The organism is Serratia sp. 2C06 (assembly GCF_050037615.1).
In the GTDB taxonomy this organism is placed as follows: domain Bacteria; phylum Pseudomonadota; class Gammaproteobacteria; order Enterobacterales; family Enterobacteriaceae; genus Serratia; species Serratia ureilytica.
Genome location: NZ_CP188299.1, coordinates 4,480,112 through 4,537,108, shown reverse-complemented (window position 1 = coordinate 4,537,108; position 56,997 = coordinate 4,480,112). Strand labels below are relative to the sequence as shown.

General features: G+C 60.0%; 46 protein-coding genes and 2 tRNA genes (1 of these 48 running past the window's edge). 25 read left to right on the top strand and 23 right to left on the bottom strand.

Annotated elements, in window-relative coordinates; all coding sequences use genetic code 11:
- Positions 1-202: 202 nt before the first annotated feature.
- The 6 genes from ACP3TA_RS22170 to ACP3TA_RS22145 all read right to left on the bottom strand — a co-directional run bounded on the left by ACP3TA_RS22170 (position 203) and on the right by ACP3TA_RS22145 (position 9,213).
- On the bottom strand, positions 203-1,246 hold the full coding sequence (locus ACP3TA_RS22170) for a hypothetical protein (RefSeq protein ID WP_426784438.1): 1,044 nt from the start codon (positions 1,244-1,246) through the stop codon (positions 203-205).
- 22 nt (positions 1,247-1,268) lie between these two features.
- Positions 1,269-1,634, bottom strand: coding sequence for a hypothetical protein (locus ACP3TA_RS22165; protein ID WP_426784437.1), 366 nt, complete (start codon positions 1,632-1,634; stop codon positions 1,269-1,271).
- Positions 1,631-2,953 carry a hypothetical protein gene (locus ACP3TA_RS22160; protein WP_206196381.1) on the bottom strand — a complete coding sequence of 441 codons (1,323 nt, stop codon included), beginning with the start codon at positions 2,951-2,953 and terminating at the stop codon, positions 1,631-1,633. The genes ACP3TA_RS22165 and ACP3TA_RS22160 overlap by 4 nt, the downstream gene beginning before the upstream one ends.
- A 16-nt stretch (positions 2,954-2,969) precedes the next feature.
- Positions 2,970-6,692: a hypothetical protein gene (locus ACP3TA_RS22155; protein ID WP_426784436.1), complete on the bottom strand. Its 3,723-nt coding sequence runs from the start codon at positions 6,690-6,692 to the stop codon at positions 2,970-2,972.
- The gene (locus tag ACP3TA_RS22150; protein WP_033644322.1) at positions 6,689-8,752 is read right to left on the bottom strand and encodes a CHAT domain-containing protein; all 2,064 of its coding nucleotides are present in this window, start codon (positions 8,750-8,752) and stop codon (positions 6,689-6,691) included. The genes ACP3TA_RS22155 and ACP3TA_RS22150 overlap by 4 nt, the downstream gene beginning before the upstream one ends.
- Positions 8,753-9,137: 385 nt before the next feature.
- A tRNA-Asn gene (locus ACP3TA_RS22145) sits at positions 9,138-9,213 on the bottom strand.
- A 456-nt stretch (positions 9,214-9,669) separates the two neighbouring features.
- Between ACP3TA_RS22145 and ACP3TA_RS22140 the strand changes: the two genes are divergently transcribed.
- The 5 genes from ACP3TA_RS22140 to ACP3TA_RS22120 all read left to right on the top strand — a co-directional run bounded on the left by ACP3TA_RS22140 (position 9,670) and on the right by ACP3TA_RS22120 (position 14,709).
- Positions 9,670-10,788 carry a branched-chain amino acid ABC transporter substrate-binding protein gene (locus ACP3TA_RS22140; RefSeq protein ID WP_016927040.1) on the top strand — a complete coding sequence of 373 codons (1,119 nt, stop codon included), beginning with the start codon at positions 9,670-9,672 and terminating at the stop codon, positions 10,786-10,788.
- A gap of 124 nt (positions 10,789-10,912) precedes the next feature.
- On the top strand, positions 10,913-11,827 hold the full coding sequence (locus ACP3TA_RS22135; protein WP_033643752.1) for an ABC transporter permease subunit: 915 nt from the start codon (positions 10,913-10,915) through the stop codon (positions 11,825-11,827).
- Between the two features lie 10 nt (positions 11,828-11,837).
- Positions 11,838-13,124 carry a high-affinity branched-chain amino acid ABC transporter permease LivM gene (gene livM / locus ACP3TA_RS22130; protein ID WP_033643751.1) on the top strand — a complete coding sequence of 429 codons (1,287 nt, stop codon included), beginning with the start codon at positions 11,838-11,840 and terminating at the stop codon, positions 13,122-13,124.
- On the top strand, positions 13,121-13,996 hold the full coding sequence (locus ACP3TA_RS22125) for an ABC transporter ATP-binding protein (protein WP_033651873.1): 876 nt from the start codon (positions 13,121-13,123) through the stop codon (positions 13,994-13,996). Before livM ends, ACP3TA_RS22125 begins: the two co-directional genes overlap by 4 nt.
- Entirely contained in the window at positions 13,993-14,709 is a 717-nt protein-coding gene (locus ACP3TA_RS22120) for an ABC transporter ATP-binding protein (protein WP_033651872.1), read from the top strand. The genes ACP3TA_RS22125 and ACP3TA_RS22120 overlap by 4 nt, the downstream gene beginning before the upstream one ends.
- A 29-nt stretch (positions 14,710-14,738) precedes the next feature.
- On the opposite strand, the gene ACP3TA_RS22115 is transcribed toward ACP3TA_RS22120, so the two are convergent.
- Entirely contained in the window at positions 14,739-15,158 is a 420-nt protein-coding gene (locus ACP3TA_RS22115) for a winged helix-turn-helix transcriptional regulator (protein WP_042785014.1), read from the bottom strand.
- An 86-nt stretch (positions 15,159-15,244) separates the two neighbouring features.
- Here ACP3TA_RS22115 and ACP3TA_RS22110 point away from each other — a divergent pair, with 86 nt between their 5' ends.
- Positions 15,245-16,177, top strand: a complete 933-nt coding sequence (locus ACP3TA_RS22110) for an aromatic alcohol reductase (RefSeq protein WP_046687440.1) — start codon at positions 15,245-15,247, stop codon at positions 16,175-16,177.
- A 17-nt stretch (positions 16,178-16,194) separates the two neighbouring features.
- On the opposite strand, the gene ACP3TA_RS22105 is transcribed toward ACP3TA_RS22110, so the two are convergent.
- Positions 16,195-16,881, bottom strand: a complete 687-nt coding sequence (locus ACP3TA_RS22105) for an aspartyl/asparaginyl beta-hydroxylase domain-containing protein (RefSeq protein ID WP_033641388.1) — start codon at positions 16,879-16,881, stop codon at positions 16,195-16,197.
- A gap of 260 nt (positions 16,882-17,141) precedes the next feature.
- Between ACP3TA_RS22105 and ACP3TA_RS22100 the strand changes: the two genes are divergently transcribed.
- The 6 genes from ACP3TA_RS22100 (at position 17,142) to ACP3TA_RS22075 (ending at position 24,061) form a co-directional block, all read left to right on the top strand.
- Positions 17,142-18,332, top strand: a complete 1,191-nt coding sequence (locus ACP3TA_RS22100; RefSeq protein ID WP_046687439.1) for a sugar transporter — start codon at positions 17,142-17,144, stop codon at positions 18,330-18,332.
- Positions 18,333-18,506: 174 nt separating this feature from the next.
- A complete protein-coding gene (locus ACP3TA_RS22095; RefSeq protein WP_170852885.1) occupies positions 18,507-19,901 on the top strand; it encodes an MFS transporter in 1,395 nt (464 codons plus the stop codon).
- Positions 19,902-20,043: 142 nt separating this feature from the next.
- The gene (locus ACP3TA_RS22090) at positions 20,044-20,874 is read left to right on the top strand and encodes an alpha/beta fold hydrolase (protein WP_033651868.1); all 831 of its coding nucleotides are present in this window, start codon (positions 20,044-20,046) and stop codon (positions 20,872-20,874) included.
- Positions 20,875-20,883: 9 nt separating this feature from the next.
- Positions 20,884-21,309, top strand: coding sequence for a DoxX family protein (locus ACP3TA_RS22085; protein ID WP_033651867.1), 426 nt, complete (start codon positions 20,884-20,886; stop codon positions 21,307-21,309).
- Positions 21,302-22,912 carry an MFS transporter gene (locus tag ACP3TA_RS22080; RefSeq protein ID WP_101452822.1) on the top strand — a complete coding sequence of 537 codons (1,611 nt, stop codon included), beginning with the start codon at positions 21,302-21,304 and terminating at the stop codon, positions 22,910-22,912. The genes ACP3TA_RS22085 and ACP3TA_RS22080 overlap by 8 nt, the downstream gene beginning before the upstream one ends.
- A 96-nt stretch (positions 22,913-23,008) precedes the next feature.
- Positions 23,009-24,061 (top strand): NAD(P)H-dependent flavin oxidoreductase, encoded by a 1,053-nt coding sequence (locus tag ACP3TA_RS22075; RefSeq protein WP_142590222.1) that lies wholly within the window; start codon positions 23,009-23,011, stop codon positions 24,059-24,061.
- 104 nt (positions 24,062-24,165) lie between these two features.
- Here the strand turns inward: ACP3TA_RS22075 and ACP3TA_RS22070 are convergent, their stop codons facing one another.
- The 5 genes from ACP3TA_RS22070 to ACP3TA_RS22050 all read right to left on the bottom strand — a co-directional run bounded on the left by ACP3TA_RS22070 (position 24,166) and on the right by ACP3TA_RS22050 (position 32,665).
- A complete protein-coding gene (locus ACP3TA_RS22070) occupies positions 24,166-25,548 on the bottom strand; it encodes a serralysin family metalloprotease (RefSeq protein ID WP_426784435.1) in 1,383 nt (460 codons plus the stop codon).
- 502 nt (positions 25,549-26,050) lie between these two features.
- Positions 26,051-27,337 carry an alginate export family protein gene (locus ACP3TA_RS22065; protein WP_426784434.1) on the bottom strand — a complete coding sequence of 429 codons (1,287 nt, stop codon included), beginning with the start codon at positions 27,335-27,337 and terminating at the stop codon, positions 26,051-26,053.
- Between the two features lie 44 nt (positions 27,338-27,381).
- Complete coding sequence (locus ACP3TA_RS22060) at positions 27,382-28,281, bottom strand: VOC family protein (RefSeq protein WP_162997205.1); 900 nt, start codon at positions 28,279-28,281, stop codon at positions 27,382-27,384.
- A 525-nt stretch (positions 28,282-28,806) separates the two neighbouring features.
- Positions 28,807-31,002 carry a catalase/peroxidase HPI gene (gene katG, locus ACP3TA_RS22055; protein ID WP_089194944.1) on the bottom strand — a complete coding sequence of 732 codons (2,196 nt, stop codon included), beginning with the start codon at positions 31,000-31,002 and terminating at the stop codon, positions 28,807-28,809.
- A 259-nt stretch (positions 31,003-31,261) separates the two neighbouring features.
- Entirely contained in the window at positions 31,262-32,665 is a 1,404-nt protein-coding gene (locus tag ACP3TA_RS22050) for a coniferyl aldehyde dehydrogenase (RefSeq protein WP_069100328.1), read from the bottom strand.
- A gap of 220 nt (positions 32,666-32,885) precedes the next feature.
- Between ACP3TA_RS22050 and ACP3TA_RS22045 the strand changes: the two genes are divergently transcribed.
- Both ACP3TA_RS22045 and ACP3TA_RS22040 read left to right on the top strand, forming a co-directional pair.
- Entirely contained in the window at positions 32,886-33,716 is an 831-nt protein-coding gene (locus ACP3TA_RS22045; protein ID WP_033643735.1) for an alpha/beta fold hydrolase, read from the top strand.
- Between the two features lie 67 nt (positions 33,717-33,783).
- Positions 33,784-34,728, top strand: a complete 945-nt coding sequence (locus ACP3TA_RS22040; protein WP_046687430.1) for an NAD-dependent epimerase/dehydratase family protein — start codon at positions 33,784-33,786, stop codon at positions 34,726-34,728.
- A gap of 139 nt (positions 34,729-34,867) precedes the next feature.
- Here the strand turns inward: ACP3TA_RS22040 and ACP3TA_RS22035 are convergent, their stop codons facing one another.
- Together ACP3TA_RS22035 and amiA are read right to left on the bottom strand one after the other, a co-directional pair.
- A complete protein-coding gene (locus tag ACP3TA_RS22035) occupies positions 34,868-35,920 on the bottom strand; it encodes a porin (protein ID WP_033651859.1) in 1,053 nt (350 codons plus the stop codon).
- A 54-nt stretch (positions 35,921-35,974) separates the two neighbouring features.
- Positions 35,975-36,817 (bottom strand): N-acetylmuramoyl-L-alanine amidase AmiA, encoded by an 843-nt coding sequence (gene amiA / locus ACP3TA_RS22030; protein WP_096242405.1) that lies wholly within the window; start codon positions 36,815-36,817, stop codon positions 35,975-35,977.
- Between the two features lie 339 nt (positions 36,818-37,156).
- Between amiA and ACP3TA_RS22025 the strand changes: the two genes are divergently transcribed.
- From ACP3TA_RS22025 to ACP3TA_RS21995, 7 genes are all read left to right on the top strand, one after another.
- Positions 37,157-38,656, top strand: a complete 1,500-nt coding sequence (locus ACP3TA_RS22025; RefSeq protein WP_426784433.1) for an MFS transporter — start codon at positions 37,157-37,159, stop codon at positions 38,654-38,656.
- On the top strand, positions 38,622-38,942 hold the full coding sequence (locus ACP3TA_RS22020) for a hypothetical protein (protein WP_426784432.1): 321 nt from the start codon (positions 38,622-38,624) through the stop codon (positions 38,940-38,942). Before ACP3TA_RS22025 ends, ACP3TA_RS22020 begins: the two co-directional genes overlap by 35 nt.
- A gap of 46 nt (positions 38,943-38,988) precedes the next feature.
- The gene (locus ACP3TA_RS22015; RefSeq protein WP_228287457.1) at positions 38,989-40,065 is read left to right on the top strand and encodes an ABC transporter substrate-binding protein; all 1,077 of its coding nucleotides are present in this window, start codon (positions 38,989-38,991) and stop codon (positions 40,063-40,065) included.
- Positions 40,066-40,107: 42 nt separating this feature from the next.
- Entirely contained in the window at positions 40,108-41,118 is a 1,011-nt protein-coding gene (locus tag ACP3TA_RS22010) for a FecCD family ABC transporter permease (protein WP_142002659.1), read from the top strand.
- Positions 41,105-41,872 carry an ABC transporter ATP-binding protein gene (locus ACP3TA_RS22005; RefSeq protein ID WP_033651856.1) on the top strand — a complete coding sequence of 256 codons (768 nt, stop codon included), beginning with the start codon at positions 41,105-41,107 and terminating at the stop codon, positions 41,870-41,872. Before ACP3TA_RS22010 ends, ACP3TA_RS22005 begins: the two co-directional genes overlap by 14 nt.
- Positions 41,873-41,974: 102 nt before the next feature.
- The gene (gene hchA, locus ACP3TA_RS22000) at positions 41,975-42,850 is read left to right on the top strand and encodes a glyoxalase III HchA (protein ID WP_033643728.1); all 876 of its coding nucleotides are present in this window, start codon (positions 41,975-41,977) and stop codon (positions 42,848-42,850) included.
- Entirely contained in the window at positions 42,847-43,575 is a 729-nt protein-coding gene (locus tag ACP3TA_RS21995; RefSeq protein ID WP_101452826.1) for a PA1136 family autoinducer-binding transcriptional regulator, read from the top strand. Before hchA ends, ACP3TA_RS21995 begins: the two co-directional genes overlap by 4 nt.
- Here ACP3TA_RS21995 and ACP3TA_RS21990 read toward each other — a convergent pair.
- Entirely contained in the window at positions 43,572-44,462 is an 891-nt protein-coding gene (locus ACP3TA_RS21990; RefSeq protein WP_142075761.1) for a LysR substrate-binding domain-containing protein, read from the bottom strand. The genes ACP3TA_RS21995 and ACP3TA_RS21990 overlap by 4 nt on opposite strands.
- Positions 44,463-44,591: 129 nt before the next feature.
- Here ACP3TA_RS21990 and ACP3TA_RS21985 point away from each other — a divergent pair, with 129 nt between their 5' ends.
- On the top strand, positions 44,592-45,164 hold the full coding sequence (locus tag ACP3TA_RS21985) for a hypothetical protein (protein WP_176589068.1): 573 nt from the start codon (positions 44,592-44,594) through the stop codon (positions 45,162-45,164).
- A 49-nt stretch (positions 45,165-45,213) separates the two neighbouring features.
- Here ACP3TA_RS21985 and ACP3TA_RS21980 read toward each other — a convergent pair whose 3' ends face one another.
- The 3 genes from ACP3TA_RS21980 to ACP3TA_RS21970 form a co-directional block, all read right to left on the bottom strand.
- A complete protein-coding gene (locus ACP3TA_RS21980) occupies positions 45,214-46,920 on the bottom strand; it encodes a hemolysin (RefSeq protein ID WP_142075756.1) in 1,707 nt (568 codons plus the stop codon).
- Positions 46,921-47,496: 576 nt separating this feature from the next.
- Positions 47,497-48,015, bottom strand: coding sequence for an NUDIX hydrolase (locus tag ACP3TA_RS21975; protein WP_015378447.1), 519 nt, complete (start codon positions 48,013-48,015; stop codon positions 47,497-47,499).
- A 286-nt stretch (positions 48,016-48,301) separates the two neighbouring features.
- On the bottom strand, positions 48,302-48,934 hold the full coding sequence (locus ACP3TA_RS21970) for a TetR/AcrR family transcriptional regulator (RefSeq protein ID WP_071845129.1): 633 nt from the start codon (positions 48,932-48,934) through the stop codon (positions 48,302-48,304).
- 86 nt (positions 48,935-49,020) lie between these two features.
- Between ACP3TA_RS21970 and ACP3TA_RS21965 the strand changes: the two genes are divergently transcribed.
- Positions 49,021-50,052: an MDR family NADP-dependent oxidoreductase gene (locus ACP3TA_RS21965; protein ID WP_033643721.1), complete on the top strand. Its 1,032-nt coding sequence runs from the start codon at positions 49,021-49,023 to the stop codon at positions 50,050-50,052.
- Between the two features lie 156 nt (positions 50,053-50,208).
- Positions 50,209-50,997 (top strand): alpha/beta fold hydrolase, encoded by a 789-nt coding sequence (locus tag ACP3TA_RS21960; protein ID WP_089197220.1) that lies wholly within the window; start codon positions 50,209-50,211, stop codon positions 50,995-50,997.
- Between the two features lie 135 nt (positions 50,998-51,132).
- Here ACP3TA_RS21960 and ACP3TA_RS21955 read toward each other — a convergent pair whose 3' ends face one another.
- Positions 51,133-52,053, bottom strand: coding sequence for an AraC family transcriptional regulator (locus tag ACP3TA_RS21955; protein ID WP_089197219.1), 921 nt, complete (start codon positions 52,051-52,053; stop codon positions 51,133-51,135).
- A 105-nt stretch (positions 52,054-52,158) separates the two neighbouring features.
- On the opposite strand from ACP3TA_RS21955, the gene ACP3TA_RS21950 reads away from it, so the two are divergent.
- Positions 52,159-52,992, top strand: a complete 834-nt coding sequence (locus ACP3TA_RS21950; RefSeq protein ID WP_206196387.1) for an oxidoreductase — start codon at positions 52,159-52,161, stop codon at positions 52,990-52,992.
- A 97-nt stretch (positions 52,993-53,089) separates the two neighbouring features.
- On the opposite strand, the gene ACP3TA_RS21945 is transcribed toward ACP3TA_RS21950, so the two are convergent.
- The 3 genes from ACP3TA_RS21945 to dpiA form a co-directional block, all read right to left on the bottom strand.
- Positions 53,090-53,165, bottom strand: a tRNA-Asn gene (locus ACP3TA_RS21945).
- A 114-nt stretch (positions 53,166-53,279) separates the two neighbouring features.
- Complete coding sequence (locus ACP3TA_RS21940) at positions 53,280-56,369, bottom strand: beta-galactosidase (protein ID WP_426784431.1); 3,090 nt, start codon at positions 56,367-56,369, stop codon at positions 53,280-53,282.
- A gap of 102 nt (positions 56,370-56,471) precedes the next feature.
- On the bottom strand, positions 56,472-56,997 hold the 3' portion of the coding sequence (gene dpiA / locus ACP3TA_RS21935; protein WP_047574538.1) for a two-component response regulator DpiA. Its footprint extends 161 nt past the window's final position; the window shows 526 of its 687 coding nt (coding positions 162-687); its start codon lies beyond the right edge, outside the window — the gene reads right to left on this strand; the stop codon is at positions 56,472-56,474.

The window sequence follows — 56,997 nt, the reverse complement described above, 5'->3', positions numbered from 1 at the left end:
TCAATCGGCGTTAACAATGTTGCCTAACCCGATGTAACGTGGCGTTAACAAGTGTGAGGGTTATCGCTTGCGGCGGCGGGCGTCGAAAATGGCATGCGCGTTTTGTGACAGGGTTCATAAAGGGGCGGCGGGGAAAGAAGGCAGTGACCAGGCAGTAACGGCTTCTGGGCCAGAGGGCGGTGCCGGCTGGGTACGGCGATATTTACCCGCACACATGATCCTGTTCTGGCTTCAACCTAACCGCGGGATCGCCCAATACGACATAATTACGAATATCATCGCGCGCGATTTGCAATGCCAGCAACTCAGCGGCGGGGACGGTTTGTCCATTCAGTTTGTTATTCAGTTTTTCCAACAGCCTGGTGCTTAGCACCCCCCACTGCCCGTTGAAAGCGTCGGTGGCCATACCGACGCGTTGGCCGGCAAGCAAGCGATGGATGACGTCACGAAATCGTTGGGGCTGCGCCATACCGATTTCAGAAACGAAGCTGGATGCCCACACCCGATCAATATGTCCCAGAGAAGCCAGAATGCCTCCCTGGGGAAGTGTCATGAGCTTTTGCGGCAGGCGGGCCGTCATCGCATGTGGCGCAATGCGAACGCGATCCGCTTTAGAGTGAAAGTTATCGAACGCCGGCGTACCGGCGCCATAGCAGGCAAAAAACAAATGGATCATGCCATGAACGTTGGCATGCTCTGGAATATCTTGAGCGGCAAACCAGTGTTCATGGGTAATATCGCCATAAGCGGGCCAATCCTGACACACCAATGCCCCTTGATGGTCCGCCAGTCGAGGGTCATCGGCCTGAAAGGCCATGCCGTGCGTGCCCGTGATCAGCAGCGAAGGCGGGTTATGTGGGGCACTGAGCAGGTGACTCAGGCAGGCTTTGGTCGCTTGCTCGCTTAATGAACTGTTTAACGCAAAGCGATACTTTTCACCCAACGGCCCGAGTGAACCTGTGCCAGCGCCAAAGGGGGTGGCGACATGCTTGATGAACAGCTGGGTGGCGCGATCGAAATCATGGCGGGTAGCGAACAGTTCAATACGCCGAGCTGTTTTGCGAGAGGCATCTGTTTCATGGGCCACGATGCTGTCTGCATAGGCGGTAAATTCTTCAAGTGTAGGGAAATCCAATCGCCCAACCCCGGCGACGAGATCCAGCGCATATTGAAATTCAAACGGAATGGCCTCTGGCGAACCGATCAGGACAAGATAATAAGGCATGCCGAGATCGGGATTAATCATATCTAATGAGGAACCATGACGATTAAGCCAGCCGCTGGCTTTCGCCCTGTCGGTAACCGTCCGGACCGGCGAAGATGCGGAATGTGCCGGCGGCCTGCTGCCGTCGCAATTCAACCAGAGGGGCCAGTGCGGCCAAATGAGGTGCCGAGTCCATATTCGCGGCGAAGAGGAGCCCCCAACCACTTTCGGACAGTTGGTCGGCATCGAAACCGAATTGCAAACCCAAATGCGCTCTGTCGGGAAATGCCGCGCCGACGGTTTGTCCGAGCAGTGATTCAGCTGCAGACTGATGCTGCTCGTGCTGATCCATGCCCCCGGTTTCCAATGGCAACCCCGTGTCAGCGTGAATGCCGAAAGCCAGTAGCGGCATCTGTTCTTCGTCAATCATGATGCGTCCGCCGTTTTGAGCGCCGCTTGCCAGAGCAGATGGGCCACTTCGGGGCCGGCAATATCGCTGTGCGAGCCGGAGATGCCGTTGCCATGGCAAATAAAATTGCTGCTGTTCACGTTATAAATGTGAGCCGGAACGAAGGCATAGGTGCCAGCGGCTGGCAATAGGGTAATATTGTGAGCGGTGGGTATGCCACAAATGCCCAACGCGCCAATTGCGGCATAGAGCGGAGGAAACATGTAGGCGACCTGGCCAGCCACCCCTGCTGCCCAGGGATAAAGTTTGCCGACGGCCATGTCGCTGTCCGAGCGCGTAGCCACTAAAGGCCCGCTGATTTTCTTTTCCATCAGGATGTTATTGAAGAATCCTGCCGTTTCATGTGATGTAGGGAGTGATGAGGTAAAGGACCAGATAGACATGGCGCCTTGGACCAATACGCAAGAGTTTATCGGGAATGGCAACGGCGTAGCGCCAGCAGGGCCCGCAATGGCCGCGCTGGCGACTATGCAACCGAAACTGTGTCCCATCAGATGGATGCGTACGGCGGGTGAGGCTTGCTGCATAGCGCGCAGCAGAGGATGCAGCCCTCTTTCGCCGACGTCTTTGGCTCTTTTCTTCATCGTCCAAAAAGTTAATTGCCGCAGAGGCGCCAGTAACGGGTTGTCGCCGACATCATTACCGAAGGCCACATTATTGACGGCTTCAGCCACGGTTTGATCGGGATCGAAAGGCAGACGATCGGCGGAGCCTTCACCCGGTGCGCCGTTGGCACCCAAATCCAGTGCGGCATTGAGCTCTAAATAGGCCGCACGCAAGGTGTCGGATAACGTCATTGACGCGGAGTCTGTGCGTACTTCATCAAAGATTTTATACAGCGCCGCCCGAACTTCCGGTGTGTCGCCGAGCGCCTCGATATGGAAGTCGATCCTTTCTCTCAATGTCTGAGTGTTAGCAGGGGAGAAACTGGTGTCTGAGGCCTCTTTTTCATCCCCCCATGCCAGACTGGGCCAGTGAAAGCCAATGTGCATTTCTTGAAACGAGGGGATTTGTTGCAGCATATGCAGGCGATCTTCATCCTGCGAGGCAAAAGCGCCGATCCAACTGTCAAATTGAGCGAAGGCTTTGGCCTTATCCTGATGCCAGCCGTGGCAGCGAATGAACACGTCGGTAATGCCATTGTCCACCAGGGATGACAGCATCAACTCGCTCAGTTTGCCGTTAGGTGCATCGGGATCGTTATCTTGTTCCGCGCCGTTTTTATCGGTGACAATCATGAAATAGCTTGTATCCGTTGTCGGGATCGTGCGGTATGGCATACAACCTCCTAAAAAGTCATTTCGATGGATTGTCGGGACACGGGTCATTAATGGACGCATAGTGGAAGTATTTGTCGATGTCTCCAGGCTGGAATGTCGGGCGGTTCGCCCATTTACAAGCCTGTTTTATCCAGCTTTTCATGCGCAGATCCCAAATGGCTGTGCCGGCGCTTGATGAAGAAACCAGCCATTCTCCATCCTGAGAAAGGGCGAGGGCGGTGATTGGCGTCGTGTGGAAGTCTTGTGCGATGTGCATGGCTGAACCTGCGACGAACACGGACAACTGCCCCTTGTTGTCCCCCATGGCGACGGTGTTGCCATCACCCGCGACGGCCAATAGATGGGGGATAAAAAATGAATCATTTTTCTTCTGTGTGAACGACCAGTCCTCCCCGTTTATCGTTGCGGAATATATCTTGCCCGAGAAGTCGCCCAGCAGCATCGTTTGGCCTGAAGAATCGAACGCCAGTGTTTCGATCGGAGCACGCATATTGCTGGATTCAGAACGTTCGCTCGCAACCTGAATGACGCGGGTTTTGACTATCTCAAGTTCTTCACGTGACTGAGCGTTGAATCGCCATGAGACGATTTCATTCTTGTCATTTATGGTCATGATTTCGTCGCTGTTGGGTTTGAACCAGGGCAATGGAAAGTAGACGTTGCGCTGAGTTTTAATTTCTTTGCAGGTGAATCCATGGGGGGCTGACGCGGTGAGGCGATACAGTTTATTGGCGAGCTCTCGCCCGTTCTTGCCGACGAGGGTAACCGCCAGCAGGGTGCCGGCATCATTGACGCGAATGGCGGCGATGCGGCGGCCTGGCGGTTGCAGCAGGCACGCCAGCGGCTCGCCTTGGGAAGGTGAAATCAGCACATTGCGAAATACCTCAACGCCTTGCTGTTGCGCAGCAAAGAGCATCGTGGCTGAGGGGGACCACGCGAGAGCGACGACGTTCGATACCGGCAACTGCCGAATGACCGATGGTTGGCCGGTATTGGCATCCAACCGATATTGCGTCAGCCCTGTCGCCTGTACGGTGAATAGCTGACGGTTTGCTTTACTGTCGACAAACAGCGCAGGAGCTTGAGGACTAAGCAAAAATTGCCCTAAAGGATGTCTGTCAACGCGCAAATTGACTTTGAGTATGTCGCCGGCTTCACTGGTGACATAGGCGGTTTGCTCATCAGGCTCGGTCGCGACGCTGACCAACTGCCGCGGAAATTGCAAAAGGGTGCGGTTGGTGGGAGCGGCGGCATTATTGGCCGAAAACAGCCACAGCTTGAGGCTCCCATCCCAGCTTAATGACAAGAGGTCGCCATTTTGCAGATACTTGAGTTGCGCGACGGTTTGCTGATGAGCGTTGATAATCGTTGGCCAGTAAAAGAACGACGATGTTGGCAAGGGGGCGTCGGCTCGCGGCGAAACATCCTTTTCGACGTTATTCTTGGTCGGAGAAAGGCGTGAAGTCTCCCAGATATAAATGTAGCCATCCCTGCTGCCGGCTGCGATAAATCGTCCATCGGGGCTGATGTCGATACTGTAAAAAGTTTTGCTGTACTCGGTCTCTGGCGCGATGGCCGCCAATGGGATGGACTGTTGCGGTTTACCTTGGCTAAACGTCTGCCATTTGACTGCCCTGCTTGTGGCGATGGCGACGTTATCCAGAGCATTTTGGGGGGCGACGGCGGTGGCCATCACGGAGTTGGTTTTCTTATCGAATTGTTGTGACAATAATTCAAATTCGGCTCCGGATATTTTCCACACGGCCAGCGTACCGTCTTGATATCCGGCATAAAGCCTGTCGCCAGCTGCCGTGATGGCACGCACCTTGTTGCTTACATGCTTAGTGTTGTCACTATCGGGCAGATGTAGCGGGCCCCCCACGGTTTTTCTTGTCGCCAGACCCCAGATGCGGATCGTCCCATCGCCATCTCCAGTCGCCAATAGTTTAGGTGTGACGAATGTTAAGGTGTTAATTCCCGAGGGATGCGCCTGTTGCACCTCTTCGGGGGGGATGAATTCGCTGTTCGCACCGCAGGTTTTTATCGAGAAACGGTCACGGCCGATCTTGGCGCTAATGCATTCGTTCTCGCGGATTCGTACTACTGTGGTTTTGCCATCGCCGAGAGTATCAATGCGCTCAAGTTGTCTATAGCGGCCGAGATAGTCGCCGAGCAACATTTGAAAATTGAACGTCAACAGATTGTTTGAGTTGGCTGGTAACCGTAACTGCGCGCCGGCCGCGGTGGCTAAGGCTTCCAAACTTGGGTTGGGGTGATCGTTGAGAATGGAAAGAATACCGGTTTGAATGGCGAGATAATTCAACGCGAGCTTGGTTTTCTGTTGTTCATCGGCGCTTTTGTCAACAAAGAAACCAATAATTATCGCCAAAACGGCGATGACTAAACCCGAAGCGCAAAAAAGCTGCTGTTTCCTGCGGCGATACGACGCATACGCCGCGAGGAATCGCGCCTCGACTTTTGAATCGGGAGCATCGCTTTCCGCCGGCCTCATTTTTCGTTGGGTACGGTATGGCAGGGCGCGAAAGTAATCTGGTTTTTCGCCGTCCATATGCCATATCCGCGCCTGTTTTTGCCATTCTTTCAGATTATTGCTACGCCACTCTTCTATGCTGCGGCGTACGGGGCCGGCTAAACGATCGTGCGCCAATTCATACCACATGTCGTCTTCACGGCTTTGACGACGGATGAGATGGTGCTCCTCGAGCTTTTGAATTTCTTTAAGTGATGGCCCGTCCGTGCTTTGCGGGCTGAAAATCACGGCTGAGCGGCGCCCACTTAACGTCAGCAGATACCGGTCTATCCAATCTCCCAACGTTCTGAATCGATGGGGATCTTGCGCCGCCAGATTGAGCGTCTTGGTGCAGTAATCCAGTAAGGCATTGTCCGGGTTATATCCCGCCACGTCGGCGACGCGAACCTCACAGACCTGCCGCTCGGTTTGGCTTAAGGTGTTCCACAGATCCGTACAGATAACCTGCAGCTGTACCGGTTCCACGGTCTTACTCGGGCGTGCGCCTTCCGGCGCTTTAATCAATTCGCTGACCAGCAACTGCGCCGCATCTGTTCCGTCTTGCACTGGAAAAGCGACGCCCATGGCTTCTGCCGGCCCCTTGATGGCGGCGACGGCTTGCTCGACCGACAATAGGTTTAAACGGTAGGTGTTGTTAAGGCGGGTGGGAATATCATCGCGGAAATCATCAAGCCAGGAGAAGTATTCTTCTCGCATGCTGATGAGGAGCCAGATAGTTTTTTCGTCGTTTGACAGCAGTTCTTTCAACTGCTGGAAAAAGACTTTTTGTTGCTCGTAGGGGACATTACCGGTTAACACTTCCTCAAATTGATCGAGCACCAACAGAAGACGCTTCGGCGGATCAGATTCAGGCAGAGTGATACGGTTGAAGTAGGTAAGAAGCGTATCATTGGGACGAATCGAGCCAAAACTATCTTGGTCCAGGCGCTGCAAGAGGGAGATGACCGGATCGGTATCATCGGCCTGCGCGATGCGCTGCACGGGTAAAACATGGAACAGCGTTGTCAGTGTGGATAAAAGGCCGTTCTTGGCCATCAAAAGCGAGGTTTTACCCGCTCCGGAAGGGGAGTACAGCACGATTATCCGATCCGAGATTAAGCGCCATTGCAGTTGCTTAATGTCCGCGTCGCGACCGAAGAGTGTTTGTTCGGCGCTAAAAGGGCTGGGGCCTACGTAAGGAGCCTTCATGAGTCCTCCTGCGTACGGGCATTTAATTCCGCCATAAAGGTGGTAACGTCTCCCCAGTACAGACGCCATTGGGCCTTCGTCTGCAGGTATTTTTCGATATAGCGGCGTGCGCTGCCGGGATCAAGAATGCTGTTTGGATCAATTTGTACAGAGAAATGTTCGATATTTTTGCGCAGGTCATGGCCTTCCAACAGTAAAAGGCTGCGAAACAGTACCCGAAACTCCCAGGATTCAGCCTGCAGGCCGACAAACAGCAGCGCGCTGCTGTTCAGCCTGGCACGGACGTAAAGGGGAATGGCGTCTTGGGCGGAAGAGACTTTGGTCAGGTAGTCAAAAAAATGATCTTCGGTTAACACCAGCGATTTTGGCGTGGATAAATCCCCGAAGAGCTTGAACACGATCGGATGGGTCGCAGTGCCTTCGTCCGCCGGGCTGGCGGGGGCTCGGCTGACATAATTGGCATCGCAAATTTCAGCGTGTATATTCCACCTCAGCAGGCGGACTGTCGGCGTCGCGCCCTGTTCTTTGAGGGCATCGACCAGTAGATCGCTGGGATCGGTGGTGATGTAAACCGGGAGTTTATAGCCGGCCAAGATCCGCAGCGGATCAAGAGGGGTACGGGCGCGGATTTTTTGCCCCACCACTGAAACCAGTTCTCCTAGTGATGTGTAGATCTCCATTTGATCTAAACCTTTTAGCCGGTCCGGCACATCGTCAGGATATTTCTCAAGAATTCGCTCATAGACGTACTTGTAAAATTCCTGACGGGGGTATTTGTCTTGCCGCATCACGGCAAGATATTGTGCAATCTGCGGCAGACCCGCCACGTCGTGCCCACCTAACGGATAGTGGTAGATTTCCCCCCATTCACGTGCCAGTTCACGCCGCGAGCCGAACAGCGCTTCGTTCATGCTCGGGCCGAGGATAGGAGTGCTGTCTTGGCTGGTAATATTGTCGACGATCAGAGCCCAGGGATCCTTATTTTCGTCGGAAACACCGAATCCGGGTGGATACCAAATACGTGCATTATTCAACCGGGTAAAAACGACCGGGATCCACCAGTCCGGTGAGTCCATGATTTTTGCCCGCGCACTGGCGGTAGCGCGATCGACTTCGCCATGCTCCGCCAGCTGTCTGAAAAACTCCGGGATAAATTGCGTTGCCGCAGACATCGACAGCTTGCCCTGCATCGCCAATACCGCCGGCACGCCCTCTTTGGCTAACAGGGGGCCCAGAGCGACCAGCGCGTCGCGTGCGGGATTGCCGGCACCGGCGCTTTGGCAGGAGCATAGGACGACCAAGCTGGGAATTCTCTCCAGCGCGCCCAAACGCGCGGCGAAATCTTCGCCGGTGACGCTGGCGGCATTCCCGGTCTCATCCTCCAACCACAACACGGCGCCTTGCTGCCCGACAATGCCGTGACACATGAGATAGAGAATGTCGGCTCCCTCTTCTATGCCTTCGATAATCGCCTGGAGCGTCGCGCTTCCGCGCCGCGTGAGCGTGGTTAACGGAACATGACGCAGCGCATTTTCAGCGAGCTCCTGCTCATGAGGAACGTTGATGGGCGGGAAGGTTTCCGACAGGTCCTGAGGATTGGCGATGGCTAATAGTGCCTTAATGCCTTGTTTAGGACGCAACATCGGGAGGCGGTAAGTTCGGGCCGCCAGATAGCGCGAAAAAACGCACTGATTGCTGCGTAAGAGATGTGTGGCCGTATCGGTGGGATCAACCAGCGTTTCCCAAGGGAGGCTGTGTAATATGGATGCATTTGAATCGATAAGCAGGCGTATTTTTAGCGGGCTTTGCTGATGGTCGGAAAATGCCCGTGCGGACGTGAATGCATCACGCAGTGCGGGCTGCATAAACAGTGATTCCGATAATAACCGGCCCATTCTTTGCGGGTTGCGGGAGTAAAATGTCGGATCGTGGATGTTTAATGCCAACGGGATGAAAGGGGTAATATTTTCGCTTTCGTCAAAGCGCTGGCGAAAACTGGCTTGAAATTCATCGAGTGAATTCCGCTGAAACACGATCTCAAGTTCCGCATAGCCTTTCATGAACGTACCCCCGACAGTAGCGTTGTCGACAGCATTGACGACCAAAACGAGAGAGGGAGGCGGGAGTCTACCCAGCGTATTTCAGCACGTAGTTATTTAGATAACTGATTTTTTTTATTTAATATTTTGCTGAGACACTGGGTGTTCAGAGCGTCGCCGACCAGTTCGTGACGGTATAATATACATCTAGCTTGAATAAGGATTTCTGTCCAATATGGCGCGGTGTTGATGAGGAGCGCTTCGCTACTGAAATAAAATAAGGGCGAAAATTAATAGATAAATAACGATAGGATGCGTTGTATCGATTTTTGCGCACAGCCATGCAACGCAAAAAGCAAAAAGCAAAAAGCCCGCTCGGGTTTCCCTGAGCGGGCTTCTCTAAATATGGCTCCTCTGACTGGACTCGAACCAGTGACATACGGATTAACAGTCCGCCGTTCTACCGACTGAACTACAGAGGAATCGTGTGAACGGGGCGAATAATAGCGGGGCATCCGGGGTTTGTCAAAGCGCTAAACTGCAAAAAAAGCGCGTTTGCTGAGGGAATGAGCACCTTGCGCTGTTTTTCGGCATTTTCCATCGCTATGCGTTGATTTTTGCATCCCCAATCGTTTTGACGCCGCTTGCACACGCCTTTGCACGGCGATGGTGCAGGGCCGTTCTCCCCCCCATACTTCCACTCGCGCTAACCGTATTGGCCAGACCCTGGTTAACGGCGCCACACGCCGCGCCGCAACTGATATGTAGGATGAATAAGCAAACAATATGTATTCGTCGTCACAATGGCTGGATTTTTGCTTACCCATTTTTGGGGAATGCGACTGCGCTCTCAAGAAAATTATTTTCCCCGTCTACACATAAAGTGACTGATCCGCGCCCCAGGGCGTTTCGCTACAACAGTGCTGAGGAAGATAACAATGTCATCGAAATTGATAAAAAGTCCGCTCGCTGCTTTGCTCATCGGTTGTTTAGGTACGGCGTTTTCCGCGCAGGCCGATATCGTCATCGGCGTCGCCGGGCCGTTCTCCGGGCCGAACGCCACCTATGGCGATCAGTATTGGCGCGGGGCTTCGCAGGCGGCGGCGGACATCAACGCCGCCGGCGGGATCAAAGGGGAAAAAATCAAACTGGTGCAGGGGGATGACGCCTGCGAACCGAAACAGGCGGTCGCGGTCGCCAACCGCCTGGTGGATCAGGACAAGGTGTCGGCGGTGGTCGGCCACTTCTGTTCCTCATCCACCATGCCCGCCTCCGAGGTGTATGACGAGGCCGGCATCATCGCCATTACCCCCGGCTCCACCAACCCGCAGATCACCGAGCGCGGCATGAAGACCATGTTCCGCATGTGCGGGCGCGACGATCAGCAGGGCGTCATCGCCACCAACTACATGCTGGATACCCTGAAGGCCAAACGCATCGCGGTGATCCACGATAAAGACACCTACGGCCAGGGGCTGGCGGACGCCGCCAAGGCGGCAATGAACAAGCGCGGGGTTAAAGAGGTGCTGTATGAGGGGCTGTCGCGCGGCGAGAAAGACTTCAACGCGCTGGTGACCAAGATCGCTTCGGTCAAGCCGGACGTGGTCTACTTCGGCGGTTGCCATCCCGAAGCCGGGCCGCTGGTGCGCCAGATGCGCGAGCAGGGCGTGACCGCCAAGTTCTTCTCCGGCGACTGCGTGGTGACCGAAGAGCTGGTGACCGCCGCCGGCGGGCCGCAGTACACCAACGGCGTGCTGATGACCTTCGGCAACGATCCGCGCCAGATCGCGGAAGGCAAGGCGGTGATCGCCAAGTTCCGCGCCAGCGGCTTTGAGCCGGAAGGGTACACCCTTTACTCCTACGCTTCGATCCAGGCGATCGCCGCCGCCTTCAACGCCACCGGCGGCAAAGACAGCGCCAAGGCCGCCGAATGGCTGAAGTCGCACGATGTTGACACCGTGATGGGTAAAAAAGCCTGGGATCAGAAGGGCGATCTGAAGGTCTCGGATTACGTGGTCTATCAATGGGATGACAAGGGCAAATATCACCAACTGTAAACGGCCGAACATTGAGGGTGTGACCCTATGACCGACGGGCCGCCGCCTTGGCGCGCCCGTTCCGCGACTACCTTTGGGCCGCGTCGGACTGCGTTGGCGGCCTTACCAGGCGAGACTGCTCATTATGGATGTATTCTTTCTGCAACAGCTGATCAACGGCCTGACCCTCGGCGCGGTGTATGGCCTGATCGCCATCGGCTACACCATGGTTTACGGCATCATCGGCATGATCAACTTCGCCCACGGCGAGGTGTACATGATCTCCGCCTACCTGTGCGCCATCGGTCTGGCGCTGCTGTCGTTCTTCGGGCTGCAATCGTTCCCGCTGCTGATCCTCGGCACGCTGGTATTCACCATCGTCATCACCGGGGTGTACGGCTGGGTGATCGAGCGCATCGCCTACAGGCCGCTGCGCAACTCCACCCGCCTGGCGCCGCTGATCTCCGCCATCGGCATGTCGTTAATCCTGCAAAACTATGCGCAGATAAGCCAAGGGCCGCGCCAGCAGGGCATCCCGACGCTGCTGAGCGGCGTGTTCCGCCTGGAATTCGACGGCGGCGTGGTGCAGATCACCTACACCAAGGTGTTCATTCTGGTGGCGTCGCTGCTCGGCATGGCGATCCTCACCTACATCATTCAGCGCACCCGGCTGGGGCGCATCTGCCGCGCCACCCAGCAGGATCGCAAAATGGCTTCGATTCTCGGCATCAATACCGATCGGGTGATCTCGCTGGTGTTCGTGATCGGCGCCGCCATGGCCGGGCTGGCCGGAGTGCTGATCACCATGAACTACGGCACCTTCGATTTTTACGTCGGCTTTATCATCGGCATCAAGGCCTTCACCGCCGCGGTGTTGGGCGGCATCGGCTCGCTGCCGGGCGCGATGCTGGGCGGGCTGCTGCTCGGCGTGGCGGAGGCGCAGTTCGCCGGCATGGTGAATTCGGATTACAAGGACGTGTTCTCCTTCGGGTTGCTGGTGGCGATCCTGATCTTCCGCCCGCAGGGCCTGCTCGGCCGGCCGCTGGTCGCCAAGGTTTAAGGAGAACGCCATGTCGCAATCCGTAATCAACGGCGGGCTGAACGTCAAACGCAGCCTGCTGGATGCCGTTTTGGCCGGGCTGATCGCCCTGATCGTGTTCGGGCCGATCGTCGGCATCGTGCTGAACGGCTACAGCTTTAACTTCGAGCCGCACCGGCTGGTGTGGATCATCGTCGCGGTGATGGCCGGGCGGCTGCTGCTGAGCCTGTTCCTGCAAACCGCGCCGGGCCGCAAGGTGCTGGCGCGCTTCGACGGCGGCAACGACGGCGTGTACGTACGTCCGCTGGGCTATAAATCCAATCTGCGCTGGTTCCTGCCGCTGATGGCGGCGATCGCGCTGCTGTTCCCGTTCGTCGCCACCAAATACCTGCTGACGGTGGCGATCCTCGGCCTGATCTACGTGCTGCTCGGACTGGGGCTGAACATTGTGGTCGGGTTGGCGGGGCTGCTCGATCTGGGGTACGTGGCGTTTTACGCCATCGGCGCCTACGGGCTGGCGTTGGGCTACCAGTATCTCGGGCTCGGTTTTTGGGCGATGCTGCCGCTCGGGGCGCTGATGGCGGCGTTGGCAGGCGCGCTGCTGGGCTTTCCGGTGCTGCGCATGCACGGCGACTATCTCGCCATCGTCACGCTCGGGTTCGGCGAGATCATCCGGCTGGTGCTGAACAACTGGATGTCGCTCACCGGCGGGCCGAACGGCATTTCGGTGCCGGCGCCGACAGTGTTCGGCCTGGAGTTCGGCCGGCGCGCTAAAGACGGCGGGGTGCCGATCCACGAGTTTCTCGGCATCGATTACAATCCTAATCTCAAGTTCATCTTCATCTACGCGATGCTGTTTTTGGTGGTGCTGCTGGTGCTGTACATCAAGCACCGGCTGACGCGCATGCCGATCGGCCGCGCCTGGGAGGCGCTGCGCGAGGACGAGATCGCCTGCCGCTCCCTCGGGCTGAACCACGTGCTGGTGAAGCTGTCGGCGTTTATGCTGGGCGCCTCCACCGCCGGGCTGGCGGGGGTGTTTTTCGCCACTTACCAGGGGTTCGTCAACCCGACTTCGTTCACCTTCTTCGAGTCGGCTCTGATCCTGGCGATCGTGGTGCTGGGCGGCATGGGCTCCACCCTCGGCGTGGTGCTGGCGGCCTTTGTGCTGACGGTGGCGCCGGAGCTGCTGCGCAGCTTCGCTGAATACCGGGTGCTGCTGTTTGGCGTGCTGATGGTGGCGATGATGATCTGGCGGCCGCGCGGGCTGGTGCGCATCAGCCGCGCCAGCTTTGCGGAACGCAAGGGGGTGGCGCCATGAGCGACGCCATTTTGCGGGTGGAACACCTGATGATGCGCTTTGGCGGCATCAAGGCGCTGAACGACGTCAATCTGGAGGTGGAGCGCGGTTCCATCACCGCCCTGATCGGCCCCAACGGCGCCGGCAAGACAACGGTGTTCAACTGCCTGACCGGTTTCTATCGCGCCACCGGCGGCGCGATCCTGCTCAATACCCACAAGCGGCCGACCGATGTGATCCAGGTGCTGGGGCAGAAGTTCCGCGCCGGCGACTGGATACGCCCGAAGCGGCTCGGTTCGCGCCTCTATTACAAGATGTTCGGCGGCACCCACCTGGTCAACCGCGCCGGGCTGGCGCGCACCTTCCAGAATATCCGCCTGTTCCGCGAAATGTCGGTGGTGGAGAACCTGCTGGTGGCGCAGCACATGCAGAGCAACCGCAATCTGATCGCCGGGGTGCTGAATACGCCGGGCTACCGCCGGGCGGAAAGCGCCGCGCTCGATCACGCCTTCTACTGGCTGGAGGTGGTGGATCTGGCGGACTGCGCCAACCGGCTGGCGGGGGAGATGTCCTACGGCCAGCAGCGGCGGCTGGAGATCGCGCGCGCCATGTGCACCGCGCCGGAGATGATCTGCCTCGACGAACCGGCCGCCGGGCTGAACCCGGTGGAGACGGCCGCGCTGAGCCGCATCATCCGCTTCCTGCGCCGGGATCACGGCATCACGGTGCTGCTGATCGAGCATGACATGGGCATGGTAATGGAGATCTCCGATCGGGTGATCGTGCTCGATCACGGCGATGTGATCGCCCGCGGCACGCCGCAGGAGATTCAGCACAACGAGGCGGTGATCGCCGCTTACCTGGGCGCGGACGAAGAGGAGCTGGCGGGATGAGCGAAGCGATGTTGGAATTTCGCGAGGTCGATGTGTTTTACGGGCCGATCCAGGCGCTGCGCCAGGTGTCGCTGCAGGTGAACGCCGGGGAGACGGTGGCGCTGATCGGCGCCAACGGCGCGGGCAAGTCCACGCTGTTGATGTCGATCTTCGGTCAGCCGCGTATCGCCGGCGGGCAGATCCTGTTTCGCGGCGAGGACATCAGCCGCCGCTCCACGCACTTTGTTGCCAGCAGCGGCATCGCGCAGGCGCCGGAGGGGCGGCGCATCTTTCCGGACATGAGCGTGGAGGAGAACCTGCTGATGGGCACCATCACCGTCGGCAATCGCTACCTGGAAGAGGATTTGCCGCGCATGTTCGAGCTGTTTCCGCGCCTGAAAGAGCGGCGCAACCAGCGGGCGATGACCATGTCCGGCGGCGAACAGCAGATGCTGGCGATCGCCCGCGCGCTGATGAGCCGGCCGAAGCTGTTGCTGCTGGACGAGCCGAGCCTGGGGCTGGCGCCGATCGTGGTGCGGCAGATCTTCGGGGTGCTGCGCGAACTGACCCGCAGCGGCATGACGCTGTTTCTGGTGGAGCAGAACGCCAACCATGCGCTGAAACTGTCCGATCGCGGCTATGTGATGGTCAACGGCCAGATCCGCCTCACCGGCAGCGGGGAAGAACTGTTGAACGATCCGCAGGTGAGAAAGGCGTATCTGGGCGGCGGCTGACAGCCGCCTGCGGGCAGGGAAGCCCGCGTTCATTTTTCGGCGTCGCGCTCTTGGCCATCGTAGTGCGAGCGGGCTGCCCTGAAGGCGTCGGCGGAGGAGATAATCCACGACCAGAGCGGCAGCATGTTGAGCAGCATTTCTTCCCCGGCCTCGGTGATGGTGTAAACCACGCGGGGCAGTTTTTCCTGATAATCGCAGCGCGATATCAACCCATCCCGCTCGAGATGGCGCAGCGTCCGCGTCAGCATTCTCTGCGTCACGCCCGCTAATTGGCGGCCTAGTTCGCCGTGGCGCAGCGGCCCGTGGGTGCCCAGGAGATGCAATACGCCCAGCGACCAACGGTTGCCCGCATGCGCGAGGATCTCGCGCTTCAACCCTTCATCGTCGTTGCTCAATGCTTCACAGAACGCTTGCGAAAATTGCAGCAGCGCTTCCCGATCGCTCGTCATATTCCTCCCCGGTATCACGCGTGTACCTAATTGAACCCGTTTTTGTCAGCTGTCAGGATGACGCAGTGTCAAGACAGGAGGCAAGCATGAAATCCACAAATCCATCCATCAATACCGTGCTCATACTCGGCGCCGGCGAACTGGGGCTGCCGGTACTGCGAGCGATGAGCCGGCAGGCTCGGTTATCTCCATCTTTAAAAATCAGCGTACTGCTCCGGCCGGAGGCCGCCCGCGCCGTCAGCGGCCCGCTCCGGGCGCGGCGGGATGAACTGGCGCGGCTCGGGATCGCCGTGGTGGAAGGCGATCTGCAGCAAAGCGGGGTGGAGGCGCTGAGCGTGCTGCTGCGCGGCTTTGATGCGGTAATCAACTGCAGCGGCTTCGTCGGCGGGGCGGGCACGCAGATAAAGATCACCCAGGCCGTTTTGCAGGCCGGCGTGGCGCGCTACTTCCCGTGGCAGTTCGGCGTGGACTACGATGTCGTCGGTAAAGGCAGCGGGCAGCCGGTGTGGGATGAACAGCTTGAGGTGCGTCACCTGCTGCGCGCGCAGAGCGCAACGGAGTGGGTGATTGTTTCCACGGGCATTTTCACCAGCTACCTGTTTGACTCGGTTTTTGGCGTGGTGGATGCGGAACGCAAAACCGTGCGCGCGCTGGGTGACTGGCAGTATGCGGTGACGCTGACCACTCCCGAGGACATTGGCCGGCTGACGGCCGCGATTTTTTTCCATCGGCCCGCGTTTCGCAACCAGGTGGTCTATATCGCCGGGGATACGCTGACCTACCGTGAGCTTGCCGATCTTATGCAGGCGCACTGGGGCGTGGAGGTCAACAGAGTCCTGTTGGACAAAGAGCGGCTGCAGGCGGAGGTGCGGAATCATCCGCATGACGTCGGCGCGAAATACCGGTTGGCTTTCGCCCGACCCGACGGCGTGGCCTGGGATAAGGCGAACACCTTCAATGCGCGCCAGGGCATGGCCGCCACCACCGCCGGCCAGTGGCTGGCTTCTCAGGGTGGTTAATCGCCTGTGCGCCGCAGTCAGAACTGGCGCTGCATCCAGCGCACGTTCAGCCGCACCAGCGCGATGATGGCGCTGGAGAGCAGCCGCAGCCCGCCGGGCATGTCGCGGCGGCGAATGTCCAGCAGCAGCACGGTGCGCACCTGCGGGCTGTCGTTCCATACCTCGTGCTCGAAGGTATCGTCCCACAGCATGAACTCCCCTTCGCGCAGCCGGTATTCGCGGCCATCCACCTTCAGCACCGCCGCCGGCGCGCCGTCGGCGCGTTTGGGCATGTCCAGCACCAGATAGCCGCGCAGAATGCCGCGGAACGGGCCGCGATGGGGCGGCACCTGTTTGCCGGGCGCCAGGAAGGAGAGCGACGCGGACAGCACGTCCGGCGAGGAGGCGATCAGCGCCGCCAGCGTCGGGCAGCGTGCCAGGTTGCGGGGGATGGGCTGGCCATAGGCCTTCATGATGAACATGCGCCAGTCGCGCGCGTCGTTGGCGGAGATGGACGCCTGCTGGCTCATGATCTCGTGGAAGCGCGGGATATTGTGCAGATCGTGGGCGACCGTCAGCGCCTCTTCGCGGATCTGCCGCCATTGGGCGGTAAAGCGTTCGGCGTCGGGGAAGAGGGCCGCGCTGTCGAGCACCGGCTGGCCCTGGATGCGGCGATCGTAAACATTGCGCAGGGCAAGTACGGACCAATCATAAATCGCGGACATCATAATGACCTCGCCTCAGGAAACGCCAAAGGGACACTGCGCGGGTCTTCGGCGCGGCGCGTGGACGGCCGGGGAAGAGCGGCAGGAAAAATTGGTACGCTTCAATAGATTAGCACAGCATTTTGGCAACCGTGCGTCGGTGAGCGTGTCGATGGGCGGTGAAAAAAACCACACAATTAAAATGTGACGCGTATCGCATTTAGCGGGCCGGTTGGTTAAAATATCGCGACTTGCCCGCACCTGTCCGGATTTTTTTTACCATGGAACACGCTCCCGTTTCCCGCTCAACCGCCTGGTTGCGCGTGGTCATCCTCGCCGTCTCGGCCTTTATATTCAACACCACCGAGTTTATTCCGGTCGGTCTGCTGAGCGATATCGCCGCCAGCTTTTCGATGCAAACCGAACAGGTCGGCTTGATCATTACCATTTACGCCTGGATCGTCGCCGCCGCCTCGCTGGCGTGCATGCTGCTGACCAGCAAGATCGAGCGCCGCAAACTGTTGATCGGCGTGTTCATGCTGTTTATCGCCAGCCACATACTGACCGCCGTGGCCTGGAACTTTACCACGCTGGTTATCTCGCGCGCCGGCGTGGCGCTGGCGCACTCGGTGTTCTGGTCGATCACCGCCTCGCTGGCGATCCGCGTGGCGCCGCCGGGCAAGAAAGCCCAGGCGCTGAGCCTGCTGGCGGGCGGCACCGCGCTGGCGATGGTGCTCGGGTTGCCGCTCGGGCGGGTGGTGGGGCAGTTGCTCGGCTGGCGCATGACCTTTATCGGCATCGCGGTGTGCGCCACCCTGGCGCTGGTGCTGCTGTGGCGCCTGTTGCCGGTGCTGAAAAGCGAGCACTCCGGTTCGCTGGCCAGCGTGCCGCTGCTGTTCAAGCGCCCGGCGCTGATGGCGCTTTACATGCTGACCATCATTGTGGTGACGGCGCACTTCACCGCCTACAGCTACATCGAGCCGTTTATCCAGACCGTGGCCGGGCTGTCGGAGAACTTCACCACGCTGATGCTGTTGCTGTTCGGCGCCGCCGGCATCGTCGGCAGCCTGCTGTTCAGCCGCTACAGCGAGCGTTTTCCTTCCGGCTTCTTTATCGGCGCCATTACGCTGCTGGCCTTGAGCCTGCTGCTGCTGTTGCCGGCCGCCGGCAGCGAAAGCCATCTGACGGTGCTGTGCATCTTTTGGGGCATGGCGATCATGGCGATCGGCCTGTCGATGCAGGCCAGGGTTTTGAGCCTGGCGCCGGACGCCACCGACGTGGCGATGGCGATCTTCTCCGGCCTGTACAACTTCGGCATCGGCAGCGGCGCGCTGCTGGGCAATCAGGTGAGCCTGCATCTGGGCATGGGCAACATCGGCTTCGTCGCCGCGCCGCTGGCGCTGATCGCCCTCGGCTGGTGCTTGCTGAGCGCCTACCGCAGCGAACGGCTGCAGCACCACCACAGCCGTTAACCTGCCGATTCGGGATGCCGCTGCGGCATCCCGCGCTACATTTTCCTGCTATAAAACAGGCTGCTGCAGCGTTTTATGCTTAACTTTTTTTCATAGTCTGCTAATTAAAAATTTAACTCCGACGCCGCTTCGCTAGCATAGAAAGTCATCAAAAATGTTAATGCGAGGTTAACGGTGAGTGACTCTGTAGCGGCGTCGCCGATCCATGCGCGGGATTTGGCGGCCAGAATCGACGCCTTGCCCGCGTCGGCCGGCCTGTGGCGCTTTATCATTCTGCTGTCGCTGGGCGGCTTTTTCGAACTCTACGATCTGTTCCAGACCGGCTATATCAGCACCGGCCTTATCGCCGACGGCATTTTCCACACCGGCGCGCAGGGCGTCTTCGGCGTGTCGGATCAGGCGGCCTTCGCCTCCGCCACCTTTCTCGGCCTGTTCGTCGGCGCCAGCCTGCTGAGCCCGTACGCCGATCGCTTCGGCCGGCGCGCCACCTTCATGTTCGCCCTGATCTGGTATGGCGCCTTCTCGCTGCTGCTGGCGTTTCAACAGCAGGCGGAGTGGGTGATCTTTCTGCGCTTTCTGGTGGGCGTCGGGCTCGGCATTGAGCTGGTGACCATCGATACCTACCTGACGGAGTGGGTGCCCGCGCATCTGCGCACCCGGGCTTTCGCCTTCGCGTTCTTCGTGCAGTTCCTGTCGGTGCCGGCGGTGGCGCTGATGTCCTGGTGGCTGGTGCCGCAGACGATTTGGGGCCTGAGCGGCTGGCGCTACGTGGTGATCGCCGGCGCGCTGGCTTCGCTGGTGATTTGGCTGGTGCGCAAGGGGCTGCCGGAGTCGCCGCGCTGGCTGGTGCAGCAGCGGCGCTATGCGCAGGCCCGGCAGGTGATGCGGGATATGGAGCGGCGCTGCGGCGTGGCAGCCACGGACTTCCCGTCGCGCCCGGTTGACGATGCCGAGGGCGCGCCGCTGCGCGGCCGCTTTCGCGATATCTGGGCGCCGCAGTATCGCGATCGCACGCTGATGCTGGTGGTGATGAATTTCTTTCAGGCCATCGGCTTCTTCGGCTTCGGCAACTGGCTGCCAGCGCTGCTGTCGGGCAAGGGCGCTTCGGTCACCCACAGCCTGCTGTACGCTTTCTTCATCACGCTGGCCTACCCGCTGGGCTCGCTGCTGTGCAGCTTCTACGCCGACAAGATGGAGAATAAGTGGCAGATCGTGTTGTCTTGCCTGGTGACGGTGATCTTCGGCTCGCTGTTCGCGCTGCAGAACAACCCGCTGTGGCTGATCCTGTGCGGCTTCTTCATCACCTGGTCCAACGCCTGGCTGACCTACAGCTACCACTCCTATCAATCCGAGATCTTCCCGACCCACATCCGCGCCCGCGCCGTCGGTTTCTGCTACTCCTTCAGCCGGCTGTCGACGGTGTTCAGCAGCATCATTATCGGCATTATCTTGCAGTACGGCGGTTCGCTGGGGGTGATCGCGTTTATCGTCGCCAGCATGCTGATCGTGATGCTGGTGATCGGGCTGTTCGGCCCGAAAACGCGCGGCATCGATCTGGAAAACATCTGACGTTTTGCGCCGGCGGCGACGCCGGCCTCTTCAGCAAAAAAACTCGCGATCATGCGAAAATTATTCCGTTATCACTGCCTTTGCGCCTGCCGTACTGTTAACCCGTCCAAAATCCAATTCGATACCGAGCGGGGAACACGTCATGAGCACTCTTACCGCGCCCGATGGCGCACGCATTTTCTATAAGGATTGGGGCCGCGGCCAGCCGATCCTGTTCTCGCACGGTTGGCCGCTGTCCGCCGATGCCTGGGACAACCAGATGCTGTTTTTCGGCCAGAGCGGGTTCCGCGTGATCGCCCACGATCGCCGCGGCCACGGCCGTTCTGATCAAACCTGGCACGGCAACGACATCAACCAATACGCCGACGATCTGGCCCTGCTGATCGAAACGCTGGATCTGCGCGATCTGATCCTGGTCGGCCATTCCACCGGCGGCGGCGAAGTGGCGCGCTACATCGGCCGTCACGGCAGCGATCGGGTGGCGAAAGTGGTGCTGGTCGGCGCCGTGCCGCCGCTGATGCTGCAGACGCCGGTCAACCCAGAGGGCACGCCGATGGCGGCGTTCGACGGCATTCGCAGCGGCGTGGCGGGCAACCGCTCGCAGTTCTTCAAAGAGCTGGCGGTGCCGTTCTATGGCTTCCAGTGCGACGAGGTGGAGAGCAACGCGGGGCTGATCGACAGCTTCTGGCTGATGGGCATGCAGGGCGGCGTGAAAGGGCAGTACGACTGCGTACGCGCGTTCTCCGAAGTGGATTACACCGCCGATCTGCTGGCGATCGACAAGCCGACGCTGCTGGTGCACGGCGACGCCGATCAGATCGTGCCGATCGGCGCCTCGGCGCTGAAAGCCGCTAAGCTTATGCAACAGGCGGAGCTGAATGTTTACGCCGGCGGCTCTCACGGTTTGGCGCAGGCCGATCCCGATCGCTTCAACGCCGATCTGCTGGCCTTCATCCAGAATTCGCCGTTTTAAGGGGGCGCGATGAACCTGACTGTTATCGCCGCCCGCTGCGCGCAGCGGCTGCACGCGCCTGCGGTGCGCTGGGTGCTGCTGCTCGCGATCTGCGCCGCCTATATTCAGGGCGGGCTGGTCAAGGCGCTGAACGTTGAGGGCGCCATCGCCGAGATGACCCACTTCGGCCTGCAGCCGGCGGCGCTGTTCGCCGTGCTGGTGACGCTGCTGGAACTGGCGGCGTCGGCGCTGATCCTGAGCGGTTTTTATCGCTGGCTCGGCGCGTTGGCGCTGGCCGGTTTTACCCTGATGGCGACGCTGATGGCCAATCCGTTCTGGCAGTTCGACGGGGCGGAGCGCGGCCAGATGATGAACGGATTTTTTGAACACCTCGGGCTGGCCGGCGCGCTGTTGCTGGTGGCATTTAACGATTTGAAGGAGCGAACGGATGGCTGAACAGACGGAAAACAAGGCGACGGCGGGCGGCTTCGCGCCGCTGAAAATTCCATTATTTGCGGTGCTGTGGGGCGCCACGGTGCTCGGCAACGTCGGCAGTTTTATGCGCGACGTCGCCAGCTCGTGGCTGATCACCGACCTGTCGAGCAACCCTTCGGCGGTGGCGCTGATGCAAACCGCCGCCACGCTGCCGGTGTTCCTGCTGGCCATCCCGGCCGGGGTGCTGTCGGACATTCTCGATCGGCGACGCTTTCTGATCTTCGTGCAAATTCTGCTGGCCTGCGTCAGCGGCAGCCTGTTGCTGCTGTCGCAGACCGGCGCGCTGACGGTGGAATACCTGCTGGCGCTGACCTTCGTCGGCGGCATCGGCGCGGCGCTGATGGGGCCGACCTGGCAGGCGATCGTGCCGGAGCTGGTGCCGCGCGGCGAGCTGAAAAACGCCGTGGCGCTGAACTCGCTGGGCATCAACATCGCCCGCTCCATCGGCCCGGCGGCCGGCGGTTTGCTGCTGGCCAGCTTCGGCGCCGGCGCGGCCTACGGCGCGGACGTGATGAGCTATGTGCTGGTGATCGCGGCGCTGCTGTGGTGGAAGCGGCCGAAGGTTGAGGACAGCGGCCTGTCGGAACACTTCTTCGGCGCCTTCCGCGCCGGGCTGCGCTATGCCCGTTCCAGCCGCGAGCTGCACGTGGTGCTGCTGCGGGCGGCGGTGTTCTTCGCCTTCTCCAGCTCGGTTTGGGCGCTGCTGCCGCTGGTGGCGCGCCGCATGCTGGGCGGCAGCGCCGGTTTTTACGGCGTCCTGCTGGGGGCGGTGGGCGCCGGGGCGATCCTCGGGGCGATCGTGCTGCCGCGCCTGCGCCAGCGGCTGAACGCCGACGGGCTGGTGTTGCTGGCGGCGGTGCTGACGGCGGCGGTAATGGCGGCCCTGTCGCTGGCGCCGCCGCAGTGGCTGGCGGTGGTGCTGCTGTTGGTGCTGGGCGCCGGCTGGATCATTGCGCTGACCACGCTCAACGGCGCGGCGCAGGGCGTGCTGCCTAACTGGGTGCGCGGCCGCGGCCTGGCCATCTATCTGATGGTGTTCAACGGCGCGATGGCGGCGGGCAGCCTGTTGTGGGGGCTGGTGGCGCAGGAGCTGGGCGTGGCCGCCACGCTGCTGGTCGGCGGCGTCGGCCTGTTGGCGGCGGGGCTGCTGTTCCACCGCCTGCGTCTGCCGACCGGCGAGGCCGATCTGCAGCCGTCGAACCATTGGCCGGAGCCGTTGGTTAACACGCCGGTCGAGAACGATCGCGGCCCGGTGATGATTCAGGTGGAGTACCGCATTCGCGAGCAGGATCGGCCGCAGTTCTTGCGCACGCTGCTGATGCTGGAGCGGGCGCGTCGCCGCGATGGCGCTTACGCCTGGGGCATCACCGAGCACACCGGCGATCCGGAATGCATCATGGAGTGGTTCCTGGTGGAATCCTGGGCGGAGCATCTGCGGCAGCACCAGCGGGTATCGCACGCCGACGCCGATCTGCAGCAGGAGGCGCTGCGCTTCCATATCGGCCCTGAGAAACCGGTGGTGCATCACTTCCTGTCGCTCGACCGGCGTCAGGTGAAGCATTAACTGCACGGCCAGGCGGTGAGAAGGTGCTATGCTTTTGGTCGGTTCGGCGGCGCGGCCGCCGTAAGACGAATGTAGTCAGCACAGGGAGACATATTGATGACGGCACCTTCTGCTTTTGCCCGCGAGCTTGGGCTGCGCTATCCGATCGTTCAGGGGCCGATGAACGGCGCGTCGCCGCCGGCGCTGGCGGTGGCGGTGAGCAACGCCGGGGCGCTGGGATCGTGCGCGGCGGCGCTGTTTTCCCCGGCGGTGATCCTCGAGCGCGTGCAGCAGATCCGCGCGCAGACCGCCGCGCCGTTCAACATCAATCTGTTTCTGCTCGATGAGCAGCACCCGGATCTCGCCGAGCTCAAGCGCGCCCAGCACCTGCTGCGGCCGTTCCGCGAAGCGCTGGGGCTGAGTGAACCGCCCATGCCGACCCAATTCGCCGAAAACAACCGCGACCAGATCGCGGCCCTGCTGGAGGCTGCACCGCCGGTGGTCAGCTTCACCTTCGGCGTGCTGCCGCGCGCGACGGTCACGCAGTTCAAGAAGGCCGGTTCGCGGGTGATCGGCACCGCCACCACGGTGGCGGAAGCCCGCGCCTGGGAAGAGGCGGGCGCCGACTTCGTCTGCGTCTCGGGCGCGGAGGCGGGCGGCCACCGCCCGACCTTCCTTGGCGATATCGAACAGTCCTGCGTCGGCCTGATGGCCCTGCTGCCGCAGGTGGTGGCGGCGGTGAAGATCCCGGCGATTGCCGCAGGCGGCATCATGAACGGGCGCGGCATCGCGGCGGCACAATTGCTGGGCGCGCAGGCGGCGCAGCTGGGCACCGCATTCCTGTGCAGCCCGGAGTCGGGCATCGCCGAAGCCTGGCGGGCGGCGCTGCGCAACGCTGGCGATGACAGCACGCGCCTGACGCGCGCCTTCAGCGGCCGCCCGGCGCGCGGCATCGTCAATGATTTCATGCGGCAGATGCGCGCGGAAGAGGCGCAGATCCTGCCTTATCCGGTGCAGAACGCGCTCACCGGCGATATCCGCCAGGCGGCGGCCAAGGCCGGGCGCGGGGAGTTTATGTCGCTGTGGGCCGGGCAGGGTGTCGGCCTGGCGCGGCCGATGCCGGCGGCGGAGCTGGTCGCCACCCTGGCGGCGGAGCTGGAAGCGGTGTGACCTCGTCTGCGCGATTTATTGCTGTGGCAATGTAAAAAGACGCCGGGTGAGGTCTGATAAGAGATGAACAGTCCGGCGTTCGCGCCGGACTGTTGGTTTCTTGGCTAGACGAGAATATCGGCGGAAGCGTCGACATGCCCAACGATTTTAACCAGAAAATCAGGCAATTGATTGCCGGAGAGATTGATGGCCAGATCGGTGACATTCTGCTGCGCGTCATAATTCAGCGCCGCTTCATATAACGAGCCGCTTAAATTATCCACGAAGTGCAACTCGCCCCCCTCGGCCTTAGCCGTCTGGTTGAGCCACGACAGGTCGATTTTATCCACCGCCGTCTGGAAATCGCGGATCCAATCCGGCGCGGCGGCTTGGCTGTCGCCGGCTTCGCGGAAGACGAAGGTGTCCGCGCCTGCATTGCCCCAGAGCTGATCGGCGCCGCCGGCACCGTAAATGATGTCGTTGCCTGCACCGCCTTTTAACGTATTGTTCAGCGCGTTGCCCACAAGAATGTCGGCGCCGCTGCCGCCGATGATATTTTCAATCTGCGCGCCGTAGGCGATGGCGATATTCGCCTTCAAGCCGCCGACATCAGAGAATGCGCCTTCGTTAATGTTGATGCGCTGATCCTGGCTGTAGCCTGAAAAATCCAGCGTGTCATTGCCGCCGGCATCCCAGATAGCCGCCACGATTTTGTCCGTGGACGCCTTAACGCTCAAAAAGTCTCGGTCCGTATTCGAGTTGAAACCATAGGTGGTATCGCCGGTGCGCGTGGTGGTATTCGCGCCGTAAAGCTTCTGTATGGCGGTAATATCATCCAGCTGCGGCCCCGATGGCCAAACGCCTTTATAGTCAGCGCTGGTGTATTGTTCGTTAAAATAGCTCATCAAAGAATATTGATGGTCGTCTTCATAATACTTCGCCGAGTTGGCGTAGGTGGGGTAGGTGGTATTTGACGCATCATAATTGCCGGGATGAGAAAGCCCCAACGCATGCCCTATTTCATGGGTGAGTGTATCCCTGGCGTAATTATTGGTTTGCGGATTGGAGGCGTCGTAGCCGTTATTGCCGCTGATCCAAATGGTGCTTTTTAGATTGCTCTGCGTACTTTCATACGAGGTGTAATTGCCCCCGCTGGCCGCCTTATAAAAACCAAACTTTATATCTGCATTTTTCGCGTCGTTGCCTTTAACCTCGGTGAACGTGATGTTGGCCACATCCGACCAGGATTGTAATGAAAGCTTGGTTTGGGCTTGCTGGGCGGCGGTAAGCTGCGCGGCGCCCGTCTTGTCGCTGCCGGTATAGACGGGGAAAGAGTAGGTCAAGGTAGCCGCATGGTCGGTCACGCCTTTGCCATTGGCGGAATAATGGCTCCTCAGCAGCAGATCTGAAACCTCTTGCGTGGTATATGACGGTTTACTGCTCCCCGCGTGATCGCCTCTTTCATAACGGGTTAAATAATCGGAAATTTTATCGGTCGCTAATGACATATCAAACTCCTTTGGACGTTGACAATATTGCACCTAACGCTCTATATGCTCGTACACAGGTTTGAAAATCAGGGGGTAATTAAAGTGATATCATTGGCTTGCCTCCTTGGTCTGGCTTGAATATTGCGTTCAAGCGGAATATATCCTTATCATTAATCACGGTGAGGAATTAATTGTGCACTGTGATTGAGTTAAAGCAGTATAAACACAATTATTTTATTAATTAGTTATTCTTATATGAATCTTTTACATAAGATATGAGTAAAAGACGTGTTTAAATAACTCGTTGGAATTAAATCTTTATTTAATATTTCTCTGTAATCGGCGCGCGGCGTTTGCGTCGCTGATTTATCTTTCTGCTTTTCCAGCTTTTTATCTGTGAAATGCGGTGAGTAGCCGCCATTGCCGTAACGCATAGAGGCGGCCGCACGCCGGCTGTCGTCATTAATCGGATACGGGATTATTGAGGGCGCCCGCGTACACCGATTAACTTGCCTGATGCTTAAAAACTGTAGGTGCCCTGCGCCAGGACGAAGTTCATGCTTTTCAGCCCGGCATGGTGCTGCAGGCTGTTGCTGACGTCGAAGTAAACATAGGCCACCTTGAACTGAAGATCGCTGCGCGGTGTCCAGGTTGTTTCGACCTGATACTGGTTGCCGATAAAGCGCGAGCCCTGCGCGCTGCCTTTCACCGGGCGCATCGGCCCGAGGTAGAAGGCATCCTCGCGGCGTTGCCGCCATAGCGCGTCCCAGCTGAAGTCGATGGACAGGGTTTGCCACGGCGTGATCGTGACCGAAGGATGGATGGCGATCAGGTTCGCCGGCGCCACCAGCCCGTTCTCGGTCAGGTAGGGCAGCTTGGGGTACATGGCGTTAAAGGTATTGAGCTGCCCGTCGTGACCGTTTTTATCGCCGCTGGCGATGCCAATCTTGCCGCCGAAGCGCGGCCGCCAGCGCCAGTCGTTCGCCGTATAGCCGGCGTGCGCCGACGCCGACCAGGCGCGGATGTCGCGCTGTTCCGCGCTGCCGAACTGCCAGGCGGCCTCATTGTCCCAGTCGAAGCCCTGCGCCGCGCCGAAAATGCGCGCGCCGACGGTGTAGCGCCGCTCTTGCCCGCTGAGCTGCGCGTAGTGGGCGTCGTTATCTTCAAAGCCGAAGGTATAAAGATCGAGCGAGGAAGCCAGCGGCGTCAGCGGCGTGGTGCCGTACAGACCCCACACCTTTTGGCTGTTGTCGGTATCGTCGTCGAAACTGCCGGTCTTGAGCGTAATGGGGTGGCCGATAAAGGCGTCGAGGCGGTTTTTGTCCTTGACCCAACTGGCGCGGATAGCGTCGAAGGAGCGGCGCACGTTGGGGCCGTCGCGGGTGCCCAGCAGGTGCAGCGAGCCCAGCGCAATCTCCTGGCGGCCGATCCGCAGGGTGCCGAGGCCGTAGGCGGTGGGCAGTTTCATATCCACATAGCCCTGGCCGAGGTAGGCATGATCTTCGTCGGTCGGCTTGCGCCCGCGGTCGCGCGGCGTGGCCAGCGACGATCCCACCTGCACATAGGCGCCGACATAGTCGCCGTAGTCGAGGCGCGCGCCAACCAGCAAGCGCTGCATGAAGGTGTCGTCGCGTCCGCCGTTCAGATCCCGCTGATCCGTCCATTCATAGCGCTCGCGCAGTGAACCGTCGAAAGACAACGTGGCCGCATCGCCCAACGGGATGTTTTTCCAGGGGGAAGCGGCGGGCTCCGCCGCCAGCGCGGGGAGCGTGGAGAACAGCAACAGTGCGGGTAGCGTGCGTTTCATCATGGATATCCGAAGAAAAAAGCGCGCCGCAGCGCGCCTTGGGTTTATTTAGCCGTCTGGTGAATTTCGGCGATATAGCCGCCGGGGAAGCTCACCAGCGCCGAGGCGCGGCGTTCCGCCGCCGTCGAATGCCACAGCACCTGCGCGCCGCTGGCCGTCGCTTTGGCCAGCGTGGCCGACAGATCGTCGACGCCATAGCCGGTGCGCTCATGGCCGAACGGATAAGGCAGATGCCCGTCGGTGACGAAAATGCGCGTTTTGCCGAAGCGGGAGTCCAGTTCGATCTGGCGGATCTTGCCGTTGCCGTTACGGCCGATCGCCGCATCGCTGACTTGCGCGTCGCTCGCCACCTTGGCGTGCGAGAATGCCCGATAGCTGTTAAGGAAGTCGTCGACGCGATAGGCGGAGAGGTACAGGCGGTTTTCCGGCACGCTCAGCAGCGGCTTGTAGTTGGGCGCTTTGGTGTGCCAATAAAGCTGCATGTTGACGCCGCCGGGCCACTGGATCACTGCGTCGCGGCCAATCGGATCGTCGAAGGGTTCGACCTGCACATCGGCGCCGGCGGCCTTGGCTTGCCGAATGGCGGCGTCCATATCCCTGACCAGAAAACCGTTGCGCTCGGCGCCAAACGGATGCGGGATCGGCGTTTTGAAATCGAACACCGAGAAGCTGCCGGCCGGCGTCAGTATCAGCTGGGAGTAAGTTTCGCTGGGCGTGGGCGTGACGTTGACCAGCACGCGTTCGGTGCTGGTGCCGCCGAAGGTTTTCAGGATGCTGTCGACAAAGGCATCCATCTTGCCGCGTTCGACGTAGACATGGGTGGTGTCATACTGCGGCCCTACGGCGACAGACGCCGTATCGGCCGCCCACGACATCGCCGGGAGCAGCAGCGCAAGGGCCGATATCCTCAGCCGACGAGAAGAAATGCCGATAATATGTTGCATGTTGACCTCCAGGTAGCGGTTATATTCCTGAGTGAAGCGTAATTTTCCATGAGCTTTCCCGTCGGCTGAAAAAATAAAAACCAAAAGCGCAATGCGCGCCGTGAAACATTAACGAAGGGCAAACGTCAGGCGCCCAGGCGAATATCGCGCAGGTGCAGAACATCTATTTTTATGGCGTAAAACGATGGGGCGCCTTTGCCGGCCAAACCCGCTGCCGCTAAGGGACGGCGATGATGAGACCCGCCTCGTCGCGTGTTGAGGTGTATCGAGGATAATCCATAACGGTCATCTCCTTGATGGGATATATCGCATTAACGATGTGAGTTTACGCTCTTCATTGCCCTCTAAATATAAATACAGCATTAAAAGAATTGCCGCCCATCAAATTTTTATATGACTTGTTGAGTAAATACGAATAAGCGGGAAAAGAGAATATCGCGGCGCCTGACAGGGCTGACGGAGAAGGGGAGGCGGTGTTTATCTCGGGAGAGAAAACGGCCTGCCGAAGCAGGCCGTTGGAGGGCGTTACGCCAGATCGAAACGATCGAGGTTCATCACTTTGTTCCAGGCGGCGACGAAGTCGTGGGCGAACTTCTCTTGCCCGTCGGCGCTGCCGTAGACTTCGGCCAGCGCGCGCAGCTGCGCGTGCGAACCGAACACCAGATCGACGCGGGTGCCGGTCCATTTAACCGCGCCGCTGCGGCGATCGCGGCCTTCGAACAGGCCGTCTTCACCGACCGGGTGCCAGGTGGTGCCCATGTCGAGCAGGTTGACGAAGAAGTCGTTGGTCAGCGCCTGCGGGCGATGGGTGAACACGCCGTGCTGCGTGCCGCCGACGTTGGCGCCGAGCACGCGCAGCCCGCCGACCAGCACCGTCATTTCCGGCGCGGTCAGGGTCAACAGCTGCGCCTTGTCGACCAGCAGCGTTTCGGCCGGCACGCGGTATTTGCCCTTCAGGAAGTTGCGGAAACCGTCGGCGAGCGGCTCCATCGCCTCGAAGGAGTCCACGTCGGTCTGTTCCTGCGAGGCGTCCATGCGGCCCGGGGCGAACGGCACCGTCAGGGTGAAACCGGCGTTCTTCGCCGCCTGTTCCACGCCCGCCGCGCCGGCCAGCACGATCAGATCCGCCAGCGAGACGCGCTTGCCGCCGGTCTGCGCATCGTTGAAGGCGCGTTGGATGCTCTCCAGCTTGGCCAGCGTCGCGGCGAGCTGCGCAGGTTGGTTGACCGCCCAGTCCTTTTGCGGCGCCAGGCGAATGCGCGCGCCGTTGGCGCCGCCGCGCTTGTCTGAGCCGCGGAAGCTGGAAGCGGAAGCCCAGGCGGTGGAGACCAGCGCCGACACCGACAGGCCGGAAGCCAGCACGGCGTTTTTCAGCGCGGCGATGTCCTGCTCATCGATCAGCGGATGATCGACCGCCGGGATCGGATCCTGCCAAATCAACGCTTCCTGCGGCACTTCCGGGCCGAGGTAGCGCGCGCGCGGCCCCATGTCGCGGTGGGTCAGCTTGAACCAGGCGCGGGCGAAGGCGTCGGCCAGCTCCTCCGGGTGCTCATAGAAGCGGCGCGAAATCTTCTCGTAGGCCGGATCGAAGCGCAGCGACAGGTCGGTGGTCAGCATGGTTGGGCGGCGTTTTTTGTTGGGATCGAAGGCGTCGGGAATGGTTTCACCGATGTCTTTCGCCACCCACTGGTGCGCGCCGGCCGGGCTTTGGCTCAGCTCCCATTCGTATTCGAACAGGTGGCGGAAGAAGTCATGGTTCCACTGGGTCGGGGTGGTGGTCCAGGTGACTTCCAGGCCGCTGGTGATGGCGTCTTTGCCGACGCCGGTGCCGAAGGTGCTGTGCCAGCCGAGGCCCTGCGCTTCCAGTCCGGCGGCTTCCGGATCGGCGCCGACGTGAGACGCCGGGCCGGCGCCGTGGGTCTTGCCGAAGGTGTGGCCGCCGGCGATCAGCGCCACGGTTTCTTCGTCGTTCATCGCCATGCGGGCGAAGGTTTCACGGATGTCGCGCGCGGCGGCCACCGGATCGGGATTGCCGTCCGGGCCTTCCGGGTTGACGTAAATCAGGCCCATCTGCACCGCCGCCAGCGGGTTTTCCAGATCGCGGTCGCCCGAGTAGCGGCTGTTCGGCCCGCCGCTCAGTTCCAGCCAGATCTTCTCAGAGCCCCAGTAGACGTCGTCCGGCTCCCAGGTGTCGGCGCGGCCGCCGGCGTAGCCGAAGGTTTTGAAGCCCATCGATTCCAGCGCCACGTTGCCGGTCAGGATAATCAGGTCGGCCCAGGAGATGTTGCGGCCGTATTTCTGCTTGATAGGCCACAGCAAACGGCGCGCCTTGTCGAGGCTGACGTTGTCCGGCCAGCTGTTGAGCGGGGCGAAGCGCTGCTGGCCTTCGCCTGCGCCGCCGCGGCCGTCGCCGATGCGGTAGGTGCCGGCGCTGTGCCAGGCCATGCGGATGAACAGGCCGCCGTAGTGGCCGAAGTCCGCCGGCCACCATTCCTGCGAGTCGGTCATCAGGGCGTGCAGATCCTGTTTGACCGCCGCCAGATCGAGGCTGTTGAAGGCATCGGCGTAGTTGAAGTCTTTATCCATCGGATCGGACAGGGGGGAGTGCTGGTGCAGCGGTTTCAGGCTGAGCTGATTAGGCCACCAATCCTGATTGGTGGGGCCGTTCTGCGGTGCGGGCTGCTTGCCGCCCGAAAACGGGCATTTGCTTTCAGTTGTCATAATGCGCTCTCTGCTTCCGTAAAGATGCTCCAGCCGCCGGGCGTGGAGCGGTTAACAAGGCATGCGGGTAAGGCTTGCGTCGGGTGTTGCGCTAAATAACTGAACTCAATCGATTGACGTCACCCTCGCCGCCAACGGGCAAAGGGGGACATAGGGCTAAGCTTAGTCAGCGGCGGCGGAGAGATAAAATAGGAATGAGTGAATATTGTGATAGCTTGCGGCGATTTATGGGTGTGCTATTGATAGTCAACACGCCGCGTTATCGGCGCCGCAACATGAACGCGAGCACTGCGTCCGCCAGCTTGCCGAACGGCGCGCGCAGCAGGTCGGTAAAGCGCCAGCGGCTCTGGATGAAAACGCCTTTGGCGTGGCTCAGCGCCCGAAATCCTTCGATGCCGTGACAGGCTCCCATGCCGCTGGGGCCGATGCCGCCGAACGGCAGGTCGTCCTGGGCGAAGTGCAGCAGGGTGGCGTTGATGCTGACGTTGCCGGAGGCGGTGCGCGCCAGCAGCCGGTCCCGATCCTCGCCCGGCGGGCCGAAGTAGTAGAGCGCGAGCGGGCGGGGCGCGGCGTTGATAACGTCGATCGTTTCATCAAAGGCGGCGTAGGTGCGCACCGGCAGCAGCGGCCCGAAGATCTCTTCTTGCATGATCGCGCTGTCATCGGGGGCGCCGACGATAAGCGTAGGGGCCAGCGTGTTCGGCCGTTCAGACGCCGAGTCCGGGCGGTGGCCGACCGGATGGAGTTGCGCGCCGCGCGCCTGTGCGTCGGCAAGCAGCGCTTGCAAGCGGCGATAGTGCCTGTCGTTGATGATGGCGCCGTAGTCGTCGCCGGTTGGCCCGTCGGGATAAAAGCTTTTAACCGCCGCGTCATAGAGCGCCATGAAGCTTGCCAGATCGTCCTGATGAACCAGCAGGTAATCGGGCGCGATACAGGTTTGGCCCGCGTTCGACAGCTTGCCGAACGCCACGCTCTTGACGTTTCTGGCGTTAACCGCGCCGCGCGCCATAACGGCAGGGCTTTTGCCGCCCAATTCGAGCGTTAACGGCACCAGATGTTTGCCGGCCGCCTGCATGACCTGACGGCCGATCGCCGTGCTGCCGGTGAACACCAGATGGTCGAACGTCAGCTCGCTGAATCTGGCCCCGACGTCCGGCCCGCCGGTCACGACGGCGACCTCATCGGCGGGAAACAGCGCCGCCAGCATCGTTTCGATCAGGCGGCTGGTATGCGGCGTGAGCTCCGAAGGTTTCAGCATCACGCGGTTGCCGGCGGCCAGGGCGGTGGCCAGCGGGATGAAGGTCAACGAGAAGGGATAGTTCCACGGCGCCATGATGCCAATCACGCCCTTGGGCTGATATTGCACATAGGCGCGTGCGGCCTGATACGGCAGGGCGACGTGGCGGCGCTCCGGCTTCATGAAGCGTTTCAGGTTGCGCAGCAGGTAATCGATCGCCTGAACGGTGACCAGAATCTCCAGAATGTCGGTTTCGTAAGGCGAACGGTGGCCGAAGTCCGCGCTGACGGCCGCCGCCAGCGCGGCGCGCTGGGCCAGAATGGCGCTCCGCAAGCGGCGCAGGGCGGCCTTGCGCTGTTGCATCGTCGGCGCGCCGTCGCGCAGGAAGGCGTGGCGCTGGGCGGCAAGCCGCGGCTCCATCGTCATGAGGATGTCATCTCCCTGCACTTGAATTCTCCTGATGCCGAGTGAAAGCGGGAATGCGGTTTGCCGAATTGGGTTTGACCTTAAAGTGAACTTTAAACCTATACTCGTTAAACGATCAACGCAAGATCGTCGGCCAACCGGGATGAGGGAGCCAGAGATCCCGGTGCCGTGCGCAGTATAAACCTTCTTTTTTAACCAGAGTGTAAATGGGAGAAACGACATGGGTTATGTAACGACCAGCGATGGCGTCGAGATTTTCTACAAGGATTGGGGCCCAAAAAACGGCAAGGTTATCTACTTCCACCACGGCTGGCCGCTGTCCAGCGATGACTGGGATGCCCAGATGCTGTTCTTCGTGAACAAAGGGTTCCGCGTGGTTGCGCACGATCGCCGCGGCCACGGCCGCTCCAGCCAGGTGTGGGAAGGGCACGACATGGATCACTACGCCGATGATGTCGCCGCGGTGGTAAAACACCTCGGCGTACAGGGCGCCATGCACGTGGGCCACTCGACCGGCGGCGGCGAGGTGGTGCGCTATATCGTGCGCCACGGCGAGGACAAGGTGTCCAAAGCGGTGCTGATCAGCGCGGTGCCGCCGCTGATGGTGAAAACGGACAGTAACCCGCAGGGCACCCCAAAATCGGTATTCGATGATTTCCAGGCGCAGCTGGCCGCCAACCGGGCGCAATTCTATTACGACGTGCCCGCCGGCCCGTTCTACGGCTATAACCGTCCGGGCGCCAAACCGTCGGAGGCCATTATCTGGAACTGGTGGCGGCAGGGCATGATGGGCGGCGCCAAGGCGCACTATGACGGCATCGTCGCCTTCTCGCAGACCGATTTCACCGAAGATCTCAAGAAGATTGCCATTCCGGTGCTGGTGATCCACGGCGACGACGACCAGGTGGTGCCTTATCAGGATTCCGGCGCGCTGTCGGCCAAGCTGGTGCAAAACGGCACGCTCCATACCTATAAGGGCGCGCCGCACGGCATACCGACTACCCATGCCGATCAGGTCAACGCCGATCTGCTGGCGTTCGTGAACAGTTAAGCGCGAACAAGCACTTTTGCTCCGCCCTGAGTGGGCGGAGTTTTTTTCATTGCGATGAGGAACGCCAATGCAAACGATCCTGGGCGCCAGTGGCCAGATCGCCCAAGAGCTGGCGCGTGAACTGAAGCGCGCGTACACCGATGATTTAAGATTGGTCAGCCGCAACCCGAGGAAGGTCAACGACAGCGATACGCTGGTCGCGGCCGACCTGCTCGATGCACAGCAGACCCTGGCGGCGGTGAAGGGCAGCGACGTGGTGTATTTCGCCGCCGGCCTGCCGCCGGATTCGGCGCTGTGGGAGCGGCAATTTCCGACCATGCTGCAGAATGCGTTGGACGCCAGCCGTACCGCGGGCGTGCCCTTTGTTTATTTCGACAATACCTATATGTATCCGCAGAACGGCGAGCCGCAGACGGAATCGACGCCGTTCGCGCCTCGGGGGCGCAAGGGACGGGTGCGCGCTCTGATGACCGAGAAGGTGCTCGACGAGATGGAGCGCAAGCAGATCCCCGTGCTGATCGGCCGTGCGCCCGAGTTTTATGGGCCGGGAAAAACGCAGAGCTTCACCAATGCGCTGATCGTCGACAGGCTGAAAGCGGGGGAAAAACCGCGCGTGCCGGTTCGCGACGACAGGCTGCGCACGCTGATCTGGACGCCCGACGCCAGCCGTGGGTTAGCCCGGCTCGGCAATACGCCCGACGCGTTCGGCCAGACGTGGCATCTCCCGTGCTGCGACGAGCGGCTCACCTATGCGCAGTTCGCCGCGTTGGCCTGCGAGGTGTTTGGGAAGGACATTTCATATTCCGTTATCGGCAAATGGGCGTTGATCGCCGCGGGGTTGGTTTCGTCCGGGGCGCGAGAGATGCGCGAGCTGCTGCCGCGCTACGAGCACGATAACCTGTTCGACTCGACCAAGTTCAAACAGCGTTTTCCCGACTTCGCCGTCACGACGTATCGCGCCGGGCTGGAAACGATTTGGCGGGAGTGGAAAAACGCGCAAGCGCCGCGCTGAGGCGTCCGTCGCGCCATGAGCAGGCGCATTCGGCACCCTGTCATCACTCTGCCCTCATGATCCTCTCGCACCGTCTCGATCGGCGCGAGCGAGCCTCGCCCTTCACCGGGCGGGGCTTTTTATTGGCTGCGGCAGCGCGTCACCAGTGATAGCTGATGCCCATATCGAGTTTGTCTGACGCATCGACGCCGGGGGCGTGGCGAGAAAGGTTATTGAATTCATAGTTAATAAACACCTGCATGTTGCTATTGAGCAACCAGGTCACGCCTAACTCCTCGTAGTTCAATAAGTCGGTGTTGCGGCCTGCCCGGGCCTGTATCAAACGGGTATAGCCGATGTTGGGCTGAATATGGTCCGTCAGCCGGTATTTGGCGAGCGCTTCATAACTGGACGCCGAGCCGCGGTTAGCGGTTTGTTGCGGGCTGATGGCGTTGTCGCTTTGGGTGAACACGGCCGCGAGATAGATTTTTTTCGACGCATAGAGAACCCCCTCGGCCAGCGTATCGATGCGCCGACGATAGCCGGCGGCGCGTTGCTGCCGCTGCGTGGTTTGAGACGCCGAAGCGGCGGCGATGAGGCTGAGCGTCGGCGTCAGCGCATAGCGGAAGGAGGCGCCGAACCCGTTGCCGTTTTGTTTGCCCAGCGCCTGTCGATCGTCGCCGTCTTTGAACTGATACTGCAGCGCGAGGGCGGCGTGCCGCTGAAACAGGCTGAAAGGTTTGCGGTAAGTGAGCAGGTTGTGCGCCCGGCCGCGCATAAAGTTGTCGATGTAGTTGTAGGCCATTTCTCTGAACAGCGGGGAGCGATCGGTCAGGGCGGTCACATCATAGAGCACGCCCCAGTTGCGGCCGATATCGAGGCTGCCCAGGGCGGCGTTCTGCACGCCGAGGTAGGCGAGCCGGGTGCTGTTTCGGGTGGCGTCGGCGAAGCTGACGGTATATTCCCAATGGGCGTAGGCCCGCCAGCGCGGCGCGATCTTTTTTTTGCCGATCAGGCCGAAATAGAGATAGCTGCGGTCGCCGTCGTCGCGTTCGCTTTGGCCGCTGTAGCGTCTGGCGATAATCGTGCCGTAGAAATTCAGGCTGCTGTGTTGCGATACCGTCAGCGGCACGGCGAAGGCGCTGCGCGGCAACAGGGCCAGCAGCGGGAGCCACAGGCTCGCCGAAAAAGCGCGAGGATTGCATTTTATCATGATGACGCCGTCCCTGTGCGCGGCAAGCCGGCCGGCTTGCCGTCCTGGTGAAGCTTAAGCGTGCGTGACGTGTTTAAAGTAGCTGACGATCCCCTGCGTGATGGCGGTGGCGATTTTATTTCGGAATGCAGGGGTACCCAGCAGCCTTTCTTCCTCGGGGTTGGTGATGAACGAGGTTTCCACCAATACCGAAGGAATGTACGGGGATTTCAACACCACGAAGGCCGCCTGTTCGGTATTTTTGGCATGCAAATGATGGATGGGCGCAATATGTTGGATCAGGTGCGAGCCCAGCGTCAGGCTTTCTTTGATGGTTTCCGTTTGTTCCAAATCAAACAGTATCTTCTGCAAATAGCGATCTTTCTTGATGACGTGGGGGCCGGCGAGATCGTCCGCCGCGTTTTCACTGTTCGATAAGTATTTCGCCATCGCGCTGCTGGCGCCCTTAGTGGAAAGCGCAAAGACCGAAGCGCCGCAGGCGCTGGGGCAGGTAAAGCCGTCGGCGTGAATCGACATGAAAAGATCCGCGCCATGCCGGTGCGCGATCTCCACCCGATCGTACAGCGGAATAAAAACGTCGCTGTCGCGCGTCAGGCGGGCATCGATGCCGTGTCGATCGAGCTGCGCCCGCACGTTTCTGGCGATCGCCAGAACGACATGTTTTTCCAGCGAACCGGTGTGGCCAATGGCGCCGGAGTCGATGCCGCCATGGCCGGGATCCAACATGACCAGGAATCGTTTTCGCGCACCCTGAGGGCCCGCCTGTTTTTTGGGGCGTGGCAAGCCGTGGGCGCCAGCCAGCGGAGAAACGGCGCTATTGAGCGCCAGAGCCGCCAGCCCGGCCAGCATCATTCTGCGGCGGGACAAGCGCGTGTTCAAAAGGTCCTTCTTAGCCATAAGGTTAACCCGCATAAAGGGAAGGTCGTTGTGTTATAACATAACAACTTATGCTGGCATCATCGTCGTCTGTTAGCGCCTGTTACTTTTAATGTCATTCTATAAATCAACTGGTTTTTTATACTGAGTATAGTTATTTGGTTGGGTTTTTATATTGTAACTTATTTGTATTTCATTTGTTAATTCTCATTTTGAAACACTATGCAATTCAATATTTCAAATGAGATTTATTACCATCCAATAATGATATGTTATAACGTAATTACAAAAATTGATAAAAACGGCGTCTTTGCCGCCGGCATGCCGGCATAAAGACACCCACGTTTTTGGAGCGTTAACATGACTTTTAAACACCAGGAAAAAGAGACGCTAAATCTATTCGCGGTTCTCGCCGTCTCGTTAAGCACGGTCATCGCCATGCTCGACAGCACCATCGCCAACGTAGCGCTGCCGGTGATCGCGAAAGATTTCGCCGTTTCCGAATCGGCCTCCATCATGATTATCAATGCCTACCAGTTTGCCGTCGTCGCGTCGTTGATGCCCTTTGCGGCGCTGGGCAGAGCGGTGGGCAATAAAAAAATCTTTATGGCCGGGGTGGTGCTGTTTGCTTTCTCCTCGTTGGGCTGCGCGCTTTCCGACACGCTGGCGATGCTGACGGCGTTCCGAGTGATACAGGGCTTCGGCGCGGCGGCGGTGCTCAGCGTCAATGCGGCGCTGATCAAGGAGATCTACCCGGCAAGGCTGCTGGGGCGCGGCCTGGGGATTAACGTGATGGTGGTGTCGGTTTCCGCCGCCGCCGGGCCGTCCATCGCCTCGGCGATACTTTCTCAAACGAGCTGGAACTGGCTGTTCACCATCAATGTTCCCATCGCCTGCCTGTCGCTGCTGCTGAGCGTGATATTTCTGGGCTCCCGCGAGCGGCGCAGCGTTGGCTTCGACAGCGGGGGCGCCCTGTTGGTGTTTGTGCTGTTTATCGCTTTCTCGCTCAGCACGATGAGCATGACCACCCGCCATCTGCCGGCGGCGGCGCTGAGCTTTGCGGTATTCGCCGGACTGGCCGGGTGGCTGTACATCAATCAGAAAAGAAAGGCCAACGCCGCGCTGATCCCGGTCGCGATGCTGCATAACCCGACGCTGTCATTGTCTTTGCTGATGTCGATGCTGTCTTACAGCACCCAGCTTTTGGCTTTTGTATCGCTGCCTTTTTATTTCCACAATGTCCTGCAAAGAAACGTGGTGGAAATCGGTCTGCTGCTGACCGCCTGGCCGCTGGCCACCATGGTTTCGTCGTTGATTTCCGGCGATTTGACCAAGAAATACGATCCCAATCTCGTCGCCCTGTCAGGCCTCGCCTGCTTGTTGGCCGGCATGCTGCTGATGGCCAACCTGCCGGCCGATCCGTCGAATGGGGCGATCGTATGGCGTGTGGCGCTGTGCGGCATCGGTTTCGGCCTGTTTCAATCACCGAACAACCTGCTGATCATGACCTCGGTCTCTCATGAAAACAGCAGCATCGCCAGCGGTCTGTTGGGCAGTTCCCGGTTGATCGGGCAAATCGTCGGTTCGGCGTTAGTGGCGATTTTCTTCAATATGCGCGGCGCGCAAGCGACGACTATCAGCTTAATGGCGGGGGCGGCGTTCTCGTTTCTCTCTGGCCGTGAGCTATATGCGCTTCAAGTCCGCCGTTACGTTAAAAACCAGCAAATAAGCACGTTCGAGGTTTCCCATGCGATTCATCCACCTGGTGCCGCTCATTATCGGGATGGCGGCGTTTTCCCTCAGCGGCTGCTCGACCTACCACGACGTGGCGCTGCAACAAAAAGAGGCGGGGCTCAATAGCCCGTATTATCTGTTGCAGCCGCCGGTGTATGTCGGCGATCGGCTGAAATACGGCCTGAAGGACGGCAGCGGCGGTGAGCTGACGGTTGCGAAGGTTGAACCGAAAGACATCGTTGCCGACAGCGGAAAAATCATTCCCCTGTCGCAACTCTCTTTCCTGCAGCGAAAAGACATTTCCGAAGGAAAAACCGCCGCGTTGGTCGGCGGCGGCGCGGTCGCCACCGCGGCGATCGTTTTCGTTGCCGGGATCACCATCATGGCCGCCGGCATCGCCGCCTCGGCCTGACACTATTCATCGACGCGCGCCATTGCGCGTGCGCGCAGGAGGCCTCATGGCCGTAAAACTGACATTCATCGCCACCGCCTTGCTGGCGATAGCCGCTTTGCCGATGCTGCCTTGCGCCGGCGCCAGCCAGCCGGAAGCGGCCGCGCTGCCGCAGAGCGCGGCGGCGCAAACGCTGCCCGGCAGCTACCCGCGGATCGTCATCACCGGCAACTGCCCCTTCGGCGTGATCCTGGCCAACGAGGCGGCCTATCGGCACGTCGTCGGCGTCGGCCCCTGGGCGTTCATGCATGCCGATAGGCATGTGTTGAAAGACATGAAGCCTGACATCGGCAGGATCACGTCCGATTTCATCAATAAGGACTATCGGGTCAACATGGAGTCGTTAATGAATCTGCGGCCCGACATCATTTATTACTACGGCAAAAGCCAGGACGATCGGCTGGAAAGGGCGGGCGTGATGACGGTCGATCTGGACGCCGGCGGGAAGACCAAATACCAGCCGATGGTCACCCAGGTGTATTGGGAAAATACCTTCGCCGACACCCTCGGCCTGCCGCGCACGCATAAATTCAAAGACGCCTGGGAAAGGACCCTGAAGCAGATCCGCCCCTATGCCGCCGCCATCCGCGCGCAGCACGTCAGGGCATTATATCTGGAAGAAAGCGACGGCAGGCAGTTGAAGGTGAGCGGCCCGCACACCTACGGCGACACCTATCTGAAAATGGCCGGCATGGATAACGTCGCCGGGGATTTGCCGGTGAAGGGCGATGCCGGCAGGTACATCAACGTGTCGATGGAGCAGATCATGGCCTGGGATCCGGATGTGATTTTCGTGGTGTTCGGCAGCGCCAAAGCGCTGCTGCACGGGGGGATCCCCGGCCAGGCGTGGGAGACGCTCAGGGCGGTGAAAAACGGCAAGGTTTTCTCGACGCCGGTGGGCATTCACAACTGGGGGGGCCTGTCGGCGGAAACGTCACTGTTGCCGCTGTTCATGATCAACCGATACGCGCCCGAAGACATTAGCGACAAGACGCTGCGGCAGGAGACGCGTCGTTATTATCAGACGATGTTCTCCTACGCGATCCCGGACCGGTTGCTGGATGAGGTGCTGGCGCAACGCTAGCGCCACGGTTGAATAGCGTTAATCCATTGGAGGAGCTTGGGGATGCCGGGCAGAGGAAAATATGCGGCGATCATGGCGGGATTGTTCATTTCGCTGTGTGCAGTCGCCTTCGCATCGCTGTTTGCCGGCCGCTACGCCTTGTCGGCCCATGATGTGGCGCAGATTTTATGGCAGGGGAACATGCCGGGGGAAAACCAGGCCCGCTATTCGGTGATTTTTAACCTGCGCGCGCCGCGGGTAGTGGCGGTGATGCTGGTGGGCGGCGGGTTGGCGGTCGCCGGCGCGACCTTTCAGGCGGTGCTGAAAAACGCATTGGCCAGCCCGGACGTGCTGGGTACGTCTTCCGCCTCCGCCTTTGGCGCTGCGCTGGGCATTCTATTGAGTTTGCCTTTTGCCCTGAGTTCGCTGCTGTCGTTTCTTTTCGGCGTGGTGAGCCTGTTGCTGGTGCTCGGCATCTGCCGCCTCAAACGCCGGCAGGATGCGCTCACCACGATTTTGTCCGGCATGATTATCGCGTCGCTGTTTATCGCGTTTGTCTCGGTCATAAAATATGTCGCCGATCCGCAGGATACCTTGCCGGCGATCGTCTTCTGGCTGATGGGCAGCTTCGCTTCGGTAGCGAAAGCGCAGGTTTATTGGCTGATCCCGCTGTTTGCGGCGTGTTACCTGACTATCTACCGGCTCAGGTGGAATATGAACATTCTCTCTCTTGGGGACGACGAGGCGCGCATCGCCGGTCTGAATCCGCCTCGGCTGAAGATCCTGTTGCTGATCGCCGCCTCTCTGCTGGTTTCCGCCTCGGTGAGCTTGGCCGGCGTGGTGGGGTGGGTCGGCTTGGTGATCCCGCATTTGGTGCGAAGCGTATTGGGGTATAACCACGGTCGCCTGATCCCGGCTTCGGCGCTGAGCGGGGCGCTGTTTTTGCTGGTGATCGACAATATCGCCAGAGGCGCTACCTACGCTGAAATCCCGATCGGCATCCTGACCGCGCTGATCGGCGCGCCGCTTTTCGCCCTCCTTTTTATTATGAGCAGCAAACATGATCACTGTTAGCCAGTTGACCCTGGGGTTCAAAGGGTGTGAGCCCATTCTCGACAACGTCAGTTTTCATCTGAAACGCGGTGAGATCCTCAGCGTGCTCGGGCCGAACGGCGCCGGTAAAACCACGCTGCTGAGACATGTCGCGGGCCTGTGCCGGCCCCTGTCAGGCGTTTGCCAGATCGGCCATATCGATAATCGGCCCGCCCGACTGGCCTATGTGCCGCAGGCGAAAACGCCGCATTTCGCGTATGGCGTGCTCGATTTTGTCACTTTCGGCTGCGCTCGCCAGGCGGGGTGGTTCGCCGGGCCGCGGCGGCAAGATTTCGCCAAGGCGCAGGCGGTGTTGCACGCGCTGGAGATCGCGCCGCTGGCGCAGAAAAACATCAATCAGATCAGCGGCGGGGAACTGCAGATGTGTTATTTCGCCAAGGCGCTGGCGGCGGACCCCGACGTCATGATCCTCGACGAACCGGAGTCGAACCTGGATTTTTACAATCAGGCTAAAATGATCGAGATGCTCTGGCGCCTCGCCAAAGAGCGGCAGATGACGATCGTGCTGAATACGCATTTTCTGCATTACGCCGATCGCATCTCCGACAAGTGCCTGCTGATGAATAAGCGACAGTGCATGTTTGGCGATAAAAACGCCTTGCTGCAAGAGGATATCCTGGAGCGCTACTTCCAGGTGCCGGTGAGAAAGTGCCGGTACGAATATGCCGGCGTCAGCGAAGAAACGTTCATTGTCGCGCTACGGCACCCCGCTTGAGCGCCGCCAGTGCGAGGGCGATTGAGGGATATCCCTCATTGCGGCCCCGCCGGCGGTTATTTAAGCTGAAAGAGAAATGCAACGGTGAATATGGAGATAATCATGACTGATTCAGTATCCAACGATCGTAATCCCACCCCGGATGTGGCGGAAGACAACGCGTTCTTCCCATCACCTTACTCCCTCAGCCAGTACACCTCGTCCAAAACCGACTTCACGGGCGCCAGCTACCCGAACGCCTATCGCGGCGGCAAGTGGAAGGTGCTGATGATCGCCTCGCAGGAGCGCTACCTGCTGATGCAAAACGGCAAGTTCTTCTCCACCGGCAACCATCCGGTCGAGATGCTGCTACCGATGTATCACCTGGATCTGGCCGGTTTCGAGATCGACATCGCCACGCCGTCCGGCGATCCGGTGAAGCTGGAGATGTGGGCGTTCCCGCATGAAGACCCAGCGGTCAAGGCCACCTATGAGAAGTACCGCAGCCAACTCAAGCAGCCGAAAAAGCTGACGGAAGTCGTGAAGGATCTGGATGGCGGCAACTATCTCGGCGTTTTCATTCCCGGCGGCCACGGCGTGCTCAATGATATCCCGTTCAGTGAAGAGGTGAAAAAGACGCTGCACTGGGCCCATGACAACGATCGCTACGTGATCTCGCTGTGCCACGGGCCGGCCGGTTTGCTGGCGGCGGGCATCGGCGAGAGCAAAGACGATTTCCTCTATCGCGGCTATGAGATGTGCGTGTTCCCGGATGCTCTCGATACCGGCGCCAACATCGACATCGGCTATATCCCCGGCCCGATGCCCTGGCTGGTGGGCGAACGCCTGCGTGAGCTGGGCGTGAAGATCGTCAATGCCGACATCACCGGCAAGGTGCATAAAGATCGGCGCCTGCTGACCGGCGACAGCCCGCTGGCTTCCAACAACCTCGGCAAACTGGCGGCGGAGACGCTGCTGGCCGACGTCGCCGCGCGATGAGCGATGAGATCGCGCAGCGCGCTTTCCAGACGGCGTTGGCGATGGACCACGAGCGAACCCTGTCCGCCATTCAGGGGCGGGTTCGCGCCTTCGCCGCGCCGTTCGGCTTCGATCGCTTTGTGCTGTTTTCCGCTTCCGCCACGGCGGAGGCGGGGATCGAGCATATCTATTGGGTCGAAGGCGACTGGTTCGGCGAGGGGGAGGCGGTCGATGCGCTGACCTACGTGCGGCACTGCCCGGTGACTCGCCACATGCTGCGGGCCAGCGAGCCGTTCTTCTGGACCAAGACCCGGGCGCAGCAGGGAGAGCGCTACCGGATTGTGCACACGCCGCGCGGCGCGGGCCTGCACGGCGTGCAAATCCCGGTGTTCGGCCCCGCCGGCCTGGAGGGTGCCGTCAGCCTGGGAGGCGAGCGCATCGACGCCTCGCTGCCGGTGCGGTTGGCGCTGTCGCTGGTGGGCACGGCGGCCTTTTTGGCGGCGCGGCGGCTGTTTGAACCGGCGGCCGGCAAAGAAGAAGGCCGGCTGTCGGCGCGCGAGCGTGAGGTGCTGAGCTGGACCGCCATCGGCCGACGACAGGCGGATATCGCCGCGATGCTCGGCCTGTCTGAACGCACGGTGGAAAACCACCTGCGCCGCATTCGCCGGCGCCTTGGCGCCGCCACCACCGCGCAGGCGATCAGCGTGGCGATCCGCCTGGGCGAAATTGCCCCCGAGAGCCGTTAGCCTGCCGCCATTTGCCGCAGCAGCCACTCGCGCAGCGCAATGATATCGGGGCGCTGCGCGGTCTCTTCGGTGGTCATCAGATAGTAGTTGGCGCCGGGTAACGCCATCTCGAACGGCGCGGCCAGCACGCCGCGCTGCAACAAATCGCGCGCCAGCAGCCGGCTGGCGATCACCACTCCCTGGCCGGCCACCGCCGCCTGCAGCGCATGGGTTTCGTCGCTGAAGGTCAGCCCGGCTTCCACGTTCAACCCTTCCGGCCCGTAGCGCCGTCGCCAGTTCTCCCAGGTCGGCGAGTCGGCGGGCACCTGCCGATGCGCCACGTGAAACAGCGTCACCCGCTGCAAATCCTCGATGCGCGCCAGCGCCAGCGCCGGGCTGGCGACCACGATAAAGCGATCCTCATGCAGCAGGGTGCAGTACAGATCGCTTTCCGGCGTTTCACGGTAGCGGATGGCGACGTCCACGGTGCGCTGGCTGAGATCCACCCGCTCGACGCTGGTGTGCAGGCGCAGATCGATGGCGGGAAACTCCGCCTTGAAATCCGCCAGGCGCGGCACCAGCCAGTGGGTGAGAAAATTGGAGGTGGTGGTGACGGTCAGCGCCGGCGGCTGCCGGGCGCGGGTGATTTGGGCGACGGACTGTTCCAGCGCGGCAAAGGCGCGCTGGGTGCCGGCATACAGGATCTCGCCGGTCTCGGTCAGGCTGACGCCCTGCGCGCTGCGCTCGCACACCCGGCATTCCAGCACCGATTCCAGCAGCTTGATCTGGTGGCTGACCGCCGTCGCGCTGACGCCCAGCGCCTCGGCGGCCAGTTTGAAGCTGCGGCAGCCGGCCACGGCGTGGAAAGCGCGCAGCGCGCCCAGCGGCGGCAAACGGGGTTTTCTCATGGCTGAGTTATTCTCATCTAAGGCTGAAAACTATGAGTTTGTCTGACCGATTATACAAGAGATAGGCTACTGACATGTGAACAGGGAAATGAATTTATTTCATCATTTCCACCCTATCGGGAGTGAGCGATGAGCCTTTCTATCAACAACGGCGCCCTGGGCGCCATGACACACACGGGAACGGCAGCGAGCGCCCTGGCGCTCAGCGTGCCGGTCGCGGCGGGCGCTTTGCTGCTGGAGGCGGAGAGCCTGCAGGGCATCGGCGCGACCCTGATGCTGCTGACGGCATTGGCGCTGGCGTTTCTCGGCGGCGCCGCACTGGCCCGCTGGCAGCCGCTGCGGAACCGGCCTGCGCTGGCTATGCTCCGCCACGGCTTTTTGCTGGCGGCGGCGGGATGGCTATTGACGCTGCTGATGCTGTTCGGCGGCCATGACTGGCCGGCTCTGCTGGCGGGCATCGCCCTCGGCGGCCTGGGGCAGGGCGTTGCCTACCGCACGGCGGTGGAGGAGAAAGCGGCGTTCACCGTGGCGTGCAGGCTGACGACGGTGGTGACTATCGTGGCCGTAGTGATTGCCGCTTCGCTGGTGCAAACCTACGCCGCGCCGGGCGTGAGGGGAAGCTGTTTCGCGCTGGCGTTGCTGGTCGATCTGGCGTTGCTGGGGGCGTTGCTGGCGCGGGTGGCGGAGCGGGATGGGGCATGAGCCGTCGCGCTGCAGGTAAACAACCCGCCGGTAAACCGGCGGGCTTCGCTTAGGCGGCCGCCAGTTCTTGCGGCGTAACGGTTTGCAAACCGACAAGCTGAATGGCCGGCTGCTCCAGATTGATGCCAAAGTATCCTTGATCCCAATTGTAGATATTGACGACGTGCTGATTGAGTGCGCTTTCGCCCTGCATGAATATCGACAGATCCTGCGTATGGGTTTGCGCGTTGTAGTTCAGTGAGAAGCTGCTGTTTGATCCTTCGGCGCCGAAGGCCAGCAGGTGGTTGTCGATAGACAGAGAGGAGGCCTGTAAAAAACCCAGCTCGAAGCTGTCGTCGATGTAGATATTGTGGGTCTGCTTCACGGGAATATTCAGCAGGCTGTTGGGGAAGGGCACATCGTTGGACAGCATGCTCAGGTTCACGCCGAGATAATCCTGCGGCGCGCTCCCTCCCGGCGCAGTGGTATAACCGTGCTCGAAACGAATCTCGCTGGAGCCTTTACCCAGGCTGACCTCCAGGCCGTTGGCCGGCGTCAGCACCCGATCGTTAAAGGTGACGTTGTCCTTAAAGTCGGTCAGTTTCACCGCTTCGATGTTGTACAGCCCGTCCTTAAAGCCATACAGCCCGATGCCGTTTTTCTCGATCACCCCGCGTCCGCCGTAGCTGCCCTGGGCGTCAAACTTCAGGTTTACCCCGTGCGACAGGCTGGAATAATCGACCGTATCATGGCCGCTGCCGCCGTCGATCACCGTCCAGCCGTAGTTGCCGGCGTTGTTTTGCCAGCCGCGCGGCACGCTGATGGTGTCGTCGCCGCTGCCGGTGTTAACGGCGATATTGCCGAACGCCAGCGTGAAATCATCGTCATGCAGCGTACCGACGCGGTACAGATTCGGCGTGGACAGCACGTCGGCAATGTCGTTGAAAATCGCCGAGCCGATATCCAGCTTGCCGGGAATGAGGCTGCCGCCGCCGGTCACGCTGCTGCCGTAGGATTCGGTGTAGAAATCACGCGCCGCTTCGGCGGCCAGGCGGATGGTCTCGTGGCCAATGCCGAGGGTGGTCAAATAGGTGGGCACTTCGCCTGCCAGTAGCGTTTCAACCACGTAACTGAGGTTTTTCATCTGCATGGAGACCTGCGCCGCCGCAATCAAATCGTAGGTGCCGCTTTCGACCTTAAAAGGCGAGGTGTCGTTGGTGGCCACCCATTCGGTAAAGAACGAGGTATCGCCTAAATAAGAGAACAGCGTGGTGCCGGCCCAGGGGGAATAGTTGGGGGCGCCGGTCGAGGAGGCGTCGGTGAACACTTCGGACGCCGCCGCGCCGGCGTCGATCAGGCCGACCTCGTGAATGTCCGGCACTTTGGCGCTGCTGGGCGGGGCATCCGGCAGCGGCGCGTTGGGATCGCTGCTCAGATCGACGCCAAACAGCGTTTTGGCGAAGTTTTTGGCGATGTTGTCGGAGGCATTCTGAATGCGCGCCTCCCAGTCATCGGGCACATGCCCGGTGCGCAGCTCATACTGCAGCTTGGTTTGGTCGCGAATGTAATGGGCAAACGCCCCCTGATTCGAGTTCACGCCATAGGCGCCTTTGATCCAGGTATACACCGCGATATCCACGCCCTCAATGGGTTGGTTGGCATGGTTGGGATCGGTGAGCGCATCGACGGATGCGGCATATACCGCTGGCCAGTCGCCGGCTTTGGCGGCCTCCCAAATCGCTTGCAGTTTTTCTCGGTCGGTAATGACGTAAGCCATATAAACACTCCTTGTTGCTGAGAGATTGCTGTGAAATTCAACATGATGAATGGAAGCGCGCGATGGAATAAAACCGAAACCCGAACAGCCAGAAACGCGCATGCCGCGATCTGCAGCGAACGATGGGCGGCAGGCGCCCATAGCGAAAGGATAGACGCAACTTGCTGAGCGAGAGAGTTTGGCTTATCGATTGTTTTTTCAGGATTATTGCTGTAAATCGGCGGGTAAATCCGCGTATTGGCGTCAGGAAGGCATTTCCGTCAGCTCGGTTAGGAATCTTCTTAGGTAAAAGAGTGGGTTTCGCTGGTGGGGCCAAGCGTTGGCGTTATGGCGGTGATTGTGGCTGCCGCTTTGCGGATTTACACCGACGGCAACGCCGGGGGTGGTTTCGCTCCAACGCTGCTGGGGCGTGGAATAGGGTGGGGAGATGCTGGCGTGGGGACTCTGGCGGTCGGCTTCGTGCCAGTAGCGGACGTTAACAATCTTGAACAGGTTAGCCGACAAACCTGAAAACTCTTTTGCTTACATCGGGAATGTTGGCAGAAAGTACTTCAATTATGATTACAGATCAGCCAGTTAATCCCAAATCTCAATGGGATCATTAATACTTTCCCCCTGGAGCAGTTGCTCAATGTGTTTAGGTAAGTTCCTTGGATAAAAAGTCGCAGACGACGATTTTAGTTCCTCCAGGGACCACCAGTGATACTCGAGATGATCTTCCAGTTCAAAAGGTTCCCGTTCTGCATAATGGATATCAGGTTTGAAATCATTTATATAGGCAAGGGATATAGCTTCGTGTTGCAGGCGCCTTTCACCGCGATACGAGTAATGAACATCTCTGAACCACTGAGGTACACGGACGCTTTGGAAAGGAACTATCAAACCCGTTTCTTCAAACACTTCACGTATGGCTGCGTCCGCGTGAGATTCCCCCTCCAAAATGCCACCGCCAGGTAATTCCCACGAATTTATGAAGTTAGGATTACTGACATCACGTGTGCTGAGAAGCAGGATCGAGCAGGTCTTATCAATCAGGACAACTCTTACCGCGCGCCGCTCAGTTTCTTTGAGTGGGAAAATCATTTCAGAAGACATAAATAAGGCCATAACAAATAAACACTAAAAGAAGATAGTCTACATACTGCCTTCTATTTTTCTACTAAAGTCCGCTCCTCGCTCAAAGCAGACCTTCAGCTCAGTTAGCCTGCCCACTCCGTGCCAGAAGCGGACGTTGGCATTTATCATAGCGGCTAAATATAAAAGTCAGTTACTCAATGGCAACTGCTGACTTTAAGGGGTTATCTACGGGGAGCAGATCATACTGATTCTATGCCGCCTCTGGCTGCTCACACAGCGCGCCTCCCTTCGCATAACCGACTTCTCAGGTTCTCTCTCGTGCCAGAAGATAAGACATTATCATCCTCGTCGCTTCTCTCTTTATCACTGGCGACATGAGTTCATTCCGGCGAGAGGCGGAATGAACGATGCCCTCCAACGCATCTGCGAGAATGCGGGCCGCGACTAAGTGGTCCGTTTCAGTATCGTCTGACGGGGCCGCCGCACGGATGAGGTCTTCATAGCGACGATGATACTCACGCTCAAAAGCGTCATAGAATTCCCTCGGCGCGAGCGGAACCTCATCGATCAGAACACGATGTAGATCTTGGTTAGTCGCATGAAGCGTGACAACCGCATCAATCAATCGGCCAATATGTTCTTCGAGCGGAACCCTTTCACCTTGCGTCTTGATATCAGGAAGCACTTTCAGGATGTCATCGAGATGCCGTTTCCGAATAGCCTCGGCAATCGCCAGATTATTTGGGAAATACTGATACAGCGATCCAATGCTGACTCCAGCAGTATGCGCCACCTCGTTAGTCGTGAAGTTTGCCCAACCTCTCTGCGCCAAAACGCGAGCACCTGCCTCGACGATACTCTCCACCGTGTTCTGGGAACGCTGCTGTTTAGGGCGTTTCCGCATCGCGCGGTGTTCTGTAGGAATGCGAGTAGCCATACACAACCTCGATTATTAATATGAGCAAGTGCTCATATTTTGGATTTTACCAGAAAGAGCGAAATGAGTCTTATGGAGCGACCATTATGTCTGCAGGTTTATCAAACAACCGCGAAGTTAAACTTATCCGCCATGTGCAGGGAGAAATTCACCCCGAAAATTTCGCCATCATGGAAACGACCATTCCTGCGCCCGGACCCTATGAAGCCGTAGTCCGTAACCGTTGGTTCCGTGTATCCATCTCGACACGGTTGATGGCGCAGGAGGATGCAAAGGCCGCCGAAGGCATTCCGTTCCCGCCTCTCAACCCCGGAGACACTCTGGCGGACGGCGCGATCGGAGAAGTGGTCCAGACCGGATCGGGCTGCAGCCTTCCTTTAGGTAGCCTTGTCATGCATCCGTTCGGGTGGCGGGAATATGCTGTGATCCACGAACACGACGGCAAGCTCATCGATTGCCTCGAACCTGACCCAGCGGCTTATCTTGGCCATGGCTGGACGGCCTATGCCGCGTTGACCCGAGGCGTTCAGGTGAGGAAAGGTGACACCGTGTTCGTTTCCAGCGGCGCGGGGGCCATTGGCTCGATGGCTGGACAGATCGCACGGCTCCTCGGCGCGACACGCGTGATCGGTAGCACGAGCAGATCCAGCAAGGCCCGCTGGATGCAAGAGGAACTGGGCTATGATGCCGTCGTCACCCGAGACGGCGGCCCCATGAACGAGCAACTGGCGAAAGCCGCACCTGAAGGCATTGATGTCATCGTAGACATGGTGGGGGGTGAACAGCTCGCGGCGGCGATTAAGTTGGCAAGGGATGGTGCCCGTGGCGTTCTGCTCGGTGCGCTCACCGCTGAGCTGAACGCAGAAAAGGCGTCTTTGCAGGCTCCGGTTACATTGGACAGCTTTCAAATCATCTTCAAAGGTATGACATTACGCGGCTTCAGCGCGGATCATTCGCCCGATGCGTTTGGATTCTGGTTACGCGATCTGAAGACATGGAAGCGTGACGGACGCATTCATCTTACGTCCACGACCTTCAAGGGAATTGAAAGCTCGATATCTGCATTGCAGGAAGCCTGTGCCGGTCGCCTCAAAGGCGTGGTCCTGATCGAGCTATAAAACGGACGTCGTCATCTGGCATAGCCGTTCGGATGACTTACCCGCCATTCCTAAGCCTTATAGGTTAAATCGTCGTGTGATGGCGCAATGGCGTCTACGGAAAGTTCACGTCACGCAGGCTGAAAACCACATTTTTCTCACATTGGAGTCAACAATATGACTAACACATATCATCGCGTGGGCAACGGACCCCACCCCGTTCTCGTGCTTCACGGTTGGTTCGGTGACGCGCACTCGTTCGAAGAGATTGAACCCTGGTTGAATGTCCACGCGTTCAACTATGTGTTCATGGATTATCGTGGCTACGGGGGCATGCAGGAAACGCGCGGCGCATACACGATCGATGAGATTGCCTCCGATGCGCTGGCGCTTATTGACGCTCTTGGCTTTCACGACTTCAGCCTGATAGGTCATTCGATGGGGGGGATGGTGATTGAGCGGATTGCAACGCGCGCGCCCGATCGAGTGCGGGCACTCGTTGCCGTTGCACCCGTTCCTTGCGGCGGCATTTCGTACGATGCTACGACGCGCCGTCTGCTTGAAGATGCTGCTGAGCAACTGGACAATCGAAAAGCCATCATAGACCGCAGTACTGGCGGACGGTTGCCCTTATCCTGGGTCGAATGGAAAGCAGCGTATTCGGTATCGCATTCCTCTCAGGAAGCATTTTCTGCGTATTTTCATGCATGGGCCGATACCGATTTCAGCGATGAGATTGTCGGATCGCATCCGATAAAGGTGCTTGTGGGTGAGCACGATCCAACATTCAATGCCGGGTTAATGGCCAAAACCTATCTTCAACGCTATCACCATGCAACGGTTGAGATTCTGGAAAACGCCGGCCACTATCCGATGAACGAGACACCGCTCGCGCTTGTCAGGGCTATCGAATCCTTCCTTGCCGAAACAGCCACTGTCGGGCGTATCCCCTCGTCCGCTCGGTGACGAGGGTAAGAGGCACAGAGGGCCTTAACTTGTCGGCATCTTTCATTCCAGCGGTGACTGGAATCGTTCGCGTTCTTATGCGCCAGAAGCGGGCACTCCATACCTCAAGGTAGAGTTCGCCATACCAAATAAGCCTCAGTGCGATGAAACAAATACCGACGCAGGCTGCGCGGGCGGAATGGCGAAGTGACGCTGCATGCGTTTTATCTCCTCTGCCGGTGGCAGGCCAAACAGGCGCTTGAATTCGCGGTTAAATTGCGATGGGCTTTCATAACCAACGGCGTAACTCGCGGCGGCGGCGGTGATTTGTTGGCGCACCATCAGCATCCGTGCCTGGTGCAGGCGTACCGATTTCACATACTGCATTGGCGGCATCTGCGTTATCGCTTTGAAATGGCTATGAAAGGTCGGCACGCTCATGCCGGCCATCATCGCCAGCTGTGTCAGCGTTAACGGCTCCGCGTAAGCGGCATGGATGTGCTGCAACGCTTTACCGATTTTGCCAAACTGCCCCTGCAAGGCCAGCGCGGCACGCATTGCGTTGCCCTGTGCGCCTGTCAGCACGCGAAAATAAAGCTCACGCACCCGCGCCGGGCCGAGGATCGCCGCCTCAAGTGGGTTAGCCAGGACTTCAAGTAAGCGAAGTACGGCCATTTTTACCGCGCTGTCCATGGGGCTCGACATCATGCTTTGCGGCGCGACGGGAGGATGCGGGGCGCCATGCTGTTCAATCTGCAACATCAGTTCCGCGGCAAGCTGAAAATCCAGATGCATATAAATCGCCAGCAGCGGATGTGCTGCCGACGCGTCGGTTTCCATCACAAACGGCACCGGCACCGAAACCGCCAGGTAGTGCTGCTCATCATATAAATAGGTCTGTTGACCGAAATAGCCGCGTTTGCTGCCCTGGCAGACAATCACGATCCCCGGATCGTAAAGCACCGGCGTTCTGGCAAGCGGGCGATCGGAACGCAAAATTCGCACATCAGGTAGGGCAGTGAGGTTGTATCCCTCTTGCACCGCAAGTCTATTCATCAGGGCAATCATGTCGGACATCCCACCACCTCATAAAATCAGGCAAGAAAAAGAGAAAATATGGCCTAAAAATACTGCAGGGAAGAGAATACCATGCAACCTTCATGGTTCATGGGAGTTCTTTTTATGGCATCTGCAAAAACGATTTTAATTACCGGCGTCAGCAGTGGCTTTGGTCAGGCACTGGCGCGGGAAGCCCTCGCCGTAGGGCATCGGGTTGTAGGGACGGTGCGCAACAGCGAAGCACTGCAGGCTTTCGCCGCGCTCGATACACAGCGGGCTTTTGGCTATCTGCTTGATGTCGCGGACGATGAGCGTATTGATGAGGTGGTTGGAGAGATAGAGTCCGCCGTCGGTCCGATAGATGTGCTGGTGAACAATGCCGGTTACGGCCATGAAGGCATTCTGGAAGAATCCCCGCTTGCAGAGCTGCGCCGCCAGTTTGACGTCAATGTGTTTGGTGCGGTGGCAATGATCAAAGCCGTGCTACCGGGCATGCGCCAGCGCCGTCGGGGCCACATTATCAATATCACCTCAATGGGCAGTTTCATTACCTTGCCCGGTATCAGCTATTACTGCGGCAGCAAATTTGCACTGGAAGGAATATCAGAAACCTTAAGTAAAGAGCTTGCCCCGTTCAACCTACACGTGACCGCCGTGGCGCCTGGCTCGTTTCGAACGGACTGGGCCGGGCGTTCAATGGTGCGCAGCCCTCGTCGTCTTCCGGACTATGACGCGTTATTTGAACCTGTTCGTCAGGCGCGCCAGGAAAAAAGCGGCAAGCAACTCGGCGATCCGGTTAAGGCGGCTCACGCCATGCTGGCATTGATCGAGAGCGGGAACCCACCCACGCATCTGTTGTTAGGCAGTGACGCATTAAGTTTGGTGCGGCAAAAGCTCGAGGCGTTAGGTCAGGAAATTGAACAATGGGAGAAGCTCACCCGTTCAACGGATGGCTGAACGGTTTGGGGTAGGGAGAGTGCAGGGGATCACCGATTATGATCCGCCCAACAGCAAAAAGCCCGCTCAGGTTTCCCTGAGCGGGCTTCTCTAAATATGGCTCCTCTGACTGGACTCGAACCAGTGACATACGGATTAACAGTCCGCCGTTCTACCGACTGAACTACAGAGGAATCGTGTGAACGGGGCGAATAATAGCGAGGCGCCGTCGGCATGTCAAAGGCGGATTACACATTCTGTGACTGTTTGCTTACAGAATGCGCAACCCGTTGAGTTTTTTGGCAGATTTAGCCCTCTGGCGCTCGCTGCAGGCGCAGCTGATAGCGGTAAACGCCGGCGGTGAGCAGGTAATCCCGGTGCACGCTCGGGCTCCAGGAATCGTCGCCGCCCACCCCCATGTGGAAACCGTCCAGATGCAGCCAGGTGCCCGCTTCCGGCTGCAGCAGATGCTGGTGGCTGCAGGCCATCAGCTGTTGCAGGCCGAAGCGGCTGAGCGAGAAGTGGAAGCGGCCGTCGATGCGCCAGCCGCCGTAGCGCAGGCTGCGGGTGTCGCAGCGCAGGCCATTCTCGCCGGGGAAAATATACGGCGTGTGCAGATCTGCCAGCGGCAGGCGCCAGCGCCCGTATTGCGCGGCCAGGCGGCGATCCGGGTAGTTCTCGTGCGGGCCCAGGCCCAGCCATTCCGCCTGCGGTTGCACCGTTGCCAGTTGGCAGTGCAGGCCGATGCGCGCCGGCGGCGGCAGAGTATCGGCCACCTCGACATCCACGCTCACGCTCACCGCGCCCAGCGCGTCGAACAGCCACTGCTTGCGGCTAATCAGCAAAATCTGCCCGTCCACGCCGAACTGGTGTTCGCTCACCACCCGCACGCCGTTTTGCAGCGCATCGGCCTGCAGCCGCGTGCAGCGCTCCTCCAGCCGGTACAGGCCCGCCAGCTTCCAGCGTTCGACCCAGGCGTTGGGATCGATATGGTCCGCTTCGCTGACGCCGATGTCGTTATCGATCGGCGCGCGCGCAAAACCGTCGCGCAGCGGCGTCAGCAGCTGCGGTTGCTCATTCTGCCACCACTGCGTCAGGTGGCCGCTGCTGCGCTCGAAGCGCCAACGCTGGTCGCCGTGGGTGAGCGTCAGCCCCTGATCGTCTTCAATCAGCATTGGCGGCACGCCCTGCGCCGGCGGCGGCGCGGGATGTAGCGCGCGCGGCACCCGCCACTGATCCCAGGCGCAGCGGTGGTGCGCTTCGGACCAGTCGGTGGCCTGCGGTTGCACCACTTCCACGTTCAGCCACAGCTCGCCGGGCTGATGCAGCATCGGCAGGCGGTCGAGCAGGGTGAAGTGAGTGCTGCCCTGCGGCGGCAGCGCCAGATCGAAGCTGCCGCTGGCGCGTTCCACGCCGTCCAGCTCCAGCCGCCAGTTGAGCTGTTCGTTGTCGGTGTGGCGGAACAGGTAATCGCTGGTGACGGTCAGCGTCAGCGAGGCGGCGTCGAAGGCGAAGCGGAACAGCTGCTGCGCCCGCTGCGCTTCGAACAGCGCCGGGTGCGGGGTGCGATCCGCGAACACCAGCCCGTTCAGGCAGAACTGGCGATCGTTGGGGGTGTCGCCGAAGTCGCCACCATAGGCCCAGAACTCTTCGCCGCGATCGTCGCGTTTGATCAGCGCCTGATCGACCCAGTCCCAGACAAAGCCGCCCTGCAGGCGCGGATGTGCGTGGAACGCGCGCCAGTAGCGCTCGAAACCGCCGAAACTGTTGCCCATCGCGTGGGCGTATTCGCACAGGATCAGCGGGCGCGGCTCCTCCGGCAGGCCGATCCACTTGCCGATCGCCCATTTGGGCACCGCCGGGAACGGCTGATCCTGATCCACTCGCGCATACATCGGGCAGATGATGTCGGTGGCGGCGGTGTCGGCGCCGCCGCCTTCATATTGCACCGGGCGGGTCGGATCCTGGCTTTTCACCCAGCGGTACAGCGCGTCGTGGTTCGCGCCGTGGCCGGACTCGTTGCCCAGCGACCAGATAATGATGCAAGGATGGTTGCGATCGCGTTGCACCATGCGGGTGACGCGCTCGCTCATCGCCGGCAGCCACAGCGGATCGTCAGTCAGGCGGTTCATCGGCTGCATGCCGTGGGTCTCGATATTGGCTTCGTCCACCACGTACAGCCCGTAGCGATCGCACAACCGGTACCACAGCGGGTGGTTGGGATAATGCGAGCAGCGCACCGCGTTGAAGTTGTGCTGCTTCATCAGCAGGATGTCGTGGCGCATCGTCGCCTCGTCCATCACCTGGCCGTGGCGCGGATGATGCTCGTGGCGGTTGACGCCGCGGATCAGCAGCGGCTGCCCGTTGAGCTTCAACAGCCCGCCGCTGATCTCTACCTGACGGAAGCCGACGTCATAGGCTTCCACCTCGATAATCTCCCCTTCGGGCGAGAGCAGGGCGACGGTGGCGCGATACAGCGCGGGCGTTTCGGCGCTCCACAGCGCCGGGCGCTCCACCGGCAGCCGCAGGGTGACGCGATCGTCATAGGCGCCGCGCTCATCCACGATCTCGCTGCCGAGCGGTTGGGTGCGTTCGGCCACTCGCGCGCCGTCGCGCCACAGCTGAATCTGCACCTGCAGCGGGCCGGGCCGGCTGGCGCGCGCCGTCACCACCAGTTCGCCGCGGGTAAAGCTGTCATGCAGCGGCGTGGTGATGCGCACATCGCTCAGGTGCGCGGCGGGTTTGTGCAGCAGGCTGACGTCGCGGAAGATGCCGCTCATGCGCCACATATCCTGATCTTCCAGGTAGCTGCCGTCGCACCAGCGCAGCACCATCACCGCCAGCCGGTTTTCACCCGGCCGCAGCCACGGGCTGAGATCGAACTCCGCCGGCAGGCGGCTATCCTGCGAATAGCCGACCCAGTGGCCGTTGCACCATAAATAGAACGCCGAGTTGACGCCGTCGAAGATGACGCGCGTCTGGCCGGCGGCCAGCCAGGCCGGATCGACGCTGAAGGCGCGCGAGTAGCAGCCGGTCGGGTTGTCTTCCGGCACGCGCGGCGGATCGACCGGGAACGGGTAGCGCACGTTGGTGTAGATCGGCGCGTCGTAGCCGGCGAGCTGCCAGTTGCCCGGCACCGCCAGCGGGGCGGCGTCCGGCAGATCCTGCTGCAGCCAGCTCTCCGGTGCCGCCTCTGGGCGCGGGAAATAGTTGAAGCGCCACTCGCCGTTCAGCGATCGGCGGCTGGCGCTGGGGGCGTCGTCGCGCGCGTCTTCCACCGTGCGCCAGCTGGCGAACGGCGGGTGGGCGTCCAGCCGGCGGTAGTGGGTGCAGGCGGGGTTTTGCCAGTCACGGCGGGCGAGGATCTCGGTCAGGGAAGCTAGGGGCGCAGCAGGCATCGGCGATCGTCCAGTCGGCTAGGTGATGCTCACCAAGATGCTGACCGGCGCATAAAAAGTAAAGCGGTTACACGCAACCTTGCAAGGGCGATCAAATAACCGTTAATGCGGCTCGCCGGCGCGATAGATCCGCTGTGGGCGGCCTACCTTGCCGTAAATGATCTCGGCGCGCAGCTGCTGCGCGGCGGTGCAAAACTCCAGATAACGGCGCGCGGTGGTGCGGCTGAGCCCCATTTTTTGCGCAACGCTTTCAGCGGTGTGCCGCGCGGCGGGTTCGGCGAACAGCGCGCGGACCTTGCCCAGCGTCAGCTCGTCGATGCCGGCGGGCAGCGCCGCCTGCTGCTCGCTGCGGGCGTAGGTATTGAACATCTCGTCGATGCGGCGCTGGTTGAGGCGCGCTTTGTCCTTCAACGCTTCGCGGCGCTGGCTGAAGCGCAGCAGCGTCTGGCTCAGCCGGTCATAGGCCAGCGGTTTGATCAGGTAGTCGAACACGCCGTAGCGCAACGCCTCGGCCACGGTGGCCATGTCGCTGGCGGCGGTGATGAACACGATGCCGCCGCGATACCCGCTCAGCGTCAGTTCGCGCAGCAGGGTGATGCCCTGGCCGTCCGGCAGAAAGTTGTCCAGC

What these genes read in the sequence shown, in the direction of transcription:
- ACP3TA_RS22025 (WP_426784433.1), top strand. Translation starts at nt 37,157, where the DNA reads ATGACTTTTAAACACCAGGAAAAAGAGACGCTAAATCTATTCGCGGTT.
- ACP3TA_RS22115 (WP_042785014.1), bottom strand. Translation starts at nt 15,158, where the DNA reads ATGACGAGCGATCGGGAAGCGCTGCTGCAATTTTCGCAAGCGTTCTGT.
- ACP3TA_RS21960 (WP_089197220.1), top strand. Translation starts at nt 50,209, where the DNA reads ATGACTAACACATATCATCGCGTGGGCAACGGACCCCACCCCGTTCTC.
- ACP3TA_RS21965 (WP_033643721.1), top strand. Translation starts at nt 49,021, where the DNA reads ATGTCTGCAGGTTTATCAAACAACCGCGAAGTTAAACTTATCCGCCAT.
- ACP3TA_RS22060 (WP_162997205.1), bottom strand. Translation starts at nt 28,281, where the DNA reads ATGCAACATATTATCGGCATTTCTTCTCGTCGGCTGAGGATATCGGCC.
- ACP3TA_RS21970 (WP_071845129.1), bottom strand. Translation starts at nt 48,934, where the DNA reads ATGGCTACTCGCATTCCTACAGAACACCGCGCGATGCGGAAACGCCCT.
- ACP3TA_RS21995 (WP_101452826.1), top strand. Translation starts at nt 42,847, where the DNA reads ATGAGCGATGAGATCGCGCAGCGCGCTTTCCAGACGGCGTTGGCGATG.
- ACP3TA_RS22065 (WP_426784434.1), bottom strand. Translation starts at nt 27,337, where the DNA reads ATGAAACGCACGCTACCCGCACTGTTGCTGTTCTCCACGCTCCCCGCG.
- ACP3TA_RS22120 (WP_033651872.1), top strand. Translation starts at nt 13,993, where the DNA reads ATGAGCGAAGCGATGTTGGAATTTCGCGAGGTCGATGTGTTTTACGGG.
- hchA (WP_033643728.1), top strand. Translation starts at nt 41,975, where the DNA reads ATGACTGATTCAGTATCCAACGATCGTAATCCCACCCCGGATGTGGCG.
- ACP3TA_RS22100 (WP_046687439.1), top strand. Translation starts at nt 17,142, where the DNA reads ATGGAACACGCTCCCGTTTCCCGCTCAACCGCCTGGTTGCGCGTGGTC.
- ACP3TA_RS22070 (WP_426784435.1), bottom strand. Translation starts at nt 25,548, where the DNA reads ATGTCATTAGCGACCGATAAAATTTCCGATTATTTAACCCGTTATGAA.
- ACP3TA_RS21990 (WP_142075761.1), bottom strand. Translation starts at nt 44,462, where the DNA reads ATGAGAAAACCCCGTTTGCCGCCGCTGGGCGCGCTGCGCGCTTTCCAC.
- ACP3TA_RS21975 (WP_015378447.1), bottom strand. Translation starts at nt 48,015, where the DNA reads ATGTCTTCTGAAATGATTTTCCCACTCAAAGAAACTGAGCGGCGCGCG.
- ACP3TA_RS22005 (WP_033651856.1), top strand. Translation starts at nt 41,105, where the DNA reads ATGATCACTGTTAGCCAGTTGACCCTGGGGTTCAAAGGGTGTGAGCCC.
- ACP3TA_RS22105 (WP_033641388.1), bottom strand. Translation starts at nt 16,881, where the DNA reads ATGTCCGCGATTTATGATTGGTCCGTACTTGCCCTGCGCAATGTTTAC.
- ACP3TA_RS22150 (WP_033644322.1), bottom strand. Translation starts at nt 8,752, where the DNA reads ATGAAAGGCTATGCGGAACTTGAGATCGTGTTTCAGCGGAATTCACTC.
- ACP3TA_RS22040 (WP_046687430.1), top strand. Translation starts at nt 33,784, where the DNA reads ATGCAAACGATCCTGGGCGCCAGTGGCCAGATCGCCCAAGAGCTGGCG.
- ACP3TA_RS21985 (WP_176589068.1), top strand. Translation starts at nt 44,592, where the DNA reads ATGAGCCTTTCTATCAACAACGGCGCCCTGGGCGCCATGACACACACG.
- ACP3TA_RS21950 (WP_206196387.1), top strand. Translation starts at nt 52,159, where the DNA reads ATGGCATCTGCAAAAACGATTTTAATTACCGGCGTCAGCAGTGGCTTT.
- ACP3TA_RS21955 (WP_089197219.1), bottom strand. Translation starts at nt 52,053, where the DNA reads ATGTCCGACATGATTGCCCTGATGAATAGACTTGCGGTGCAAGAGGGA.
- katG (WP_089194944.1), bottom strand. Translation starts at nt 31,002, where the DNA reads ATGACAACTGAAAGCAAATGCCCGTTTTCGGGCGGCAAGCAGCCCGCA.
- ACP3TA_RS22155 (WP_426784436.1), bottom strand. Translation starts at nt 6,692, where the DNA reads ATGAAGGCTCCTTACGTAGGCCCCAGCCCTTTTAGCGCCGAACAAACA.
- amiA (WP_096242405.1), bottom strand. Translation starts at nt 36,817, where the DNA reads ATGGCTAAGAAGGACCTTTTGAACACGCGCTTGTCCCGCCGCAGAATG.
- livM (WP_033643751.1), top strand. Translation starts at nt 11,838, where the DNA reads ATGTCGCAATCCGTAATCAACGGCGGGCTGAACGTCAAACGCAGCCTG.
- ACP3TA_RS22015 (WP_228287457.1), top strand. Translation starts at nt 38,989, where the DNA reads ATGGCCGTAAAACTGACATTCATCGCCACCGCCTTGCTGGCGATAGCC.
- ACP3TA_RS22135 (WP_033643752.1), top strand. Translation starts at nt 10,913, where the DNA reads ATGGATGTATTCTTTCTGCAACAGCTGATCAACGGCCTGACCCTCGGC.
- ACP3TA_RS22140 (WP_016927040.1), top strand. Translation starts at nt 9,670, where the DNA reads ATGTCATCGAAATTGATAAAAAGTCCGCTCGCTGCTTTGCTCATCGGT.
- ACP3TA_RS22170 (WP_426784438.1), bottom strand. Translation starts at nt 1,246, where the DNA reads ATGATTAATCCCGATCTCGGCATGCCTTATTATCTTGTCCTGATCGGT.
- ACP3TA_RS22165 (WP_426784437.1), bottom strand. Translation starts at nt 1,634, where the DNA reads ATGATTGACGAAGAACAGATGCCGCTACTGGCTTTCGGCATTCACGCT.
- ACP3TA_RS22080 (WP_101452822.1), top strand. Translation starts at nt 21,302, where the DNA reads ATGGCTGAACAGACGGAAAACAAGGCGACGGCGGGCGGCTTCGCGCCG.
- ACP3TA_RS22125 (WP_033651873.1), top strand. Translation starts at nt 13,121, where the DNA reads ATGAGCGACGCCATTTTGCGGGTGGAACACCTGATGATGCGCTTTGGC.
- ACP3TA_RS21980 (WP_142075756.1), bottom strand. Translation starts at nt 46,920, where the DNA reads ATGGCTTACGTCATTACCGACCGAGAAAAACTGCAAGCGATTTGGGAG.
- ACP3TA_RS22090 (WP_033651868.1), top strand. Translation starts at nt 20,044, where the DNA reads ATGAGCACTCTTACCGCGCCCGATGGCGCACGCATTTTCTATAAGGAT.
- ACP3TA_RS22160 (WP_206196381.1), bottom strand. Translation starts at nt 2,953, where the DNA reads ATGCCATACCGCACGATCCCGACAACGGATACAAGCTATTTCATGATT.
- ACP3TA_RS22045 (WP_033643735.1), top strand. Translation starts at nt 32,886, where the DNA reads ATGGGTTATGTAACGACCAGCGATGGCGTCGAGATTTTCTACAAGGAT.
- ACP3TA_RS22010 (WP_142002659.1), top strand. Translation starts at nt 40,108, where the DNA reads ATGCCGGGCAGAGGAAAATATGCGGCGATCATGGCGGGATTGTTCATT.
- ACP3TA_RS22085 (WP_033651867.1), top strand. Translation starts at nt 20,884, where the DNA reads ATGAACCTGACTGTTATCGCCGCCCGCTGCGCGCAGCGGCTGCACGCG.
- ACP3TA_RS22035 (WP_033651859.1), bottom strand. Translation starts at nt 35,920, where the DNA reads ATGATAAAATGCAATCCTCGCGCTTTTTCGGCGAGCCTGTGGCTCCCG.
- ACP3TA_RS22075 (WP_142590222.1), top strand. Translation starts at nt 23,009, where the DNA reads ATGACGGCACCTTCTGCTTTTGCCCGCGAGCTTGGGCTGCGCTATCCG.
- ACP3TA_RS21940 (WP_426784431.1), bottom strand. Translation starts at nt 56,369, where the DNA reads ATGCCTGCTGCGCCCCTAGCTTCCCTGACCGAGATCCTCGCCCGCCGT.
- ACP3TA_RS22050 (WP_069100328.1), bottom strand. Translation starts at nt 32,665, where the DNA reads ATGACGATGGAGCCGCGGCTTGCCGCCCAGCGCCACGCCTTCCTGCGC.
- ACP3TA_RS22110 (WP_046687440.1), top strand. Translation starts at nt 15,245, where the DNA reads ATGAAATCCACAAATCCATCCATCAATACCGTGCTCATACTCGGCGCC.